At 55.2% G+C, this 57671-nt stretch carries 52 protein-coding genes (2 of these 52 only partly in view); 24 read left to right on the forward strand and 28 right to left on the reverse strand.

All coding sequences use genetic code 11. The features are described from left to right. The 3 genes in view from HA50_RS08860 to HA50_RS08870 are tightly spaced (at most 8 nt apart) and all read right to left on the reverse strand, a layout consistent with a single transcriptional unit that may run on beyond the window. On the reverse strand, positions 1-123 hold the beginning of the coding sequence (locus HA50_RS08860; protein ID WP_084874081.1) for an FUSC family protein. 1902 nt of this gene lie to the left of the window's left edge; only the first 123 of its 2025 coding nucleotides appear in the window; it begins with the start codon at positions 121-123; the stop codon falls past the left edge of the window. A gap of 8 nt (positions 124-131) precedes the next feature. Continuing rightward, positions 132-989: an efflux RND transporter periplasmic adaptor subunit gene (locus HA50_RS08865; RefSeq protein WP_084874082.1), complete on the reverse strand. Its 858-nt coding sequence runs from the start codon at positions 987-989 to the stop codon at positions 132-134. A 6-nt stretch (positions 990-995) separates the two neighbouring features. Beyond that, a complete protein-coding gene (locus tag HA50_RS08870; RefSeq protein WP_084874336.1) occupies positions 996-1232 on the reverse strand; it encodes a DUF1656 domain-containing protein in 237 nt (78 codons plus the stop codon). 154 nt (positions 1233-1386) lie between these two features. Between HA50_RS08870 and slyA the strand changes: the two genes are divergently transcribed. Next, positions 1387-1824 (forward strand): transcriptional regulator SlyA, encoded by a 438-nt coding sequence (slyA, locus tag HA50_RS08875; protein ID WP_084874338.1) that lies wholly within the window; start codon positions 1387-1389, stop codon positions 1822-1824. Positions 1825-1865: 41 nt separating this feature from the next. Here slyA and slyB read toward each other — a convergent pair whose 3' ends face one another. Then, positions 1866-2333, reverse strand: a complete 468-nt coding sequence (slyB, locus tag HA50_RS08880) for an outer membrane lipoprotein SlyB (RefSeq protein ID WP_084874340.1) — start codon at positions 2331-2333, stop codon at positions 1866-1868. Between the two features lie 285 nt (positions 2334-2618). Here slyB and anmK point away from each other — a divergent pair, with 285 nt between their 5' ends. The 5 genes from anmK to pdxY all read left to right on the forward strand — a co-directional run bounded on the left by anmK (position 2619) and on the right by pdxY (position 7087). Beyond that, positions 2619-3740 (forward strand): anhydro-N-acetylmuramic acid kinase, encoded by a 1122-nt coding sequence (gene anmK, locus HA50_RS08885; RefSeq protein ID WP_084874344.1) that lies wholly within the window; start codon positions 2619-2621, stop codon positions 3738-3740. Positions 3741-3749: 9 nt separating this feature from the next. Beyond that, the gene (locus HA50_RS08890; RefSeq protein ID WP_084874346.1) at positions 3750-4076 is read left to right on the forward strand and encodes an MliC family protein; all 327 of its coding nucleotides are present in this window, start codon (positions 3750-3752) and stop codon (positions 4074-4076) included. Positions 4077-4099: 23 nt separating this feature from the next. Next, a complete protein-coding gene (pdxH, locus tag HA50_RS08895; protein ID WP_084874349.1) occupies positions 4100-4756 on the forward strand; it encodes a pyridoxamine 5'-phosphate oxidase in 657 nt (218 codons plus the stop codon). A 140-nt stretch (positions 4757-4896) separates the two neighbouring features. Next, positions 4897-6171: a tyrosine--tRNA ligase gene (gene tyrS / locus HA50_RS08900; RefSeq protein WP_084874352.1), complete on the forward strand. Its 1275-nt coding sequence runs from the start codon at positions 4897-4899 to the stop codon at positions 6169-6171. A 55-nt stretch (positions 6172-6226) separates the two neighbouring features. After that, the gene (pdxY, locus tag HA50_RS08905; protein ID WP_084874355.1) at positions 6227-7087 is read left to right on the forward strand and encodes a pyridoxal kinase PdxY; all 861 of its coding nucleotides are present in this window, start codon (positions 6227-6229) and stop codon (positions 7085-7087) included. A gap of 128 nt (positions 7088-7215) precedes the next feature. On the opposite strand, the gene gstA is transcribed toward pdxY, so the two are convergent. Together gstA and HA50_RS08915 are read right to left on the reverse strand one after the other, a co-directional pair. Next, positions 7216-7821 carry a glutathione transferase GstA gene (gene gstA / locus HA50_RS08910; protein WP_208617314.1) on the reverse strand — a complete coding sequence of 202 codons (606 nt, stop codon included), beginning with the start codon at positions 7819-7821 and terminating at the stop codon, positions 7216-7218. Between the two features lie 71 nt (positions 7822-7892). Next, entirely contained in the window at positions 7893-8801 is a 909-nt protein-coding gene (locus HA50_RS08915; protein ID WP_084874360.1) for a LysR family transcriptional regulator, read from the reverse strand. A gap of 91 nt (positions 8802-8892) precedes the next feature. On the opposite strand from HA50_RS08915, the gene HA50_RS08920 reads away from it, so the two are divergent. Together HA50_RS08920 and HA50_RS08925 are read left to right on the forward strand one after the other, a co-directional pair. Continuing rightward, positions 8893-9519: a glutathione S-transferase family protein gene (locus HA50_RS08920; RefSeq protein WP_084874363.1), complete on the forward strand. Its 627-nt coding sequence runs from the start codon at positions 8893-8895 to the stop codon at positions 9517-9519. Further along, complete coding sequence (locus HA50_RS08925; RefSeq protein WP_158087400.1) at positions 9503-10342, forward strand: pyridoxamine 5'-phosphate oxidase family protein; 840 nt, start codon at positions 9503-9505, stop codon at positions 10340-10342. Before HA50_RS08920 ends, HA50_RS08925 begins: the two co-directional genes overlap by 17 nt. 57 nt (positions 10343-10399) lie before the next feature. On the opposite strand, the gene dtpA is transcribed toward HA50_RS08925, so the two are convergent. Beyond that, a complete protein-coding gene (dtpA, locus tag HA50_RS08930) occupies positions 10400-11905 on the reverse strand; it encodes a dipeptide/tripeptide permease DtpA (protein ID WP_084874369.1) in 1506 nt (501 codons plus the stop codon). Positions 11906-12587: 682 nt separating this feature from the next. On the opposite strand from dtpA, the gene betI reads away from it, so the two are divergent. The 4 genes from betI to HA50_RS08950 all read left to right on the forward strand — a co-directional run bounded on the left by betI (position 12588) and on the right by HA50_RS08950 (position 17184). Further along, complete coding sequence (betI, locus tag HA50_RS08935; RefSeq protein WP_084874372.1) at positions 12588-13193, forward strand: transcriptional regulator BetI; 606 nt, start codon at positions 12588-12590, stop codon at positions 13191-13193. A 9-nt stretch (positions 13194-13202) separates the two neighbouring features. Then, the gene (gene betB / locus HA50_RS08940) at positions 13203-14669 is read left to right on the forward strand and encodes a betaine-aldehyde dehydrogenase (protein ID WP_084874375.1); all 1467 of its coding nucleotides are present in this window, start codon (positions 13203-13205) and stop codon (positions 14667-14669) included. 42 nt (positions 14670-14711) lie between these two features. Continuing rightward, positions 14712-16355 (forward strand): choline dehydrogenase, encoded by a 1644-nt coding sequence (gene betA, locus HA50_RS08945; RefSeq protein WP_084874378.1) that lies wholly within the window; start codon positions 14712-14714, stop codon positions 16353-16355. A 139-nt stretch (positions 16356-16494) separates the two neighbouring features. Next, entirely contained in the window at positions 16495-17184 is a 690-nt protein-coding gene (locus HA50_RS08950) for a CTP synthase C-terminal region-related (seleno)protein (RefSeq protein WP_084874380.1), read from the forward strand. Positions 17185-17238: 54 nt separating this feature from the next. Here HA50_RS08950 and HA50_RS08955 read toward each other — a convergent pair whose 3' ends face one another. The 10 genes from HA50_RS08955 to ydgT form a co-directional block, all read right to left on the reverse strand. Continuing rightward, the gene (locus tag HA50_RS08955) at positions 17239-18195 is read right to left on the reverse strand and encodes a zinc-dependent alcohol dehydrogenase family protein (protein WP_084874383.1); all 957 of its coding nucleotides are present in this window, start codon (positions 18193-18195) and stop codon (positions 17239-17241) included. 8 nt (positions 18196-18203) lie between these two features. Continuing rightward, positions 18204-18836 (reverse strand): endonuclease III, encoded by a 633-nt coding sequence (gene nth, locus HA50_RS08960; RefSeq protein ID WP_084874386.1) that lies wholly within the window; start codon positions 18834-18836, stop codon positions 18204-18206. Beyond that, complete coding sequence (locus HA50_RS08965; RefSeq protein WP_084874389.1) at positions 18833-19534, reverse strand: electron transport complex subunit E; 702 nt, start codon at positions 19532-19534, stop codon at positions 18833-18835. Before HA50_RS08965 ends, nth begins: the two co-directional genes overlap by 4 nt. Continuing rightward, positions 19527-20159, reverse strand: coding sequence for an electron transport complex subunit RsxG (gene rsxG, locus HA50_RS08970; protein ID WP_084874392.1), 633 nt, complete (start codon positions 20157-20159; stop codon positions 19527-19529). The genes HA50_RS08965 and rsxG overlap by 8 nt, the downstream gene beginning before the upstream one ends. Positions 20160-20162: 3 nt before the next feature. Continuing rightward, entirely contained in the window at positions 20163-21221 is a 1059-nt protein-coding gene (gene rsxD, locus HA50_RS08975) for an electron transport complex subunit RsxD (RefSeq protein WP_084874395.1), read from the reverse strand. Beyond that, positions 21222-23318, reverse strand: coding sequence for an electron transport complex subunit RsxC (gene rsxC / locus HA50_RS08980; protein WP_084874398.1), 2097 nt, complete (start codon positions 23316-23318; stop codon positions 21222-21224). Further along, positions 23311-23889, reverse strand: coding sequence for an electron transport complex subunit RsxB (gene rsxB / locus HA50_RS08985; protein ID WP_084874400.1), 579 nt, complete (start codon positions 23887-23889; stop codon positions 23311-23313). The genes rsxC and rsxB overlap by 8 nt, the downstream gene beginning before the upstream one ends. Beyond that, positions 23889-24470, reverse strand: a complete 582-nt coding sequence (gene rsxA / locus HA50_RS08990) for an electron transport complex subunit RsxA (protein ID WP_021185190.1) — start codon at positions 24468-24470, stop codon at positions 23889-23891. Before rsxA ends, rsxB begins: the two co-directional genes overlap by 1 nt. 123 nt (positions 24471-24593) lie before the next feature. Continuing rightward, positions 24594-25037 carry a DUF2569 domain-containing protein gene (locus tag HA50_RS08995; protein ID WP_084874402.1) on the reverse strand — a complete coding sequence of 148 codons (444 nt, stop codon included), beginning with the start codon at positions 25035-25037 and terminating at the stop codon, positions 24594-24596. Between the two features lie 108 nt (positions 25038-25145). Beyond that, entirely contained in the window at positions 25146-25361 is a 216-nt protein-coding gene (gene ydgT, locus HA50_RS09000) for a transcription modulator YdgT (protein WP_041525780.1), read from the reverse strand. Positions 25362-26033: 672 nt separating this feature from the next. Between ydgT and ytfQ the strand changes: the two genes are divergently transcribed. Genes ytfQ through yjfF form a run of 4 tightly spaced genes read left to right on the forward strand, consistent with a single transcriptional unit; the run spans position 26034 to position 30563 of the window. Then, entirely contained in the window at positions 26034-26990 is a 957-nt protein-coding gene (ytfQ, locus tag HA50_RS09005) for a galactofuranose ABC transporter, galactofuranose-binding protein YtfQ (RefSeq protein WP_084874405.1), read from the forward strand. A gap of 57 nt (positions 26991-27047) precedes the next feature. Continuing rightward, a complete protein-coding gene (locus HA50_RS09010; RefSeq protein ID WP_084874408.1) occupies positions 27048-28568 on the forward strand; it encodes a sugar ABC transporter ATP-binding protein in 1521 nt (506 codons plus the stop codon). Continuing rightward, positions 28561-29577: a galactofuranose ABC transporter, ATP-binding protein YtfT gene (gene ytfT, locus HA50_RS09015; protein WP_084874411.1), complete on the forward strand. Its 1017-nt coding sequence runs from the start codon at positions 28561-28563 to the stop codon at positions 29575-29577. Before HA50_RS09010 ends, ytfT begins: the two co-directional genes overlap by 8 nt. After that, positions 29574-30563 (forward strand): galactofuranose ABC transporter, permease protein YjfF, encoded by a 990-nt coding sequence (gene yjfF / locus HA50_RS09020; RefSeq protein WP_084874413.1) that lies wholly within the window; start codon positions 29574-29576, stop codon positions 30561-30563. The genes ytfT and yjfF overlap by 4 nt, the downstream gene beginning before the upstream one ends. Before the next feature lie 110 nt (positions 30564-30673). Here yjfF and HA50_RS09025 read toward each other — a convergent pair whose 3' ends face one another. The 4 genes from HA50_RS09025 to HA50_RS09040 form a co-directional block, all read right to left on the reverse strand. Beyond that, complete coding sequence (locus HA50_RS09025; RefSeq protein WP_084874416.1) at positions 30674-32236, reverse strand: hypothetical protein; 1563 nt, start codon at positions 32234-32236, stop codon at positions 30674-30676. Positions 32237-32498: 262 nt separating this feature from the next. Next, positions 32499-34268, reverse strand: a complete 1770-nt coding sequence (locus tag HA50_RS09030; protein ID WP_084874418.1) for a hypothetical protein — start codon at positions 34266-34268, stop codon at positions 32499-32501. Positions 34269-34459: 191 nt separating this feature from the next. Beyond that, positions 34460-35962 carry an L-arabinose isomerase gene (gene araA, locus HA50_RS09035; RefSeq protein ID WP_084874421.1) on the reverse strand — a complete coding sequence of 501 codons (1503 nt, stop codon included), beginning with the start codon at positions 35960-35962 and terminating at the stop codon, positions 34460-34462. 12 nt (positions 35963-35974) lie between these two features. Then, positions 35975-37660 carry a ribulokinase gene (locus HA50_RS09040; protein ID WP_084874424.1) on the reverse strand — a complete coding sequence of 562 codons (1686 nt, stop codon included), beginning with the start codon at positions 37658-37660 and terminating at the stop codon, positions 35975-35977. A 367-nt stretch (positions 37661-38027) separates the two neighbouring features. Here HA50_RS09040 and HA50_RS09045 point away from each other — a divergent pair, with 367 nt between their 5' ends. From HA50_RS09045 to HA50_RS09065, 5 genes are all read left to right on the forward strand, one after another. Further along, on the forward strand, positions 38028-39011 hold the full coding sequence (locus HA50_RS09045) for an arabinose ABC transporter substrate-binding protein (RefSeq protein ID WP_084874426.1): 984 nt from the start codon (positions 38028-38030) through the stop codon (positions 39009-39011). A gap of 65 nt (positions 39012-39076) precedes the next feature. Beyond that, positions 39077-40597 (forward strand): L-arabinose ABC transporter ATP-binding protein AraG, encoded by a 1521-nt coding sequence (gene araG, locus HA50_RS09050; protein ID WP_084874429.1) that lies wholly within the window; start codon positions 39077-39079, stop codon positions 40595-40597. 17 nt (positions 40598-40614) lie between these two features. Then, positions 40615-41601, forward strand: coding sequence for an L-arabinose ABC transporter permease AraH (gene araH / locus HA50_RS09055; protein ID WP_084874432.1), 987 nt, complete (start codon positions 40615-40617; stop codon positions 41599-41601). 71 nt (positions 41602-41672) lie between these two features. Beyond that, complete coding sequence (gene araC, locus HA50_RS09060; RefSeq protein WP_084874435.1) at positions 41673-42590, forward strand: arabinose operon transcriptional regulator AraC; 918 nt, start codon at positions 41673-41675, stop codon at positions 42588-42590. A gap of 77 nt (positions 42591-42667) precedes the next feature. Next, on the forward strand, positions 42668-43708 hold the full coding sequence (locus HA50_RS09065) for an oxidoreductase (protein WP_084874438.1): 1041 nt from the start codon (positions 42668-42670) through the stop codon (positions 43706-43708). A gap of 47 nt (positions 43709-43755) precedes the next feature. On the opposite strand, the gene HA50_RS09070 is transcribed toward HA50_RS09065, so the two are convergent. The 4 genes from HA50_RS09070 to manA all read right to left on the reverse strand — a co-directional run bounded on the left by HA50_RS09070 (position 43756) and on the right by manA (position 49668). Then, a complete protein-coding gene (locus tag HA50_RS09070) occupies positions 43756-45354 on the reverse strand; it encodes a glycoside hydrolase family 19 protein (protein ID WP_084874440.1) in 1599 nt (532 codons plus the stop codon). A 292-nt stretch (positions 45355-45646) separates the two neighbouring features. Beyond that, on the reverse strand, positions 45647-46645 hold the full coding sequence (gene add / locus HA50_RS09075) for an adenosine deaminase (protein ID WP_084874443.1): 999 nt from the start codon (positions 46643-46645) through the stop codon (positions 45647-45649). Positions 46646-46859: 214 nt separating this feature from the next. Beyond that, on the reverse strand, positions 46860-48359 hold the full coding sequence (locus tag HA50_RS09080; protein WP_084874446.1) for a YdgA family protein: 1500 nt from the start codon (positions 48357-48359) through the stop codon (positions 46860-46862). 133 nt (positions 48360-48492) lie between these two features. Continuing rightward, positions 48493-49668, reverse strand: coding sequence for a mannose-6-phosphate isomerase (gene manA / locus HA50_RS09085; protein ID WP_084874448.1), 1176 nt, complete (start codon positions 49666-49668; stop codon positions 48493-48495). Between the two features lie 200 nt (positions 49669-49868). On the opposite strand from manA, the gene fumC reads away from it, so the two are divergent. Continuing rightward, the gene (gene fumC, locus HA50_RS09090; RefSeq protein WP_084874451.1) at positions 49869-51266 is read left to right on the forward strand and encodes a class II fumarate hydratase; all 1398 of its coding nucleotides are present in this window, start codon (positions 49869-49871) and stop codon (positions 51264-51266) included. Positions 51267-51304: 38 nt separating this feature from the next. Here fumC and tus read toward each other — a convergent pair whose 3' ends face one another. Next, the gene (gene tus / locus HA50_RS09095) at positions 51305-52234 is read right to left on the reverse strand and encodes a DNA replication terminus site-binding protein (RefSeq protein ID WP_084874454.1); all 930 of its coding nucleotides are present in this window, start codon (positions 52232-52234) and stop codon (positions 51305-51307) included. A 212-nt stretch (positions 52235-52446) separates the two neighbouring features. Between tus and HA50_RS09100 the strand changes: the two genes are divergently transcribed. Together HA50_RS09100 and HA50_RS09105 are read left to right on the forward strand one after the other, a co-directional pair. Beyond that, positions 52447-53646, forward strand: a complete 1200-nt coding sequence (locus tag HA50_RS09100; RefSeq protein WP_084874456.1) for an MFS transporter — start codon at positions 52447-52449, stop codon at positions 53644-53646. Positions 53647-53806: 160 nt separating this feature from the next. Then, entirely contained in the window at positions 53807-54292 is a 486-nt protein-coding gene (locus HA50_RS09105; protein WP_084874458.1) for an RrF2 family transcriptional regulator, read from the forward strand. A 103-nt stretch (positions 54293-54395) separates the two neighbouring features. On the opposite strand, the gene oqxB is transcribed toward HA50_RS09105, so the two are convergent. Together oqxB and HA50_RS09115 are read right to left on the reverse strand one after the other, a co-directional pair. Beyond that, a complete protein-coding gene (gene oqxB / locus HA50_RS09110) occupies positions 54396-57548 on the reverse strand; it encodes a multidrug efflux RND transporter permease subunit OqxB (RefSeq protein ID WP_084874460.1) in 3153 nt (1050 codons plus the stop codon). Positions 57549-57566: 18 nt separating this feature from the next. Continuing rightward, positions 57567-57671, reverse strand: the end of a protein-coding gene (locus tag HA50_RS09115) for an efflux RND transporter periplasmic adaptor subunit (protein ID WP_084874463.1). Its footprint extends 1050 nt past the window's final position; only the last 105 of its 1155 coding nucleotides appear in the window; its start codon lies off the right edge, out of view — the gene reads right to left on this strand; the stop codon is at positions 57567-57569.

Raw genomic sequence — 57671 nt, forward strand, 5'->3', positions numbered from 1 at the left:
CAGTGCATAGGCGACGGAGAGCGCCAGACACATCGCAATGGCGTTGCGCAAGGCATAACGCCATTGGCCGCCTGAGGCTTTAATCCACGGCAGATTTTGCCACGCCAGCCACTGAAAATTCATCCGCAGCCTCAGCGCACAATCGAAATGGTGCAGGTGGTGCCCGCCACCAGCGGGACATCATCCGGGATGGCATCCAGTTGAATACGCACCGGAACACGCTGCGCCAGCCGTACCCAGGGGACGTTCGGTTTGATATCCGGCACCAGACCGCTGTCGCTATCGACACTCTGGTCATAAATGGCACGGCCAATGCTTTCAACTTTGCCCTGCAAACGCTGACCGTTGCTGTACAGCACGATATTCGCGGTGGCACCTGGCTGGATATGGCGCAGCTTGGTCTCTTCGAAATACCCCATCACGTAAAAAGAGTGGCTATCGACCAGCGCAAACAGCGGCGTACCGGCGGTGGCATAGTTGCCGGGGCGCAGCGTGAGATTGCTGACCCAGCCATCAGTCGGCGCGCTGATTTCGGTTTGCTGCAAATTCCAGCGCGCCTGATCCAGCGTGGCCTGGGCAGCTTTGGTGGTGGCGGCGGCAGCGTTGGCCGTCAGACGGGCGGCGTCGAGATCCTCTGCGGAAATCACGTTACGCGGCAGGTTGCTGCGCCGGGCTAGCTCATGTTGGGCCTTTTCCTGGTCCGACTGCGCTTTCGCCAGCTGGGCTTCGGCATTCTCCAGTGCGATTTGCCATGGCACTGGATCGATCGTCAGCAGGGTTTGTCCTTTATGCACAAACTGATTGTCGCGTACCGCAAGCGTAATGATGCGGCCAGAGACCTGCGGGGTGATATCCACCAGTTCAGCACGTACTTTGCCATCCCGCGTCCAGGGTGATTGCATGTAGTAGTTCCACATCCACCAGCCCGCCAGTAGTGCCAGGGTAAACACCACCAAAGTAGAAAAGTATTTAAAGGGATTGAATTTCATGGCGATTTATCCGAGGCTCAATAACCAAAGTGCGGCGGTGACGCACAGAACAAACAGGGAAAGATCCATTAAAGTGGGATGCCAGATATCACCGGAGTACATCCAGCCACGTAGCAACGGATGGATGAGTAGCCAGAAAAAGAAACCCAGCAGCACCGCTTTGAATAGCGGTGGGAAGAACAAAGAGGCACCAAATACCAGGTCGGTAAGCGGGGCGTTAGCGGTAATGAGGAAAACAGACACGTATCATCTTCCTTAGTTAACCCAGAATCATTCTCAATGAAGCGTAGATGAGTGCGTGTGTCAGCTGGCCTGGGATTTGTATTTTGTCCTGTAAACTCGCAGAATAGTGTAAAATCTGGCTTGATAGCTAGCAAGCTAATTATAAGGAGATGAAATGGATACGACACTCGGAACGGATTTATCTCGCCTGGTGCGCATCTGGCGTGCCTTGATTGACCAGCGTCTCAAGCCGCTTGAGTTAACGCAAACGCATTGGGTGACGTTACACAATATTCATCAACTCCCGCCAGAGCAGTCGCAGATTCAGTTGGCGAAAGCCATTGGTATTGAGCAACCTTCGCTGGTGCGCACGCTCGATCAGCTGGAAGAGAAGGGGTTGATTACCCGTGCTACCTGCGCAAACGATCGCCGTGCCAAGCGCATCAAACTGACGCGGCAGGCCGAGCCGATTATCGAGCAGGTCGAAAGTGTGATCGATGCCACCCGCGACGATATTCTCAACGGTATCAGCCTGGAGGAGGTGAATCAGATGGTGACGCTGATTGCCCGGCTGGAGAGAAATATTCTCGAATTACAAAATCGCGAGAAATAAAAAAACCGACGCGCAGGCGTCGGTTTTTTGTTTCTGGTCGCTTAGCGCGGCGATACGGTAACCTGGCTGCCGTTCGACGCCATGACAACACGCTGGCCGACAGAGAAGCGGGTTGCTGCCTGCTTCTGCACCACCATGATGGTGTTACCGTCATCCTTACGGATTTCCAGCTCTACACCGTCACTTTTGTTCAGAGTACTCTGTACGCCCTGACCCGCAACGCCACCCAGCACGGCACCGCCTGCGGTTGCCAGTGAACGGCCGCTGCCGCCACCGATGGTATTACCCAGGAACCCACCTAATACAGCGCCACCAATGGCGCCAATCACGTTGTTCTCATCACCGCCCTGAATCTTAACCGGACGGACCGACACCAGGGTGCCGTAGGAAACGCTTTGTACCTGTTTGGCTTCATTGGCACTGTAAACATCGCCGGAGAGGGTGTCATTGCTGACACAACCTGCCAGCGTTAAGCCAGTCAGTGAGACGACCAGGAAACGCTTAATCATCAGAAAGCTCCTTATTGCAAAAATGCGCCATGATCTCATTCTGTCCTGCACAGAGTATAAGACACAAACCAGGCAATTGACTTTAGTCCGAATTATACGCGGTTGGAGGCGAAGCATAGACCATTGCATCTCAACAAAAATTCAATTGGACAACGAAAATATTTTACCCTGGATTACGCATCGCTTTGTGCTTAAAAAGCGGAATTTAATCATAGAATTAGCCACCGTAATTTGCCAGGCTACTCTGAGATGAATCATTTGCCCGCGGGCGAGTAAGGAAAGTATATGAAATCAGGGCGCTATATTGGTGTGATGTCCGGCACCAGTCTTGACGGTGTCGATGTGGTACTGGCGGCGATTGATGAGCATATGGTGGCGCAGCAGGCGAGCTACTGCCATCCGATCCCCCAGGATTTGCGTCAGCAGGTGCTGGCGATTTGTCAGGGGCAATCGCTGACGCTCTCGCAACTGGGGCAGCTGGATACCCGTCTTGGTAAGCTGTTTGCCGAGGCGGTATTAACGCTGATGCGCCAGCAGTCAATGGAGGCCAGCGATATTATGGCGATTGGCTGTCATGGGCAAACGGTGTGGCATGAACCCTTAAGCGATGCGCCTAACACCTTACAGATTGGTGATAATAACCAGATTGTCGCCGCGACCGGTGTCACGGTGGTGGGCGACTTCCGCCGCCGTGATATGGCGCTCGGGGGGCAGGGCGCGCCGCTGGTGCCTGCCTTCCATCAGGCATTATTGATGGACAGCGTAGAACGGCGCATGGTGCTGAATATTGGTGGCATCGCCAACCTCTCGCTGCTGCTCCCTGGCCAGCCGGTACGCGGTTTTGACACCGGACCGGGCAATATGCTGATTGATGCGTGGATCTGGCGTAACAAAGGTCAGGGTTACGATAAAGATGCCGCCTGGGCGCGCAGCGGGCAAGTAGTGCCTGCATTGCTGGATCAAATGCTGGCCGATCCCTGGTTTGCCTTACCGCCACCGAAAAGCACCGGGCGTGAATATTTCAACCTGAGCTGGATTGAACAACAATTGCAGCGTTTCCCGGCGCTGGCAGCGCAGGATGTGCAGGCCACCCTGACGGAACTGACGGCACAGACCATTGCGCAACAGGTACAACTGAATGATGGCTGTGACCGCCTGCTGGTATGTGGCGGCGGCAGTCGCAATCCGCTGCTGATGGCACGTCTGGCCGCGCTGTTGCCGGGTACCGAAGTGAATACCACCGACCAGGCCGGTATCAGCGGCGATGATATGGAAGCGCTGGCCTTTGCCTGGCTGGCCTTCCGCACCCTGTCGGGATTACCGGGCAATTTACCGGCTGTGACCGGTGCGCGCGCGATGAGCGTGCTGGGTGCTATCTACCCGGCCAATCCCCGGCAGACACGTTAAGGAGTGAGGATGAAAAAAGCGATTATCATCGGTGGCGTCCTGCTGCTGAGTGGTTGTGGTTTAATGCCCAAACAGGCCGAGCAACCGCAAACCCTGCATTACCAGTGCGGAACCTTGCCATTGACCGTCACGCTGGATAACCCGCGCCAGCAGGTCAGCTTTATTCTGGATGGCAAACCCCTGACGCTGACGCAGACAGTTTCTGCCTCCGGCGCGCGCTACAGTGACGGCACTTATGTCTTCTGGTCGAAAGGTAATGGTGCTTTTGTCGAGCGTAACGATAAGATTGTGATTAATGACTGCGAATTGCAGAATGCGGGCAGTTCCGCCCAGTGATCGATTGAGAAAGAGTACATAGCATGAGCGACAGTGACAGTTTGCAAACTATTGCCCACCTGCGTCGTGAATACACACGCGGTGGCTTACGGCGTAAAGATTTGCCAGATAACCCTCTGGCGCTGTTTGAACAATGGCTGCAACAGGCCTGCACCGCGCAGTTGCCCGATCCGACAGCCATGACGGTGGCGACGGTGGACAGCAGCGGTCAGCCTTACCAGCGCATCGTGCTGCTCAAGCACTACGATGAGAAAGGCATGGTGTTTTACACCAACCTCGGCAGCCGCAAAGCGTTACAGCTGGCGGAGAATCCGCGTATCTCGTTGCATTTTCCGTGGCATTACCTGGAACGTCAGGTGATGGTGCTGGGGGAAGTGGAAAAACTCTCGGCGCTGGAAGTGCTGAAATATTTCCATAGCCGCCCGCGTGACAGCCAGATTGGTGCCTGGGTATCGAAGCAGTCGAGCCGGATTTCGGCGCGTGGCGTGCTGGAAGGCAAATTCCTTGAACTGAAGCAGAAATTCCAGCAGGGTGAGGTGCCGTTGCCGAGTTTCTGGGGCGGATTCCGGGTGAAATTTCACACCATGGAATTCTGGCAGGGCGGCGAACATCGTCTGCACGATCGCTTCCTGTATCAGCGTCAGGACAATGGCTGGTCAATCGACCGTCTTGCCCCGTAAAACTGCGTTTTAGCCCCTTTCAACGCTGGCGCACTTGGCGTCAGCGCTTTATGCTATAGCCCTCATTTTTTTTCACTTCCGCAAATCAGCGGAAAGCTGTGTACCAGCCAAGGTGCAGTCTGATCAATTTGGAGTCAGTGATGACCAGCAGTAACCTGATACAACAATTGCAAGAGAGGGGCTTAATTGCCCAGGTAACGGACGAGGAAGCGTTAGCAGAGCGACTGGCGCAGGGGCCAATTGCACTCTATTGCGGCTTTGATCCCACCGCTGATAGCTTGCACTTGGGCCATCTGGTGCCGCTGCTCTGCCTGAAACGTTTTCAGGACGCCGGACACAAGCCGGTCGCGCTGGTGGGTGGTGCCACCGGTCTGATTGGCGATCCCAGCTTTAAAGCAGCAGAACGTAAACTGAACACCAGCGAAACCGTGGGCGAGTGGGTGGAGAAAATCCGCAAACAGGTAGCGCCTTTCCTGAGTTTCGATTGTGGTGATAACAGCGCCATCGCCGCCAACAACTATGACTGGTTTGGTGGCATGAACGTGCTGACCTTCCTGCGTGATATCGGTAAACATTTCTCCGTTAACCAGATGATCAACAAAGAAGCGGTCAAACAGCGTCTGAACCGTGAAGATCAGGGTATCTCCTACACCGAGTTCTCTTACAACCTGTTGCAGGGTTATGATTTTGCCGAGCTGAACAAACGCTACGGCGTGGTGTTGCAGATTGGCGGTTCCGATCAGTGGGGCAACATCACCTCCGGTATCGACCTGACCCGCCGCCTGCATCAGCAGCAGACCTGGGGTCTGACCGTGCCGTTGATCACCAAATCTGACGGCACCAAATTCGGTAAAACCGAAGGCGGCGCGGTATGGCTCGACGAGAAAAAAACCAGCCCGTATAAGTTCTACCAGTTCTGGATCAACACCGCCGATGCGGATGTCTATCGCTTCCTGAAATTCTTCACCTTTATGAGCATTGAAGAGATCAATGCGCTGGAAGAAGAAGATAAAAACAGCGGCACCGCGCCACGAGCCCAATATGTGCTGGCCGAGCAGGTGACCCGTCTGGTGCACGGTGAGACTGGTCTGGCGGCGGCAAAACGTATTACCGAAAGCCTGTTTTCTGGCAGCCTGAGCGAGATGACGGAAGCCGATTTCGAACAGCTGGCGCAGGATGGCATGCCGACCATCAGCCTGAACGCGGAAGACGATCTGCAACAGGCGCTGGTGAAAGCCGAACTGGTGCCGTCACGCGGTCAGGCTCGTACCATGATCGGTTCAAACGCGGTATCACTGAACGGTGAAAAACAATCTGACGCTGAGTATCGTTTCAGCGTCAGTGACAAACTGTTCGGGCGCTTTACGCTGTTGCGTCGCGGCAAAAAACACTACTGCCTGATTAACTGGCAGTAAGCACTTCAGGGCCGGTCTCCGGCCCTTTTTTATGGCAAGGCAGTACAGGGCAACAATGAAAAATATTCTCGCAATCCAGTCACATGTTGTTTATGGCCACGCCGGAAACAGTGCGGCCGAGTTTCCCATGCGTCGGATGGGGGCCAATGTCTGGCCGCTGAATACCGTGCAATTCTCCAACCACACTCAGTATGGACACTGGACCGGCACCGTGATGCCCGCCACCCATCTGACTGATATTGTGCAGGGCATTGCGGCGATTGACCGTTTGAAGACCTGTGATGCGGTGCTGAGTGGTTATCTCGGTTCCGCCGAACAGGGCGAGCAGATCCTGGAGATTGTGCGTCAGGTAAAAGCCGCTAACCCGAACGCCTGGTACTTTTGCGACCCGGTGATGGGCCATCCGGAGAAAGGCTGTATTGTTGCGCCAGGTGTGGCGGAGTTTCATTGCAAAATGGCGCTGCCGGCCAGTGATATTGTCGCGCCCAATCTGCTGGAGCTGGAAATGCTCAGCGGTCAGAGCATTGCCAATGTCGAACAGGCGGTGGTTGCTGCCCGTGCCTTGATTGCCCAGGGACCGAAAGTGGTGCTGGTTAAACATCTGGCGCGCGCCGGACGCCGCAGCGATCGCTTCGAAATGCTGCTGGTGACCGCCGATGAGTGCTGGCATATCGACCGTCCGCTGGTGGATTTTGGTGTGCGTCAGCCGGTCGGCGTCGGCGATTTGACCAGCGGCCTGCTGCTGGTGGACCTGCTGCATGGCAAGTCACTGCGTGATGCGCTGGAACACGTTACCGCAGCGGTGTATGAAGTGATGCTGAAAACCCATGAAATGGGCGAGTATGAGCTGCAACTGGTTGCCGCGCAGGATGCGATTGCACAACCGACGCAGCACTTTGACGCTATTAAAATCTAAAAGACACGGATCTGCCGTAGCGGCGCGATTTATCGCGCGGGTTTTACCCCGGCGCAGCAGCCCAAATGCTCGATAAATCGCGCCGCTACCAATCAGTGCCACAGGCCGGTGTCACCGGCCTGTCATCATCATTCCAGGCCTTCCGCTTTCAATGCGGCCTGCACTGCCGGACGCTCCGCAACCCGCGCAAACCAGCTGTTCAGCGCGGGCAGGTCGCTCAAATCCAGTTGCACCGCCTGCGCCCAACGCGTCACCACAAACAGATAGGCATCGGCGACGGTAAAACGCAGCCCCATCAGCCATTGTTTATCCTGCAAGGCGCGATCGGCGATTTCGAATTTTTTCTTCAGTTGCTCACGCACCAGCGTTTTGTATTCGGCGGGGGTATCTTTCCTGAACAGCGGGCTGAAGCCTTTATGCAGTTCGGTGCCGATAAAGCTTAACCACTCCAGGGTGTGATAACGCGTCAGGCTGCCTGTCGGAGCCAACAGGTGGCGATCGGGTTTTTGATCGGCCAGGTACTGCACAATCGCCGTGCCCTCCGTTAGCAGGCTGCCATCATCAAACTGCAGAGCGGGAACTTGTCCTTTCGGGTTTATCTGCCAGTAATCCTCCCCCTGCTCGGTACGTTTCTGTTGCAGGTCGACATTGACCTGCGTGAAGTCCAGCCCGCATTCGCGCATCACAATGTGTGGCGAAAGCGAACAGGCACCGGGCTTGCAATAGAGTTTCATCATGGCTTCTCCAGGTTTTGTTGTGATCGTAACAGCATAAATCGGCATAAAAGTTTTGCCAGTGATACCGATCAGGATTCAACGTTGCTGCGATAATTTTCCGCCTTAAAACAGGCGAGTGTCGGGAGTTCTGCCAGGGCAAAATCCCAGAACTGGCGCACTTTAGGCGTCATATTTTTCACTCGTTGCGTCACCAGTTGTACCGGCAAGGCAGCGGGTTCCCACTCGGGTAATAAACGGACCAGTGTGCCATGACGCAGATCGTCCAGCACCTGGTAGGAGAGCAAACGGCCAACGCCCTGGCCGCTACGCAGCGCCAGCAGCTGGCTTTCGACCTCATTCACCCGCAGGCGCGGTGTAATGCGCACACGCACATCGCGGGCAAAGCGCCATTCCCGCGTCTGCCGTAGCCCGGCGACCAGGGCGTGCTCGTTCAGCGCAGAAGGGTGCAGCGGTGAGCCAGCGCGTTGCAGGTATTGCGGGCTGGCAATCAGCATGCTCTGCACCTCACCGACACGGCGCGCCACCATGGATGAATCCTGCAACTCACCGATACGCAGGGCGATATCCAGCGAGTTATCAATCAAATCCTGATAGCTGTCGCTTAACACCAGCTCCAGCTGAATTTCCGGATGCTGATCGAGAAAAGCGTTCACCAGCGGCATCACATGACGGCGGCCAAACTGAACCGGTGCGGTGACGCGCAGCAATCCCTGCAAGCCACTGTGGTGCGCACTGTCCATTGCTGCCTGATAGTTTTCCAGCAACTGACGTGCCTGCTCAAACAACTGCCAGCCCGCTTCAGTCGGGGCCAGCTGGCGCGTGGTGCGTTCAATCAGCGTGGTACCAAAGCGTTGCTCCAGCGCCGCCAGCGTGCGGGTAATCACTGGCGGGGAGCGTTGCAAACGCCGCGCGGCGGCGGCCAGGCTGCCTTGCTGGATGACGGTTACGAACACTTCAAGCTCGTCAAATCTGTCCATCATTCTTCCTGTTTCGGTAACAGTCTCTTGTTATAACACGATCTTCCTTACTTAAATCACAAGAGTAAGCTAAGCAAAACAGGAGACCACCATGAAACTTTATAGCACCCCGTTATCTGGCCATGCCCATCGCGTCCGTCTGTTGCTCAATATGCTGCGGCTGGATTATCAATGCATTGAAGCGGCAGCCGCACAGCGTCAGCAGGACGAATTTCGCCTGCTCAATCCGTGGCAGCAAATCCCGGTACTGGTCGATGGCGATGAGGTTGTCTACGACAGCAACGCCATTCTGGTGTACCTGGTGCGGCGTTATGCACCGAACAGCCACTGGCTGCCGGAGGAGCCGGTGGCGGCGGCACGGGTGCAGCTGTGGTTAGGCAAAGCCGCAGGCGAGATTCGTTACGGCGTGGGTTCGGCGCGATTAATTAAACAGTTTCAGACCCCGGAAGATTACGCCTCGGCCCGCAGCGTCGCCGCGCGTTTTCTGCCACAGATGGAGCAGCATCTGAGTAGCGGACGTTGGCTGGCCGACGAGCAACCGACGATTGCCGATCTGGCCTGCTATGCTTACGTTGCTTGCGCGCCCGAGGGAGGCATTTCCCTGCAACCCTGGCCCGCGATTCGTCAGTGGCTGGCTCAGGTCGAGGCTCTACCCGGCTTTGAGGCGTTGCCGCCATTGCCTCTCCCTGAGGACGATGATCATGTTTCATCCCGGTGAACAACAGGCACAGCAGCTGGCGGGTTTTCGCCAGGTGCGTGCCGCCATCTATGATCAGATGCCGCAGCAGCATCAGTTGTTTTATGCCCAGTTGCCTTATCTGTTACTGGCGCAGCGCGACCCGCACGGCTGGCCGCTGGCCCATTTGCTGATGGCGGCACCGGGTTTTGTGCAGCCGCTGGATGAAAATCACCTGGCAATCCAGCGTAGCGCGTTGCAACGCGCACCACTGCTGTCATTGCCGGAGGAGGGCGATGCGCTGGCAATCCTTGGCATCGATTTCGCCACTCGTCGCCGTAATCGCGCGAATGGCGAGGTGGCGGCACTCGGCCCGGATGTTCTGGTGATGCGGGTGCGCGAGAGTTTTGGTAACTGCCCGCAATATATCCATCAATATCCCTGGCAGGTGCCTGCGGCGGGGAAAATTGCGGTGACGCCGATAACCCAGTTGAGTGGGGAAGATCAGAATCTGCTCGGTCGCAGCCAGACCTTTTTTATCGCCAGCGGCGAGCCGGGCGGCAGTATGGACATTTCCCATCGTGGTGGTCCGGCAGGTTTTTTGCGCTGGCACGCAAACGGGCGCTTGTCATTTGATGATTTTCCCGGCAATCGCTATATGAACACGCTGGGGAATCTGTTGCTGGATGCGCGCTGTGCGCTGCTAATCCCCGACTGGCAGCAAGGCACCGCGTTGCATTTGCAGGGTGACATGACCATCGACTGGGAAGCCATAAATGGAGAGGGCAGAGCCATCCGCCGCTTATGGTTTACCCCGCATCGTATAATGCGTCTCGGGGCCGGAGCCTGCTGGATCAGGCAATAAAAAAGCCGTCACCCGAGGGATGACGGCTTAATCGTTTTTCCGGATGGTACCGACGGATTATGAGTTCGCGTTAGCGCGCTGCAATTCCGTCTGGGCATCATCCTGAGTCATGCGATTCAGCAGCGGGGCGGTGATCAGCATCAGGATCGCAATCACACCCGTCGCGATACCGATCTGCTGGAACACGTGGCTGTACACTGCCAGTGAGGTGTGCGGATCGGTCACGTCATTCGGTACGGCCATCAGGTTAGCCACTTTACCGGCGATCATCGCTGCGCCTGCGGTGGTCAGGAACCAGGAACCCATGATGAAGCCCATCAGACGCTGCGGCACCAGCTGTGCCACCATCGCCAGACCCAGACCAGAAATCATCAACTCACCGACACTCTGCAGCGCATAGCTGATGATCAGCCAGTTCACTGACACGATACCGGCATCATTAGCGAATTTGGCACCAAACGGCAGCACCAGGAAGGCGGCTGAACACAGCACCATACCAATGGCAAACTTGTGTGGCATCGGCAGTTTATCGCCCATTTTGTTGTACACCGCAGCCAGAATCGGGCTGGCAAGCATGATCCAGAATGGATTCAGTGCCTGGAACTGTTCCGGTTCGAAGGTAATGCCGAGAATGGCATGCTCAACGTTACGAATCGCGAAGAAGTTCAGCGAGGTCGGCATCTGCATATACAACACGAAGAACACAATGGCTTCGACCATCAGCAGGAAGGCGACGATCATTTTGCGACGTGCCGCACCCTGCAAGGCAAAGGCTTCTTTGGCAAATACCAGCACGATACCAATGGCGATCGCGCCCAGCGCCATACGCGCAATGCTCTGATGATGCAGCAGCAAGGTTGCCAGTGCCACCAGTGCCACGACGCCAACCAGCGTCATCAGCAGTTTGTTGATTTGCAGCGGCGCGAAGTCCGGTTTTGAGCCGTAGCTTTTGACCAGACGCTGACAGAACAGGAAGTTAAGCAGGGTGATCACCAGACCCACCACAGACAGGGAGAAAGCCGCACCCCAGCCGTACTTCGCTGCCAGCCATGGCGTCAGCATCATCGAGAACAGCGAACCGATGTTGATCGACATGTAAAACATGGTGAATGCACCATCGATGCGCGGATCGTCTTTCTCGTAGCAGGTTGACAGCAGCGAAGACGGGTTAGCTTTAAACAGGCCGCTACCTACCGCAATGGTCGCCATACCGACGTACACCATGGTGGTGTCATGACCCGAAAACGCGACAAACGCGTAACCCAGCGCCAGCACCATCACGCCCAATACGATCACGCGTTTGGTACCCAGTACTTTATCGCCCAGCCAGCCGCCAATCGCGACCAGGCCGTAAACCAGGGCGCTGAACGAGGTGAACAGGGTGATGGAGTCTGCTTCAGACATCCCCAGCTGTTTCACCAGGTAAACCGCCATAATGGCCTGCAGGCCGTAGTAACCAAAACGTTCCCACAGTTCGATCGAGAAGATCAGATAGAACGCTTTCGGTTGCTTGAACGCGTTGAGGCTGACTGCCTCATCAGTGTGTTTGTTTGCAGTTGACACGAGTACCTCAGTTTATACATAGCCTGTTTTTTGACAGGAATTAAGTCTGCGTCAGGCTGGGTAAATCCTGCGCAACAATGTTATTAGAAAGGAAAAACGGCGCCTAATTTGGCTGAATCAGGCCAGCAGGGCAAGTACTTTTTACACGCTGAAATACCTGCTAAGGGTAGGGTTAAAGCAATAATAAAAAGTTGTTAATTAGTGTTAAATACCAATTGAAACCATTATATCAGGATAATCGGTTGGTTTGCAGATCTCGGGGATCATTTTCCTGATATAAACTGCGATTATTCTTATTTTTAGCAGATATGACTGTTGTATAAAACATAAACAAAAAATTAGTCTGTGTATGTCTGATTATTGAGCACAATGGGTTGATTATTGAGCGCAAAAAGCTACCTAAAGATGTCAGAACGCTAATTTGTTGATCCTGCGCACAAAAATACCAATTAATTAAATATGTAAAAAAAGAAAACGTTTGCGGAGGCGAATTAAATCGCATAAAAAGTCGCCATTAAGGCAATTTGACGGCATAACGACAGTTTTAAGCGACTTTCTATCCTCCCTTCCAGTGACGTGAATTTGTTGCGCAATTGTTGCGTCAATGACTCTTTATTGATTGATCGTTCAATATAAAAAGATTACACTTCTTAATATTCCATAGACAAAACCGATGAACACCATGCCAAAAGTGGGAATGAAAGCCATTCGCCAGGCGCAATTGATTCAGGCGACCTTAACGGTCATTGACCGGGTGGGGCTGGCAGATGCCAGCATCGCGGTGATTGCTAAAGAAGCGGGCGTATCGACCGGCATCGTCAGCCATTACTTTGGCGACAAAAACGGTCTTCTTGACGCCTGTATGCGCCAAATCCTCGCCGATCTTTATCTGGCGGTAGAACGGCAGCGACGGCTGGCGGCAGACACACCGGAAGCGCAGATCCGCGCCATCATTGATGGCAACTTCGATTTGTCGCAGGTGGAAGGGCCGGTGCTCACCACCTGGCTGGTGTTCTGGACCAACAGCCTGCATCACGACAATTTGCAACGTTTGCAGCGTATTAACGACAAACGACTGTGGTCGAATATTACCGCGCAGTTTGCCCGGGTGATGCCGCGTGAGCAGGCGAGGGCCGCAGGCAGCAGTCTGGCGGCATTAATTGATGGACTGTGGCTACGCATGACGTTGGCACCGCAGCCGATGGAACAGGGGCTGACGCATGCGCGCCAGCTCTGCTATCAGAATCTCGCCCTGTGGCTGGCCGCCGCAGGGTCAACCCTATCCTGAGGAGGACGCATGGCTGATATTCCGCGCCGCGGCTTATATATCAATGGTCAGGAATGCCTGGGTAACGGGCCGCTGTTTACCAGCATCAACCCGGCGAACGGCAGAGTGCTGGCGGAAATCACTGCGGCAAGTGGCGAGGATGTGGATCGTGCCGTCGCCACGGCGCGCGAGGGGCAGCGTATCTGGCGCGGTTACACCCCGGTGGAGCGCAGCCGCGTACTGCTGAAAGCGGTGGCGTTACTGCGTGAGCGCAATCAGGCGCTGGCCGAGCTGGAAACCGCCGATACCGGTAAACCGATCAGCGAGACAGCGGCGGTGGACATCGTCACCGGTGCCGACGTGCTGGAATATTATGCGGGCCTCGCCCCGGCGTTACAGGGCGAGCAGATCCCCTTGCGCGAAACCGCGCTGGTCTACACCCGACGAGAACCGCTCGGCGTGTGTGCGGGCATTGGCGCATGGAACTACCCGATTCAGATCGCGCTGTGGAAAAGCGCCCCGGCGCTGGCGGCGGGTAACGCGATGGTGTTTAAACCGAGCGAGGTCACGCCACTCAGCGCGCTGGAGCTGGCGAAAATCTACAGCGAAGCCGGGCTGCCGGATGGGGTGTTTAACGTGGTGCAGGGCGCGGGCGAAGTGGGCCAGGCGCTGAGTCAGCATCCGCGCATCGACAAAGTTTCCTTCACCGGGGAAGTGAATACCGGGAAGCGTGTGATGGCGGATGCGGCGTTGGCGAATCTGAAGGAAGTCACCATGGAACTGGGTGGCAAATCACCGTTAATCGTATTTGACGATGCTGACCTTGAGCGTGCCGTGGACGGCGCGCTGATGGCGAATTTCTACAGCAGCGGCCAGGTATGCACCAACGGCACCCGCGTATTTGTGCAGCGCAGTATGCAGGCCGCGTTTGAGCAGCGTCTGCTGGAGAAAATGCAGGGTATTCACATGGGCGATCCTACGGACGCCACGGTGAATTTTGGTCCGCTGGTGAGCGAGCAGCACTGTCGCAAGGTGGAAAGCTATCTGCGCTTGGGTAAAGAGCAGGGCGCGCGTTTGCTGACGGGGGGCCATCGCGTGGTTGACGGCCCGCTGGCGCGTGGCTGTTACATCGAACCGACGGTGTTCAGCGATTGTCGCGATGACATGCGCATCGTGCGTGAAGAGATCTTCGGCCCGGTGATGAGCATTCTCACCTTTGATGACGAAGAGGAAGTGATTACCCGCGCCAACCACACCGAGCTGGGGCTGGCCGCCGGGATTTTTACCCGCGACCTGAACCGCGCCCATCGCGTGATTCATCAGCTGGAAGCGGGTATTTGCTGGATTAACAGCTGGGGTGAATCCCCTGCGCCGATGCCGGTTGGCGGGTATAAGCAATCGGGACTCGGCCGTGAAAACGGCATCACCACGTTGCAACACTACACACGCACCAAATCGGTGTTGATTGAACTGGGTGACTACCCAAGCGCATTTTGAGTTGTGACCGGCGGTGCGCCGCCGGTGTGATCTGGAGGTTGAATGCAGAAATTTGATTACATCATCATTGGCGCAGGTTCCGCTGGCAACGTGCTGGCAACCCGTTTGACTGAGGATGCTGACGTATCGGTACTGTTACTGGAAGCAGGCGGACGCGATCACCGCTGGGACTTCCGTACCCAAATGCCAGCCGCTTTGGCCTATCCGTTACAGGGTAAGCGTTATAACTGGGCTTTTGAAACTGACCCGGAACCCCATATGAACCACCGCCGCATGGAGTGTGGACGCGGCAAGGGATTGGGCGGCTCGTCGCTGATCAACGGCATGTGTTATATCCGTGGCAACGCGCTCGATTACGACAATTGGGCGAAGAAGTCGGGGCTGGAGAACTGGTCCTACGCCGATTGTTTACCTTACTTCCGTAAGGCGGAAAAGCGTGATATCGGGGCGAATGATTATCATGGGGGCGAGGGTTATCTCAGCGTCACCACCGCCAAAGCGGGTAACAATCGCCTGTACCGTGCCTTTGTCGATGCAGCAAAGCAGGCCGGACACCATGAAACCGACGATCTCAATGGCTATCGTCAGGACGGTTTTGGCCCGATGGATCGCACCGTCACGCCGCAAGGCCGCCGTTCCAGCACCGCGCGTGGTTATCTCGATGTAGCGAAGCAGCGCCCGAATTTAACCATCATCACCCATGCACAAACCGATCATATTGTGTTCGATGGCAAAACCGCGACCGGGGTGCGCTGGCAGGTGAAAGGCCAGCCGCATGAAGCCCAGGCGCAGCGCGAAGTGTTGTTATGTGCGGGTGCTATCGCTTCACCGCAGATTTTACAGCGTTCCGGCGTGGGTCCGGCAGAGTGGCTGAGCGAGCTGGACATTGATGTGGTACACGCGCTGCCGGATGTCGGACGCAATTTGCAGGATCACCTTGAAATTTACATGCAATTTCGCTGCAAACAGCCCATCAGCCTTTACCCGGCATTGCAATGGTGGAACCAGCCAGCGATCGGCGCTGAATGGCTGTTGAAAGGCACCGGGGTGGGAGCCAGCAATCAATTTGAAGCAGGGGGTTTTATTCGCAGCGACGATCAGCCGGACTGGCCGAATCTGCAATATCATTTCCTGCCGGTGGCGATTAACTACAACGGCAGCAGCCCGGTGAAGGAGCACGGCTTCCAGGCGCACGTCGGGCCGATGCGTTCCATGAGTCGCGGCCGGGTGAAACTGACCTCGAAACACCCTTATGCTGCGCCGTCGATCTTCTTTAACTACATGTCAGAGGATCGTGACTGGCAGGAATTTCGTGCGGCGGTGCGGTTAACGCGCGAGATCATGCGCCAGCCCGCGCTGGCAGAGTATTGCGGTGCCGAAATTCAGCCCGGTCTGGCAGTACAAAGTGATGAGCAGATTGATGCCTTTATCCGTTCGCATGCCGAAACCGCCTACCATCCGTGCGGCAGCTGTGCCATGGGTTATGGTGAAATGGATGTGGTGGATGATGTGGGCCGTGTGCATGGCATGCAGCAGCTGCGCGTGGTTGACGCGTCGATTATGCCGCAAATCACCACCGGCAACCTGAATGCCCCGACAGTCATGATCGCGGAGAAAATCGCCGACGCGATCCGCGGCCGCACGCCGCTGGCGCGTTCAACTGCGGATTATTACGTGCAGTCATAACCGCAGGGAGCCGTAGCGGCGCGATTTATCGCGCTATTTTGTGCATGGTGCCGGTTAACCCCGCACAATAAATTGCGCCGCGACATGACATCCAAACCGCATTGCTGTAACCTCCTTTTTTCCCCGAAAGGACGTTACCATGACGCAGTCAGTTCGTGTCGCCCTTGTTGGCGATTACCGTGCCAGTGCCGTCGCGCACCAGGCCATTCCTCCCGCTGTTCAGCTTGCCGCACAACACCTTAACCTCAACGTCACCGCCGACTGGATCGCCACTCCTGAGATCAATGTCCCTGCCTTCGCCGACTACGATGCGATCTGGGTAGTGCCAGGCAGCCCGTATCAAAACGACGCCGGTGTATTCGCCACCATCCAGTGGGCGCGTGAAAACGGCAAACCTTTCCTCGGTTCCTGCGGCGGTTTCCAGTATGCGGTGATTGAGTATGCCCGTAATGTGCTGGGCTGGGACGATGCCGCCCATGCGGAAACGGATAAAGAAGGACGCTGGGTGATTGCTCCCCTTAGCTGTTCACTGGTGGAGCAACGCGGTGAAGTGACCTTTAAGCCCGGTTCGCGTATCGCCCAGGCGTATGATGCATTGCAAAGTGATGAGGGTTATCACTGCAATTTCGGCGTGAATCCGGCATTCAGCCAGGCGCTGGAAACGCAACATCTGCAAATTACCTCCTGGGACCTGGCAGGTGACGTGCGCGGTATTGAACTGAACGATCATCCGTTCTTTATTGCCACGTTGTTCCAGTCAGAACGCGCAGCGCTGCAAAACCGTTTGTCACCGCTGGTAGTGGCGTGGTTGCAGGCGGCAGTGGGTTAATTGCTGGCGGCGCGATATCCGAAATATCGCGCCCAGGCACGGCCTGAACAGATGTCAGCGCTGTATTTGCAGTAGCGGCTTTTTCTCACGACCGGACTGATAATAACAGGCGATCGCATTCTGCCATTGCTCCAGCGGAAAAACTGTGACCTCCCCGCATGCACTCTCACGCAACAGTGACCAGATTTCGACAAATAATTGCTGCCAGGCCTGCGGTGACAGGGCGTCGAGATAATGCCGCACATGAAACCAGTGTAAAGCGGGCAGGGAGGCATTGACGCGTACCGGTTGCCCGGTCAGCACGCCATAGGCAACGAAATGCGCCTCAGCAGGCAATGTCTGCCAGATCAACTGACCTAAGGTCCCACCGACTGCATCAAATACCAAATCGGCTCCTGCTGCCAGCTGGCGGATCTCATCCTGATTATCCTGCTGGATCGCGTGGATGCCCAACCGTTGCAGGCTGTGCGCATGTTGAGGTGCGCGATAAATGGCGGTGACGCGACGCGCCCCACGTTTATGCGCCCACTGCGCCAGCAGCTGCGCACAGGTTGATCCTCCGGCTGTCAGTAAAATTTTTTTTCCGGCAGGGGACCAGTGCTGCAACATCAGTAACGCCGCCAGCGGATTGATATAGGCGCGGGCGGCAAGCTGGCTGTCGATATCATCAGGCACTGGCACCGCAAGTGCCGGATCGATATCAACAAAGCGTTGCCAGGTACCTGCGCCACGCAGCGGCAACACCCGTTTACCCAGCAAATGTTGCCAGGCGTCAGGGGCAGCGACCACCGTTCCGACACCTTCATAACCGGCCACCCGTGGCGGCATCACGCGATGACGATAGGCACCGGTAATGGGGATGAGATCGGAGGCGTTAACCGGCGCAAACTGCATCTGAACGCGCAGTAACGTGCTGGCCGGTGGCGCGAGGGGATGATTTTCGCAGGCGAGGACATCCAGGGGATTGCCAAACTGCCGAAACATTAACGCGACATTCTCAGCCGTGGTCATGGCAGCCCTTACTCAGTTTTGGCGTCGAACTCGCACAGATCTTCAATCAGGCAGGAGCCGCAGCGCGGTTTACGTGCCACGCAGGTGTAGCGACCGTGCAGGATCAGCCAGTGGTGGCAATCGACTTTAAATGCCTTCGGCACCACTTTCAGCAGCTTTTCTTCCACTTCTTCGACGTTTTTGCCGGGGGCAAACCGCGTGCGGTTGCTGACGCGGAAAATATGGGTATCGACGGCGATAGTTGGCCAGCCAAAGGCGGTATTCAGTACCACATTGGCGGTTTTACGTCCGACGCCAGGTAATGCTTCCAGCGCGGCCCGATCTTCCGGCACGGCACCGCCGTGCTGTTCCAGCAGGATTCGGCAGGTCTTGATGACGTTTTCCGCTTTGCTGTTAAACAGGCCGATGGTTTTGATGTACTCTTTCACGCCATCCACACCCAGCGCCAGGATGGCAGCGGGGGTGTTTGCCACCGGATAAAGTTTGGCGGTGGCTTTATTGACGCTGACATCGGTAGCCTGCGCCGACAACAGCACCGCAATCAACAACTCGAACGGTGAAGTGAAGTTCAGTTCGGTGGTGGGATGGGGATTTTCATCGCGCAGGCGTGTCAGAATTTGTACGCGTTTGTCCTGATTCACACCGCTTTCTCCGCCTGACCCTGAGGTTCAGCCACTGGCGCAGTAGCGCGATTGGCCGCACGCTGCTTCATTTTCTGATCGATGAGATATTTAGCCGCCAGCAGCATGCCGAGGCCGATAAATGCGCCCGGTGGCAGCATGGCCAACAGCATCGGTGAGTCAAAATGCACCACTTCAATACGCAGCACTTTGGCCCAGGGGCCGAGCAGTTGATCGGCACCGTTGAACAGCGTACCGCTGCCGATGATTTCGCGAATTGAGCCGAGCGTCACCATGGCGCAGGTCGCCCCCATGCCGATGGCAAAGCCATCCAGTGCCGAAAGGGGAATGCTGCTTTTTGAAGCGACGGCTTCGGCACGGCCCACCACGATGCAGTTGGTCACAATCAGCGGGATAAAGATGCCGAGGGATTGGTACAGGCCGTGGGCGTAGGCGTTGATCAGCATCTGGACGCAGCTCACCACCGAGGCGATGATCATCACGTAAATCGGAATACGGATATCGGCAGGCACCCAGCGACGTGAGGCGGAAATGGCGCTGTTGGTAATGGTCAGCACCAGTGTGGTCGCCAGACCCAGACCGAGGGCGTTGGTGGCGGTGGACGTCACCGCCAGCAGCGGGCAGAGTCCAAGCAGCTGCACCAGCGCAGAGTTATTTTTCCACAGGCCGCCGATCAGTAAGTTTTTCGCTTCACTCATTTGCCTCTCCACACTCGGGCAGCGAAGACAGTTTCGCTGGCAGGGTTTCAATCAGTAACGCGGTACGCTTGGTGGCATTGACCACTGCGCGCGGGGTGATGGTGGCACCGGTGAACTGGTCAAACTCGCCGCCATCTTTTTTCACCGCAAAATTCTTGTCGTCGGCACCGTGTACCACTTTGCCGTTAAAACTGTTGATCCAGTCCGAGACGCGCAGCTCGATTTTATCGCCAAGTCCCGGCGTCTCATGGTGTTCAATTACGCGCACACCCAGCACCTTACCGTGAAAATCGGCACCGACCAGCATCTCAATCGCACCAGAATAGCCATCCGGCGCGGTGGTCTCAAGTGCGGCAGCCACCGGGGTGTTGCCTTTACGCGCCAGGTACAGATGATGCGGCTTGCCGTTACCGAGGGCTGGATCGGTGACAAGATAGCATTCCTGCTGGATATGGTTGTCGTACATATCGGTCGGCACCACCTGATCCAGCAAGTTTTTCTGTTGCAGCGCGGTCTGATGATCCACCGTCGGCTTGGTCACAAAGTTGACCACTGCGGTGACACCGGTGGTGATCACCGCGAAAATTGCCAGCGTCAGCGCATTTTTACGAATAGTTTCGAACATCGGTTAATCCTTACGATGGCCGTAAACGCGCGGCTGGGTGTAGTAATCGATCAACGGCACACAGATGTTGGCCAGCAAAACCGCAAACGCAACGCCATCGGGATAACCGCCAAAGCTGCGAATCAGCCACACCAGCAAACCAATCAGCGCACCGTAGATCAGGCGACCGCGGTTGGTGGTGGAAGCCGTCACCGGATCGGTGGCGATAAAAAAGGCACCGAGCATGGTTGCGCCAGAGAACAGATGAATCAGCGGCGAGTTCAGCGACTCCGGGGAAAACAGCCAGCCGAGGGTGGCGCAGAACGCCAGTGACAGCAGGAAACTCACCGGAATGTGCCAGCGGATAGCGTTTTTTGCCAGTAACAACAGACCACCGAGCAGATAACCCAGATTGACCCACTGCCAGCCTAATCCCGCCAGCACGCCATGATAAATCGGTGCGGCCAGCAGCTGTTCGGCGCTGTGCCCGGCGCGCAGACCGGTTTTAAAGGTGTCGAGCGGCGTGGCCTGGCTGATGCCATCTGCACCGAGTTGCAGCTGCTGCATGGTTTCACCGGCCAGCGTGTGATGGGTGAAAACCATGCTGAGGGAATCAAGCAGACCCGGTTTGATGGTTTGCAGCGCATCCGGCGGCATCCAGCTGGTCATCTGCACCGGGAAGGAGATCAGCAGCACCACATAACCGACCATCGCCGGGTTAAACGGATTCTGTCCAAGGCCGCCATACAATTGTTTGGCGATCACGATGGCAAACACCGTACCAATCACCACCAGCCACCAGGGGGCCAGCGGCGGCAAGCTGATACCCAGCAGCAGGGCGGTCAGCAACGCCGAGTTATCGGCCAGCGTCGGCACCACCGGGGTTTTGCGCAAACGCAGAATCGCGCCTTCGGTTGCCCATGCGGTGATAATCGCCAGCGCCACCTGAATCAGAAAGCCAACACCAAAAAAATACCATTGTGCTGCCATGCCCGGCAGCGCAGCCAGCACCACCAGCAGCATGATATTGCCAGTGCTGCGGCGGTTATGGGTATAAGGGGAACTTGCGAGTCGAAAAGCCATTTAATCCTCAAACGTCGAAGGCTGCTGCTGCGCGAGTTTGCGCGCTTTGGCACGGGCGACCGCTGCGGCAATTGCCGCTTTGCGTGGGTCGGCGGAGTCAGGAGACGCAGCGGCCTCCGTTTCCGGGGAATCAACAGCGGCAGAAGAATCAGCCTGTTGCGCGGCAGCAGCAGCGGCTTTCTTTGCCTTTGCGCGGGCTATGGCGGCTTCGACTGCGGCTTTGCGCGGATCAACCGGCTCTGCGGCAGGGGGTTCAGCAGGGGCAACCGCTGGCTGCGCCGCAGCCGCTTTCTTCGCCTTAGCACGGGCAATGGCGGCCTCTACGGCGGCTTTACGTGGATCAACCGGTTCAGCGGGCGTTTCGCTCACGGGCTCCGGCGGGGCAGCAGCGGCTTCGCTGACTGGCTCGCTGGTGGCCGCTTTTTTCGCTTTGGCGCGGGCGATGGCGGCTTCGACCGCCGCTTTGCGCGGATCGCTAGCCTGACGACTCAGTGCCTGAGTTTCAGCCTGGGTTTCCGCCTGACGTGCCAGCGCCTGGGCATGACGTGCTTCGCTTTCTGCGGCAGCCTGTTCAGGCGTGACGGTCTGACGTGCTTTGACGCGCGCCACAGCAGCATCCAGTTCACCCTGATCGCTACGCGCAACACGTTGCTTCGCCTGTTCATGACGTGCTTCACGCGCCAGTTTTTCCCGTTCCAGACGTGACTGACGTGCTTCAAAGCGCGCTTTGGCTTCGGCAGTACGTTTTGCTTCCAGGTCAATGGCGCGCAGTTCGGCCTTCTCCTGGCGATAATATTGCACCAGCGGAATGTTGCTTGGGCAGACATAAGCACAGGCACCGCATTCGATGCAGTCATCAATATGATGCGCGCGTGCTTTATCATGATCGCCACCCTGGCTATACCAGTACAGCTGCTGTGGCAGCAGTTTTGCCGGGCAGGCATCGGCGCAGGCGCTGCAACGGATACAGGATTGTTCTTCCTGATCGTTGCCCATCTCGTCAGCCGAAGGAGCCAGAATGCAGTTGGTAATCTTCACCACCGGCACATCCAGCGACGGCAGGGTAAAGCCCATCAGTGGGCCGCCCATAATCACCATCTGGCGTGCGCCTGGAGTAAACCCGGTATGATGCAGCAGGTGGCTGACCGGGGTACCAAGACGACCCCAGACGTTACGCGGCTGAGCAATGGCTGCGCCAGTCACCGTCACCACGCGTTCGGTAATCGGTTCGCCGTCAATAATGGCGCGTTTCACCGCCCAGGCGGTGCCGACGTTTTGCATCAGCACGCCGATATCGGTGGAGCGGCCGCCATGCGGCACTTCCAGCCCGGTAAGAATTTTGGTCAGCTGTTTGGCACCACCGGACGGATATTTGGTAGGGATCACCCGCAGTTCCATATCGCGTTCACCACCCAGCGCCTGTTTCAGCGCCGCGATGGCTTCCGGCTTGTTATCTTCCACGCCAATCAACACCCGCTCGGCCTGTAACAGCCAGGCGAGGATACGACAGCCTTCCAGCACTTCCGCCGCGCAATCCTGCATCAGACGGTCATCGGCGGTGATATAGGGTTCGCACTCGGCAGCATTAATAATCAGCGTCTTCACGCCGCGCAGACCGCCACGCAATTTGGTCGCCGTCGGGAAACCCGCGCCGCCCAGGCCAGCAATCCCGGCCTCAAAGATGCGTTTCACTACCTCTTCGCGCGACAGGGCACGGTAATCAGGTTGTGGGTCGAGAGTGGTCCAGCGATCCTCGCCGTCGGCGGTGAGGAAAATACACAGCTCAGACAGGCCAGACGGGTGCGCAGTCATATGCGGCGCAATGGCGTCAATGGTGCCGGAAGTCGGCGCATGGACCGGCAACATACGCCCGCTGCCAAAGGTCAGCGGCTGGCCACGCAGTACGCGATCGCCAGGTGCGACACAAATCTCGCCTTCATGGCCGATATGCTGCTTGAGGGGGATGATAAAACGGTCAGGCAGCGGCAACTGACTGAGCGGCGTACCGTTTGACTGTGTTTTCATTTCCGGCGGATGAATGCCGCCCTGAAAATCCCACAGCTTCTCTTTGCGTAACAGGTTGAGCAAATTAAGCATGACTTTCTACCGGGATCACCCGTACAGGAATGGTTTCGAGATCCCACTTCCAGTTGGCCGTGGTGGTGGCAACCGGACGCATCTCAATGCAATCAGTCGGACAAGGGGCAACGCAGAGATCGCAACCGGTGCAGACATCGCTCAGCACGGTGTGCATCGCGCGGGTGGCACCGACAATCGCGTCGACCGGGCAAGCCTGAATGCATTTGGTGCAGCCGATACAGTTGGCTTCATCAATCCAGGCAACGGTACGCACCGGGGCCAGTACCTCTTCACCGCCGTCCAGCGGTTGTGGCTCGACGTTAAGCAGCGCAGCCAGTTTCAGCATGGTCTGCTCGCCACCAGGCGCGCATTTGTTAATCGCTTCACCGTTGTTACCGACGGCATCCGCATACGGGCGGCAGCCTGGGTAGCCGCACTGACCACACTGACTTTGCGGCAGAATGGCATCAATTTGTTCAACAATCGGGTCTTCTTCGACCTCGAAACGACGCGCGGCGTAACCGAGCAGGGCACCAAATACCAGGCCCAGGGCACTTAATACGGCAATTGCTATCCAAATCGCGGTCATCAGAATTTCACCAGACCGCTAAAGCCCATAAACGCCAGCGCCATCAGGCCAGCGGTAATCAGGGCAATGGAGTTCCCTTTAAACGGGGTCGGCACATTGGCCAGCACCAGGCGTTCGCGAATCCCGGCAAACAGCACCATCACCAGCGAGAAGCCGAGCGAGGCGCTGAAGCCATACAACGCAGCCTGCAAAAAGGTGTGGTTCAGGTTGACGCTCAGCAATGGCACGCCCAGCACCGCACAGTTGGTGGTGATCAGCGGCAGAAAGATGCCAAGCAGACGATAGAGGGACGGGCTGGTTTTACGCACCACCATTTCGGTGAACTGCACCACCACGGCGATCACCAGGATATAGGCCATGGTACGCAGATAAACCAGATCGAGCGGAACCAGGATCAGATGGTTCACCAGCCAGGCGCAAATCGACGCCAGCGTGATCACGAAGGTGGTGGCAAGTCCCATGCCGATGGCCGTTTCCAGTTTTTTTGACACACCCATGAACGGGCAAAGTCCAAGGAACTTTACCAATACAAAGTTGTTCACCAGCACGGTGCCAATAAAGAGCAGTAAATAATCGGTCATGACGAAACCTGGGAAGCCGAAAGGCGTCTATTATCCGGAATTGAGAGCTGCATCTCAACCCAGGCTGCGTTTACAGTGGGGTTGAGAGCACTCAGAATTAAATTCCTGACGAATCTTGCGCCATTACGGCTGGATAAACGTCTGTTTCACGCGTCGTGAACGCTTGAAATAGGGAACAAATACCGCCGCGGCCAGCAGCGACAGCAGTAATGTCTGGATTGCTTTGCTATCGGATACCGGAGTGAACGCGAAGGTTTTTACTGCCAGCAACACCGTCATCAGCAGCCAGAGAATGTAGTGACGCGGCAGACGTTGCGAGCGTTTACAGAAAATCCAGCAAACCCAGATGCTATAGGCCCAGACCAGCCCGGCAGTCAGCAGTGAAACTGACCATTGCGTCAGTAAAATACCGCCGTGCGAGAACAGCGTGGTGCGCAGTTCGGGGTTGAACAACGGGCTAAGATACATCGCCACCACCAGTGCGCTGGTCAACATGGTCATAATCAGCCACGCCAGCGGTAATAACAGCCAGCCAGCAATACGAGGTGGATTCACCTGTTCAGTCATCGAAAAAGTCCAGTTACCGGGATTAGGGCCGTAAGCGTATCATGTCCAAACGGGTCACGCCCGACCTGGACAAGGCAATAGTAACGGAAAGCAGGAAGTGGAACCGTATTAAACTACGTAGCGCCAGACAGATTTAGGCACGCGGCCCAGATCAAACAGACGGCCACCGGAAGCCAGTTCGGCACGACGGTGATCGGCAGCACGATACATATTGATGATTTCATTATCATCAGTCAGTGAATAGTTAAGATGGTCGTAGAGTTTTTCCAGACTCTCAAGATTATTCACTTTACGGAATTTCAGCAGGTAATCGAGCGCAGTCATGATTGCCATTAAAAAAATAAAGAACAGGGAAGCGCCAAGTATAGGGAGCGCGGTGCCAGAGTCCATACGCCAGCCATAAAAAAATGCAAAAATCAGACTAAGTAAGCCCTGTCGCGCACCAAAAGACACTTTTTTACCGTTTAGACAATTAAATGCGCCTCGTTATGGTGCAATTAAACCCATTTTACGTCGGTTATTCAGGCAATGGTGAAACGTCTCCTTCAGGTTGGCAGAAAATAGGCAGCGTTATTTTTTGCGCTTTATAACGCTAATTTATACCAGGCGCTTTACTGAATTTCCGGATTATTACCGACTGGTCGATAAATTGATGTACACGGATTGAAACCATACATCTCGATCTGTGCGGGCAGTCACAAAACGATCAATTTCTTTACCCCAGGCAGCATAACCATTATTTACGCGGTGTCTGTAATCGTTTCCAGCATAATGCAGCATAAGCGATTCTCTTTATTACATTTATTTAACGGTATCGACGAAAAACACCAGGCGTTTTGTCCATAACCCTTACCAGGATTTTGCCTGTTATCTCCACGTAACCCCTTTAATTCACTCTGTTTTGTGAAGCAGGTCGCTCTTAGCGGCGCACATTTACGCCAAGCTTAAACCGCGTTTGTACCCCCTACAGCACACTCCCTTCAGAGGAATGAAATTATGTGGAAACGTTTACTCTTGTCTGCCATGGTGAGCGCCGCTATCAGCGCGCCGGTTTTGGCTGCTGATATGACAGTAGGATTCTCACAGGTTGGTTCGGAATCCGGCTGGCGTTCAGCGGAGACTAACGTGGCAAAAAGTGAAGCGCAAAAGCGTGGTATCACGTTGAAAATCGCTGATGGCCAGCAGAAACAGGAGAACCAAATCAAAGCGGTGCGTTCGTTCATCGCCCAGGGTGTGGATGCCATCTTTATCGCGCCGGTGGTGCAAACTGGCTGGGAACCCGTCCTCGAAGAAGCTAAAGATGCCAAAATCCCGGTGTTCCTGCTCGACCGCGCCATCGTAGTGAATGATAAGTCACTGTATGAGTCCGTGGTGACGGCGGATAACGTGCTGGAAGGCAAATTGATTGGTGACTGGCTGGTGAAAACCGTCGGCAGCAAACAATGTAACGTGGTGGAATTGCAGGGTACGGTCGGTGCCAGCGTGGCGATTGACCGTAAGAAAGGCTTTGCTGAAGCCATCGCCGGACACCCCAACATCAAGATCATCCGTTCTCAGTCCGGTGACTTTACCCGTAGTAAAGGTAAAGAGGTGATGGAAAGCTTTATCAAGGCTGAGAACAACGGCAAAAACATCTGCATGGTGTTCGCACACAACGACGATATGGTGATTGGTGCCATTCAGGCCATCAAAGAAGCGGGTCTGAAACCGGGCAAAGATATCCTGACTGGCTCGATTGACGGTGTGCCGGATATCTACAAAGCGATGCTGGCCGGTGAAGCCAACGCCAACGTTGAGCTGACACCGAACATGGCAGGCCCGGCCTTTGATGCGCTGGAAAAACTGAAAAAAGACGGCACCCAGCCGCCGAAAATCATTCGCACCGAATCAAAACTCTTCCTGCCTGCTGATGCTCAGGCACAACTCGATAAGAAAAAAGGCATGGGTTACTGATCCCCGCACCGCCCCTTACGGGGCGGTTTTTCATGACGTAAGGCGAGGCAGATCCGTATGAGTACATCACAAGAAGAAGCACTGCTGACCATCAGCGGCGTCAGCAAAGGTTTTCCGGGCGTCAAGGCGCTGGATAACGTCTCTTTCAGCATTCGCAAAGGCGAAATTATGGCGCTGCTGGGAGAGAACGGTGCCGGTAAATCGACACTGATTAAAGTGCTGACCGGTGTTTACACCCGCGATGCCGGGGTGATTACCCTTAATGGCCAGACCATCGCGCCGCATAACACCGGCGATGCGCAGGCGATGGGGATTGGCACCGTTTACCAGGAAGTGAACCTGCTGCCGAACATGTCGGTGGCGGATAATTTATACATCGGTCGTGAGCCGCGCCGCTTTGGCATGATCGATCGCAAACGCATGGTGCGTGACGCCGATGCGCTGATGCGAAAATACGGTTTCGCGCTGGATGTCACGCGGCAGCTGGGGCATTACTCGGTGGCGATGCAGCAGATTATCGCGATTTGCCGGGCGGTGGATCTGTCGGCGCAGGTATTGATCCTCGACGAACCGACGGCCAGCCTCGATGCCAGCGAAGTCGAAATGTTATTTACCCTGATGGCGCAGCTGAAAGCCAAAGGGATGAGCCTGATTTTTGTCACCCATTTTCTGGATCAGGTCTACCGCATCACCGACCGCATCACGGTGCTGCGCAATGGGCAGTTTATCGCCACCCGTGATACCGCCTCACTGCCGCGTATTGAGCTGATTAAACTGATGCTGGGACGTGAATTGCTGGAGACGGCGTTGCAACGTCAGGGCAGCACGTTACGCAGCAATCAGCCGGTGGTGGCGTTTGAAGATTACGGTAAGAAGGGCACCATCGAGCCGTTCAGTTTGCAGGTGCGGCCAGGAGAAGTGGTCGGGCTGGCCGGGCTGCTAGGCTCGGGACGTACCGAAACCGCCGAAGTGCTGTTTGGTATCCGCCGTGCCGATCGCGGTACCGCTACCATTAAAGGCAAAGTGCAGCAGATCCGCACCCCGGCAAAAGCCTCGAAACTGGGCATGGGGTTCTGCCCGGAAGACCGCAAGACCGACGGCATTATTGGTAAGGCGTCGGTGCGGGAAAATATCATCCTCGCGTTGCAGGCGCAGCGCGGCTGGTTACGGCCAATTAAAAAGCGTGAACAACAGGCGATAGCCGAACGCTTTATTAAAAGTCTCGGCATACGCACACCAAATGCCGATCAACCGGTTGAGTTATTGTCCGGCGGTAATCAGCAGAAAGTGTTGCTGTCTCGCTGGCTGGTGACTAAACCGCAGTTTCTGATCCTCGACGAGCCAACGCGCGGTATCGATGTTGGTGCCCATGCTGAGATTATTCGTCTGATTGAATCCCTGTGCGCCGATGGACTGGCGCTGCTGGTTATCTCCTCTGAACTCGAAGAACTGGTGGGCTACGCCGATCGCGTGTTGATTATGCGTGATTTGAAGCAGGTGGCGGAAATCCCCCTTGAGCAGCTGTCGGTGGCGTCGATTGTCAACGCCATCGCCCACGGAGGAGCACAACATGCTTGAATCCGATATGACGTCTGAAAAAACCCATCGTCGCAAACCGAAGCTGCCACCCGGCATGCCGCAAATCGCCGCCCTGATTCTGGTGCTGCTGGTGGATAGTCTGGTCGCCAATAACTTTTTTGCCGTGCATTTGCAGGATGGTCGCCTGTTTGGCAGCCCGATCGATATTCTCAACCGTGCAGCGCCGGTGGCGTTGCTGGCGGTGGGGATGACATTGGTGATTGCCACCGGCGGCATTGATTTGTCGGTGGGCGCGGTGATGGCGATTGCCGGAGCCACGGCGGCCACCCTGACTGTGGCGGGACACAGTTTGTCCTTTGTGATTCTCGCCACGCTCGGCACCGGTCTGGCATGCGGTTTGTGGAACGGCGTGCTGGTGGCGTTGTTACGTATCCAGCCGTTTGTCGCCACGCTGATTTTGATGGTGGCGGGGCGGGGTGTCGCGCAGCTGATCACCCAGGGGCAAATCGTCACCTTCGATAATGACAATCTCGCGTGGTTCGGCAGTGGTTCCCTGTGGCTATTGCCGGTGCCGGTGTGGATCACGCTGGTGGTGGCGCTGGCCGTGTGGCTGCTGACGCGCAAAACCGCGCTCGGGCTGTTTATCGAAGCGGTCGGGATCAACCTGCGTGCGGCGCGCAATGCCGGTGTCACCGGCTGGCTGGTGGTGATGTCGACTTACGTTATCAGCGGTGTCTGTGCGGCGGTGGCGGGTCTGATTGTCGCCGCAGATATTCGCGGTGCGGACGCCAACAACGCCGGGCTGTGGCTGGAACTGGATGCGATTCTGGCGGTGGTGATTGGCGGGGCATCGCTGATGGGCGGGCGTTTTAATCTGGTGCTGTCGCTGATTGGTGCGTTGATTATTCAGTCGATGAATACCGGGATTTTGCTGTCAGGATTCCCGCCGGAACTGAACCAGGTGGTGAAAGCGATTGTGGTGATGTGCGTGTTGTTGATTCAGTCACCGCGCTTTATCGCCATGCTGAAACGGAGACGTCCATCATGATTAAACGCCATCTTCCTCTGATGATTACCCTGCTGGTGTTTGTCGCCGGGTATCTGTTCTGTCTCAGCCAGTTTCCCGGCTTCGCTTCAACGCGGGTGATTTGTAATATCCTCACCGATAACGCCTTTCTCGGCATCATTGCCGTTGGGATGACGTTTGTCATTCTGTCTGGCGGCATTGATTTGTCGGTGGGCGCAGTCATTGCCTTTACCGGCGTGTTTCTCGCCCGCTTGATCGGCGATTATCATGTTGATCCGCTGCTGGCATTTGCGTTGATTCTGGCGCTGGGAGCCGCATTTGGCGGCATGATGGGCTGGTTGATTGATGCGCTGAAGATCCCGGCGTTTATCATCACCCTGGCCGGGATGTTTTTCCTGCGCGGTTGCAGCTATCTGGTGTCGGAAAACTCCATTCCCATCGACCATCCGCTGTATACCATGCTGTCGAGCCTGGCGTGGAAAATCCCGGGCGGCGGTCGCCTGAGCCTGCTGGCGGTAATTATGCTGGTGGTGGTGATTGGCGGCATTCTGCTGGCGCACCGGACGCGGTTTGGTAATCAGGTGTATGCCATCGGCGGCAACCTGACCTCAGCCCAGCTGATGGGGATCCCGACCCGTGCCACCACCATCAAAATCTATATGTTATCGACCACGCTGGCGACGGTGGCAGGCATTGTGTTTTCTATCTATACCTCGGCGGGTTATGCGCTGGCAGGATTAGGGGTGGAACTCGATGCCATTGCCTCGGTGGTGATCGGTGGCACGCTGCTGTCGGGTGGCGTAGGTACGGTGCTCGGCACGCTGTTTGGCGTGTTGATTCAGGGGTTGATCCAGACCTGGATTAACTTCGACGGCACCCTGAGTTCCTGGTGGACCAAAATCGCCATCGGCATTTTGTTATTTGCTTTTATCGCGCTGCAACGCCTGCTGACAGTAATGTGGGATCGCCAGCAGAACGCGCCTGTAAAACGGTTATCATCCTCGTAGCCTTGCACCACCATTAGGGAAGTTTGTGACGATGTTTCTGGAATACCGTTGCCAGTACGGTCTTTGTGAAACACCGTTGAGGAGGCCCCAGCGGGCCTCCTGTTTTTTTATCAGGTAATCTGGTGGCTCTTTGCCATCAGTGCTGCCAGATTGGCGCGTATCGGGTTACCATGCTCTTTGCTGCAATTTTCGATGTCCTCGAAGGTACAAAACATCAATTGATTGATGTTCTCAATACCCAGCGTTTTCCCCACCAGCCGGAACCAGTCCATCACAATTCTTTTGTCGATATCGTCCTTCAACGCCAGCAACCAGATATTGATGCGTTCAAACGCAAACTCATTTTTCAGCCCGGCATACATATTACGTTGATTGATGCCCTCACCAATCACCACCACCGGTATGGAACTCAGAAGATTATTGGTTTCCTGCGCGGCTTGTAGCGCAAATTTGAGGGCGTCATGGCTGCGACTCTGCAACTCATTGAGTTTGGTGGCCCGCACCGCCAGGCTGAATAGCCAGGCGAGTTCCGGATTGGCTTTGCTGGTACAGGCATGCTGTTTACCCAGTAGCATCTGCTGCAGGATACCGGGTACCAGTTGCAGGTCGCAACTGGCAACGGCATGGGTCACAACATCCAGATTGGTACCATGAATGACATTATTATTCGCATTGGGAACAAAGGCATCAGGGCGATAATTGACAGTGCCAGGCTGTGGCGTGCGAATACAGGCAAGATACTGACCTACCGTTTTATAAGGGAAATCGCTGCCGCCAACTTGCCTCATTAATCCCTGGCGGATGGTGTCCAGTTCATATCTGACATTGGCATCCTGAATGCGGAAGAGATCGGCATGATTATTGAAATCAAAACTCGCAAAGGAGATCGGGGTGTTTTTATCAATTGTATATTCTGCTAACAGGCTGTCCGGGTTATTTTTAATATGCGTCAGATTAAGAGCTGGCTGTGCCAGGGTGTCTATTGTGTCACTGCAAGCCAGTACATAGGTGAGGTCGGGTCTTCTCAGACTATCGTTAATGAGTACGGTATGGTCGAGGATCTCGAAAGTACAAACCCGTATTTCTTTGATTCTTTCATCTTTTGTCGTCTCATAGATCTCTTTGAGACATTGCAATAGGATATTTTTTTCCTGTATGTTTCTGCATGCTAAACCACGAATGTTGAGCCTTTTACTCGTTATCCCATAATCGACATTTTGATATAAGGGACCAGTATTAACGCCATCGCCGAATGCAACCACGGGTATCGATGAAAAAAAATTATCGTTATGTTGTACTGCTGCGTCGGCCAATTCCTGCACATCACCAAAACTACTGATACTGGATAATGTGCTGACGCGGACATGCTTACACAGCTGATAATAATTACCTTCACTGAGTTCTTTAATGTATGGATGTGCCATGCCCAGCAACTTTAACTGTTTGTTGATCGGAACGATTTGCAGGTCGCAGTTGATCACCGAATATAAAATCACCGCAGCATTGGTACCATGCGCCAGCCTGTTGTTACTGTTGAGGTCCCACTTTGCGGGTCGATGATCAATGCTATCTACCGCTGGGTAACCGGTTCCCTTGAGATAATCCCCCACTTTTTCGTAGCGATAGGCTTTACCCTGATACTTATCTTTTAATGCCTGTTGTAGCGCTGCCATATCATTTCGCCATCCACCCGCCCACATGTCCTGGTATGACATATCATTGAAATCCAATTAATCGAATGTAATTGGCGTGTTCATGGGGATATAAAATGAGGACAAGTCAAAGCCTGATTTATTCGCAATGTGGCTGATATTGGCAGCAGGCTGAGAGGTTCCGGCTGTTTGATCAACCGGAGTGTGATTCACTGAGGTGGTGGCATTTCTATTCACATCCATGACTCAAATTCTCCTGTTTTGTTGCGTTGTGACGAATTAATTATGCAAGGGTATGGCATTTTTCCATCAAGGCTTCCAGATCTGGCCGCACTCTACGGCCTGTTTTTCTCCGGCAATCCGTAACATCCTGCAGGGTACAAAACATTAATGAATTGATCTCTTTGATATCCAGCAAATCACGGACTTTCTCAAACCACCCCATCACGATGCGTCTCTCAGCATCATCCCTGAGTACCAAAATCCAGATATTCACCCTGGCATAAGCACATTCATTACTCAGGCCAGCATACATATCACGTTCATTGACGCCATCGCCGATAATCATCACCGGAATGGAACTGAGTATATTGGTGCTCTCTTTCGCCCCAGCAAGGGAAAAAAACTCGGCATCATTAAAACCGCTGCTTAAATTTCTGAGTGTCGTCGCCCGCACTGCCACACTCAGCAGATACATTAATTCCGGGTTGGCTTTATAGTTAATTTCATGCTGTTTGCCCAACCGCAGCAACTGCTCGATACCCGGCACCAGTTGCAGGCCGCAATTGATAATGGCATGGGTCACCACATCCAGATTAGTACCGTGAACCACAGGGCTATCCCCATAGGGGTCAAAGGCGTCCGGGCGAAAATTAATATTGTCGGGATCGGGTTCTGGGGTATAGGCCAGATACTCACGTATCGTTTTATACGGGAATCGGTCATTAGCATAATTTCTGACTAACTCCTGGCGTATTTCCTCCAGGTCTTCTCTCATAAACGTTTCTGACAACGTTCTGTGACCGGTATCGTTGAAATCAAACTGATCAAAAGGTATCGGCGTGCTTTTATCAATATAAAATAATGACAATAAACCTTGTAAATTATTTTTAATATGACTGAGATTCAATGCCGGTCTGGCATGGGTTTCAATGGTATCGCCGCTTGCCTGTATATAACCGATATCAGGCGTATCACGATCATTTTTGCGCTCCAGTGCATCCCAGGTGCAAACCCTGATGTTTTTTATCCGGTCATTTTTTGTGATATCGAATATTTTCTGCAGGCAGTCAAGGGTGATGTTTTTAGTATTTTCATCCGAGCAAGCCAGAATCCGGATATTAAGTCTTTTGCAGGTCCCCTGGGCCTCCACATTAGCGAACAATTCGCCGGGTTCGCTGCCGTCGCCAATCACCACAATCGGGATGGTGTTGAATAAATCATCACCATGCAGAGCCGCCAGTCTGGCGAGTTCTTTGACATCATGAAAGGTACAATTTTTCAGACTCAGCCTGGAGACGCGTACCTGAGAACACAGCTGATAAAAATTCTCCGCATTGGTGAGCTTAATATCACTATGAATCTTGCCGAGTAATTTTAGCTGTTTGATGGCGGGCACAATTTGCAGGTTACAGTTGGCGAGGGAATATAAAACTACCGCCAGCTTTGTGCCATGCGTCATGATATTGTCACCGTTAATATCAAATTTCAACGGATAGTAATCTTTACCACGAGCGAGAGGGTATTTATGGGAAGAAATATATTTTCCCACACAATCATCCGGGTAAGGTTTGCCTTCATACTTTTCTTTAAAATGTAAACGCATCGCTTCTGATGCGGCTTTCCAGGCCTCATCTGACATTTTCTGATGCGACATATCATTAAAGTCAAAATGCGCAAAGTCGATGGGCGTGTTTTTGTCGATAAAGAACGAGGATATGTCATAATCCTGACGATTCGCTACCTGATGGATATTAATAATGGGGGGTGGGGCGGCAGCATGCGCTCCCTCAGCCGAAAGAGGATTAACAGCAATAGTTCCAATAGGGTCCATATTGAATATCTCCTGAAGGATAGTTTTCTTTGTGCCGGGCTGACAAAGCATTAAACATTATTTCCTCCTGATAACGCTGAGATTTTTTTCTGAGAAATCCTGATGCATAAATGCGGGAAAGTGAGAATGCTTTTTTCGAAAATAAAAAAAAGCCGCGATAAATCGCGGCCTGAGAGGACATGACAAAACGCTTAACGCATCAGGCGGTAATAAGCCTCATTCCAGCGCAGCGCATCTTTGAACGCGGGTAAACGCGTCTCTTCATCAATTACCAGCACCTCGATACCGTTCAGCTCGCCGTAAAGATAGAGGTCATCAAGATCCAGCGCCTGGCTGAACACCGTATGGTGGGCACCACCGGCCAGAATCCAGGCTTCCGATGCCGTTGCCAGTGACGGTTGTGCACGCCACAAGGCACGCGCCACCGGCAGCTTCGGTAACGGTTTCGGTTGCTCAATCGCGTCCACTACATTCACCAGCAGACGGAAGCGGTCACCGAGATCGATCACGCTGGCGTTCACTGCGCGCCCGGCTGGAGTAGAGAAAATCAGGCGCGCCGGGTCGGCTTTGCCACCAATGCCGAGGAATTGCACATCAATCAGCGGTTTCTCTTCTTTGGCGATGGACGGGCACACTTCCAGCATATGGGAACCCAGCACCAGATCGTTGCCTGCGGAGAAGTGGTAGGTGTAATCCTCCATAAACGAGGTGCCGCCAGCGCGATTGCCTGCCTGGACTTTGAGAATGTGCAGCAGCGCGGCGGTTTTCCAGTCACCTTCACCGGCAAAACCGTAGCCCTGGCCCATCAGGCGTTGCACCGCCAGACCCGGCAACTGCGTCATGCCATGCAACGTCTGGAAGTTAGTGGTAAAGGCTTTGCAGCCTTCCGCTTCAAGGAAGCGTTTCAGTCCCAGTTCAATGCGTGCTGCATCCAGCACGTTCTGGCGTTTCTCACCGTTAACCGCCGCCACCTCGGTAAAGCGATAGTGGCTTTCGTATTCATCAATCAGGGCATTGACGTCGCCATCGCTGACGCTGTTCACCACCTCGACCAAATCACCGACGCCCCAGCCGTTCACCGCATAACCAAACTGAATTTGCGCCGCCACTTTATCGCCTTCGGTGACTGCCACTTCGCGCATGTTATCGCCGAAACGGGCAACTTTCAGGTGCTGACTGGCCTGACGCGCCTGGGCCGCACGGATCCAGCGACCAATCCGCAGCTGGCTCTCTTTATCCTGCCAGTGGCCGGTGACGACGCTGTGTTGCAGGCCCATACGCGCACCGATAAAGCCGAACTCGCGGCCACCGTGGGCAGTCTGGTTGAGGTTCATAAAGTCCATATCCATGCTGTCCCATGGGATCTCAGCATTGAACTGGGTATGGAATTGCAGCAGCGGTTTATTCAGGATGCTTAACCCGCCGATCCACATTTTGGCGGGTGAGAAGGTGTGCAGCCAGGTAATGATGCCGACGCATTCATTGGCATGATTCGCTTCGCGGCACAGTGCCAGCGCTTCGTCCGGCGATTTCACCAGCGGCTTCAGCACCAGTTGTAACGGCAGACTACCTGCCTGATTCAGGCCATCCATCACCTGGCGCGCATGCTGTTCCACCTGGCGTAACGTTTCCGCCCCGTAGAGGTGTTGCGTACCAATAACAAACCACACCTGTTGTGTGTTGTGCTGTTCCATAAAACCACTCCTTTACTTAGCGGAAACGGTGCGTGCGGCATACTGCGGTTCAGCGGCCTGGCACCAATGTTGATAGCGTTGATAAAGCTGTTGATAGCGCGCCACGCGCTGACTATCCGGTTGTAAGGTCACGTCGATTGGGCTGGCCATCACCTGCTGCGCTGCCGGGACATCGGGGTAAACCTGCGCGGCGACTGCGGCAAAAATGGCCGCACCGAGTGCGCAACATTCGTCAGAAGCGACGATATCCAGCGGTCGGTTCATCACGTCGCAGCAGGCCTGCATAATGGCCGGGGATTTGCGTGCAATGCCGCCGAGGGTCAGCACGCTTGCCACCGGGATCTGCTGTTGTTCGAAACATTCCATAATGGCGCGCGCGCCAAAGGCGGTGGCAGCGATCAGGCCGCCAAACAGCGCCGGAGCATCGGTACCGAGATTGAGGTCGGTAATCACCCCTTTCAGGCGTTGATTGGCATCAGGAGTACGACGACCGTTGAACCAGTCCAGCACCACCGGCAGATGATCGAGTTGCGGATTAGCGGCCCAGGCATCGGTCAGCTGACGGATCAGATCTTTTTGCAGCTGCTCCAGCTGGGGTTGCAGCTCAGGGTGTTGCTGCGCGGCCTGTTGCAGCGGCCAGCCAAGCAGGCGGCTGAACCAGGCATAAATATCGCCGAAGGCGGATTGTCCGGCTTCGCAGCCAATCGCACCCGGCACCACGCTGCCATCGACCTGGCCGCAAATACCTTTGATGGCGCGGTCGCCCACTTTTTCGCTGTCGGCAATCAGGATGTCGCAGGTTGAGGTGCCAATCACTTTCACCAGCGTATAGGGTTGTGCTCCGGCACCGACGGCACCCATATGGCAGTCAAACGCACCGCCAGACAGCACTACCTCGGGTGACAGGCCGAGACGCTGCGCCCATTCGGCGCTCAGGGTGCCGACCGGCACATCCGCCGTCCAGGTGTCGCTGAACAGCGGAGAGTCGAGTTGTTCGGTCAGCAGCGGGTCGAGCGCATTAAGGAATTCAGCGGGAGGCAGACCCTGCCAGTCCGGGTGCCAGAGGGACTTATGCCCGGCGGCACAGCGGCCACGGCGCAGCTGTTGTGGCGCGGTGGTGCCGCTCAACAGGGCAGGCACCCAGTCGCACAGTTCTACCCAGGAGACGGCGGCATCACGAACGGCGGCATCGGCACGGGAAACGTGCAGAATTTTCGCCCAGAACCATTCCGACGAATAAATGCCGCCGATATAGCGGGTGTAGTCGGTGAAGCGGCCGCTGTGGCACAGCTGATTGATCTCCTCCGCTTCTTCTATCGCGGTGTGATCTTTCCACAACACAAACATTGCATTGGGGTTATCGGCGAACTCAGGACGCAGCGCCAGCACGTTGCCATCGCGGTCGATAGGTGCCGGTGTTGAGCCAGTGCTGTCAACGCCAATCCCCACCACGGCGGCACGTTGTTCCGGGCTGAGTTTTTGCACCACCGTCACCAGCGCCTGTTCCAGCGCGTCGATATAGTCCTGCGGATGATGACGAAAGCGGTTGGCATGCGCATCGCAAAACAACCCTTTAGCCCAGCGCGGATAGTTGACCACGGCTTTTTCCAGTTCTTTGCCACTGTGGCAGTCCACGGCCAGTGCCCGGACGGAATCGCTGCCAAAATCCAGACCGATGGTAATAGCGCCAGCGCCCATTGAAATTCTCCTGTGTCAGTTATCTGCGCTTATCCTGGAATGGGTGGGCGGGAGCGGTTAGTCATCCCCGGCTGAGAATATGCACTTTTCTGCCATCCACAGGCATTTCGTGATCCACTGCAAAAGTTAATGACCGGTTAATTTTGCTGAATATATGGAGAATTTTGTCGTCGTTCCGGGATGTGATACCGCTCTACATTTTTCTCACCTTTTCCCGCTACAACTAGCCCAGCGTTTGCACAGCCTTTGTACAAACCTTGTTCTAACGCGCTGATTTTTCGCTGTACCCGTAAGAGAAGTCAGTGTGGTAGCGCTTACACCGATTCGTTTAAAGCTCGCTAAAAACAACATTGTGCCGGAGAGCATCATGCATAAATTCACTAAAACGCTGGCGGCAATTGGTCTCGCCGCGCTTATGTCACATTCCGCTATCGCCGAGACGATGAAGCTCGGTTTTCTCGTCAAACAACCGGAGGAACCCTGGTTCCAGACTGAGTGGCGCTTTGCCGATAAAGCCGGCAAAGATCTCGGCTTTGAAGTGATCAAAATCGCTGTACCCGACGGCGAAAAAACCCTGAATGCCATCGACAGCCTGGCGGCCAGCGGGGCGAAAGGGTTTGTGATCTGTACCCCGGACCCGAAACTGGGATCGGCGATTATGGCGAAAGCCCGCAGTTATGACCTGAAAGTGATTGCGGTCGATGATCAGTTTGTTAACGCCAAAGGCAAACCGATGGACAGCGTGCCTCTGGTTATGATGGCGGCGACCAAAATCGGCGAGCGTCAGGGTCAGGAACTGTATAAAGAAATGCAGAAACGCGGCTGGGATGTGAAAGAAACCGGCGTGATGGCGATCACCGCCAACGAGCTGGATACCGCTCGTCGTCGCACCACCGGTTCGATGGATGCGTTGAAAGCGGCAGGTTTCCCGGCGGCTCAGATCTATCAGGTTCCCACCAAATCCAACGATATCCCTGGCGCGTTTGACGCCGGTAACTCGCTGCTGGTGCAACATCCGAAAGTGAAACACTGGCTGATCCTCGGCATGAATGACAACACCGTGCTGGGCGGCGTGCGCGCCACAGAAGGCCAGGGCTTCAAGGCACCGGATGTGATCGGCATTGGCATTAACGGCGTGGATGCGGTGAGCGAGCTTTCCAAAGGGGAACCGACCGGTTTCTACGGCTCGCTGCTGCCCAGCCCGGACGTACACGGCTATAAAAGCAGCCAGATGCTGTATGAATGGGTAACCAAAGGACAGGAACCGGCGAAGTTTACTGAAGTCACCGACGTGGTGCTGATCACCCGCGATAACTTCAAAACCGAACTGGCGAAGAAAGGGCTGATGTAATCCTGTTGCGTGCGCTCTGTACCCGCGGGGACAGAGCGCCTTATTCACCACGATATGGAGTTCCCATGAACACTGATTCTGACTTTCTGTCGTTTCATGGTATCAGCAAGACATTCCCCGGTGTGAAAGCGCTCCAGGATATCTCGTTCAACTGCCGTGCCGGTGAAGTGCATGCGTTGATGGGTGAGAACGGTGCGGGCAAATCCACGTTGCTGAAAATTCTCAGCGGCAGTTATCAGCCCACCGCGGGCGAGATCCACATCAAAGGTAAGCCGGTACGGTTTAATCACACCACCGAGGCGCTGGATGCCGGGGTGGCGATCATTTATCAGGAACTGCATCTGGTGCCGGAAATGAGCGTGGCGGAGAACATCTACCTCGGTCAGATTCCGCATCGTCATGGCTTGGTCAACCGCAAATTACTGCGCTATGAGGCGGGTTTACAGCTGAAAAACCTGGGGATGGATATCGACCCGGATATGCCGCTGAAATACCTGTCGCTCGGCCAGTGGCAGATGGTGGAAATTGCCAAAGCGCTGGCGCGTAACGCGCGCATTATCGCGTTTGATGAGCCGACCAGCTCACTGTCGGCGCGTGAAATCGAACACCTGTTCCGTGTGATCCGTCAGCTGCGCGAGCAGGGTCGGGTCGTGCTGTATGTTTCACATCGCATGGAAGAAATTTTTGCGCTGAGTGATGCCATCACCGTATTTAAAGATGGCCGCTACGTGCGCACCTTCACGGATATGAAAAACACCCACCATGAAGACCTGGTACAGGCGATGGTGGGACGCAATCTGGGGGATATCTATGGTTACGCGCCGCGTGATTTGGGCCCCGTGCGTTTGCAGCTGGACCAGGTGGAGGCGAAGGGTGTGCGTATGCCCATTTCGCTAGAAGTACGGGCTGGCGAAATTGTCGGGCTATTCGGCCTTGTCGGGGCCGGTCGCAGTGAATTGATGAAGGGGCTATTCGGTGCCACCCGCCTGCGCGGCGGCAGTGTGTCGCTGGATGGTAAAAAACTCAATATTCGCCAGCCGATCGATGCGATCCGTGCGGGCATTATGTTGTGTCCGGAAGATCGTAAGGCGGAGGGCATCATCCCGGTGCATTCGGTGCGCGACAACATCAACATCAGTGCGCGTCGCCACAATCTCACCGCCGGTTGCCTGATTAAGCCCGGCTGGGAGGCAAAAAATGCCGACAGCCATATCCGTTCGCTCAATATCAAAACCCCGCATGCACAGCAGCTGATCATGAACCTGTCAGGCGGTAACCAGCAGAAAGCCATTCTTGGCCGCTGGTTGTCGGAGGAGATGAACGTGATCCTGCTGGATGAACCCACGCGTGGCATTGATGTTGGCGCAAAACACGAGATTTATAACCTGATTTATCAACTGGCAAACAAAGGTATTGCCGTGTTGTTTGCCTCCAGCGATCTGCCCGAAGTGATGGGCCTGGCCGACCGCATCGTGGTGATGCGTGAAGGCGAAATTGCCGGTGAACTGCCACACGACCGTGCCACGGAGCAGCTGACGCTGGGCCTGGCGATGCCGAAAACGACTCAAGCGGCCGCCGTGGCCTGATGTAAAGGAGAGCAATTATGGCTTCATCTACCACTTCTAATACGCCACCGGCGCAGCGCAGCGGCCTGCAACTGGGACGTATCTGGGATAACTTCGGCATGCTGGTGGTGTTCGCACTGCTGTTTATTGCCTGTACCATTTTTGTCCCCAACTTTGGCTCCTTTATCAATATGAAAGGGCTGGGGCTGGCGATGTCGATGTCGGGTATGGTGGCGTGCGGCATGCTGTTCTGTCTCGCCTCCGGGGATTTTGACCTGTCGGTTGCCTCGGTGATCGCCTGCGCAGGCGTGGTCACTGCGGTAGTGATCAATATGACCGAAAGCCTGTGGATTGGTGTAGCAGCGGGTCTGCTGCTGGGTATGGCGACCGGTTTTGTTAACGGATTCGTGATTGCCCGGCTGAAGATCAATGCGCTGATCACCACGCTGGCCACGATGCAGATTGTACGTGGTTTGGCGTATATCTTCTCCGACGGTAAGGCGGTGGGTATCGAAGATGAACGTTTCTTCGCCCTGGGTTATGCCAACTGGTTTGGCTTGCCAGCCCCGATCTGGCTGACTATCGCCACCATGATCGTGTTTGGTTTCCTGTTGAATAAAACCACCTTTGGCCGTAACACGCTGGCGATTGGTGGCAACGAGGAAGCGGCGCGTCTGGCCGGTGTGCCGGTGGTGCGTACCCGTATCATCATTTTTATCCTTTCCGGGTTAGTCTCGGCGGCGGCAGGCATCATTCTGGCATCGCGTATGACCAGCGGCCAGCCGATGACCTCGCTGGGCTACGAGTTGATCGTGATTTCTGCCTGCGTCCTGGGCGGGGTGTCTCTGAAAGGCGGTATCGGTAAAATTTCTTACGTGGTGGCCGGGGTATTAATCCTGGGTACGGTTGAGAATGCGATGAATCTCCTGAATATATCGCCTTTCTCACAGTATGTGGTGCGCGGTTTGATACTGTTAGCGGCGGTGATTTTTGACCGTTACAAACAGAAAAATAAAGCCGCCTGAGTCGGTGACAACAACGGAACGGTAACAGCCGTTCCGTTACGGTTATCAATCACGCGAAAAGTGAGGGCATTATGTACCACCGCGAACCCCCTGTGGCACAACAAAACCCGTTATTACCGGGTTACCCCTTTAATGCCTGGCTGGTGGCCGGGCTGACGCCGATTACCGCCGATGGCCCGCTCGATTTCTTTATCGACCGTCCGCTCGGCATGAAAGGTTATATCCTCAATCTGACCATTAAAGGCGAAGGTCGGGTGTTTGATGGCGAACAATCATTCGACTGCCTGCCTGGCGATATGCTGCTGTTTCAGCCGAAAACCCCGCACTACTATGGTCGCGCAGCGGATAGCCCGTGCTGGTTCCATCGCTGGGTCTATTTCCGCCCGCGTGCCTACTGGACGGACTGGCTGCAATGGCAGGACGAATCCCAGGGGGTGGGGCGTCTGCGTCTGCCGGAAGCGCAGCGTGCGGAATTTGATCGTTTGTTTGCCAGTATTGAACAGACGCACAATTCCGGACGGCGTTTTGCCGAAGAACTGGCAATGAACCTGCTGGAGCGACTGTTGCTGCGCGCGGTGGAAGAAGATCCGCGTAGCCATCAGCAAATCCGCGATCCGCGCGTGATTGAGGCCTGTCAGTACGTCACCAATCATCTGGCGAGTGAGGTGAAAATTGAGGAAGTGGCGCGCCATGTCTGTCTGTCACCCTCACGCCTGGCGCATTTGTTCCGCGAGCAGATGGGCATCAACCTGTTGCGCTGGCGTGAAGACCAGCGGGTGATCCGCGCCAAACTGCTGTTGCAGACCACCCAGGAGCCGATCGCCTCGGTAGGCCGCGAAGTCGGCTATGATGACCAACTGTATTTTTCACGCGTGTTCCGTAAACGCGTGGGTGTCAGCCCCAGTGATTTCCGCCGTCGCAGCCAGGATGCACAGGATGCGCTGGTGGCCCAGGAAAGCTGGCAACCTGCAAGGAGTGCGATCTCCTGAGCTTTCAGGTGATTCCTTCTTGTCCTCACTGACTGATTCGTCTTAAATCAGTCAGGTAACGAACAAGAGGAATGATAATGAGCGATAAACTTCGTGTCGGCCTGATAGGCTACGGATTTGCCAGCAAAACTTTCCATGCACCGTTGATCGCCGGTACGCCAGACGTTGAACTGGCGGCGGTTTCCAGCAGCGACGCCACAAAAGTGCACGCTGACTGGCCTTCGGTGCAGGTGGTTGCCGATCCTCAGACGCTGCTGGACGATCCGACTCTGCACCTGATTGTAATTCCTACCCCGAATGATACCCATTTCCCGTTAGCCAAAGCGGCGCTGAACGCAGGCAAGCATGTGGTGGTGGATAAACCTTTTACCGTCACCCTGTCGCAGGCGCGTGAACTGGATGCGCTGGCAAAAGCGAAAGGTCTGCTGCTGTCGGTATTCCATAACCGCCGCTGGGATAGCGATTTCCTGACGCTGAAGTCGCTACTGGCTGATGGCTCTCTCGGTGAAGTCCGTTATCTGGAGTCACACTTTGACCGCTTCCGCCCGGAAGTTCGTCAGCGCTGGCGTGAGATGAAAGGGCCGGGCAGCGGTATCTGGTTCGATCTGGGACCGCATGTGCTCGACCAGGCATTGCAGCTGTTCGGTGCGCCTGTTGCCATCAACGTCGATATGGCTGAACTGCGTACCGGTGCGCAAACCACCGATTATTTCCATGCCACGCTGACTTATCCGCAACGCCGTGTGGTGCTGCACGCCAGCATGCTGGCGGCGGCGGAGTCGGCGCGTTTTATCGTGCACGGCACGCGCGGCAGCTACGTGAAATTTGGTCTCGATCCCCAGGAAGACCGTCTGAAGGCGGGCGAACGTCCACCGAAAGAGGAGTGGGGTTACGACATGCGTGATGGTGTGCTGACGCTGGCCGATGGTGATGTGATGGTGGAAAAAGCCTTGCTGACGCTGCCAGGCAACTATCCGGCTTATTATGCGGCAGTGCGTGATGCTATTGCTGGCACTGGCGCGAATCCGGTCACAGCGGAAGAAGCGATTCAGGTGATGGAGCTGATTGAGCTGGGCCTGCAATCGGCAGAGCAACGCCAGACGATGTCGTTGAAATAATCGTGACTCTCTCCCGCCAGCGGGAGAGAGTTTTCGTGCAGGAACAATTAATCCTTAATCACCACATCCGGGAAACTCGCTTTAACGCAACGAGTATAATCACCCTTAGTCAACGCGCTGAAATCGTTTTCCTGCCAGTTAACCAGTTTGCATGCATAGGACTTCCCGCCTGGGTGTTCGGCAACATAGCTGTCATCTTTCACCCAGAACAAAGGCATCGCCGCTGAACTCTCTTCACTGAATTGTTTCATACCCTTGCAACCCAACACTTCACTGTCCGGTACGGATACACCCAGCTGTTTGGCAAAGGCTTTGTAATACTCGATACGGTTGAGCGACTGCTGGATTTCTACGCTGCCACCACATTCGACACCCCCGTTAATGATTTGGGTGGTCACACCAAAGCCGGGAACCAGTCCATTGGCCTTGTCTGCCGCATTTGGCTGCCAGCTACCATCCATCACGGCCTGCATACTGGGCTTAGGTGGTTGCGGTTGCACATAGAAAAATATCGCACTGGCGAGGTTGAGCCAGGTGTCAGCGACCAGATGAGGTTGTTTCAACAACACGTTCACATCACCATACATGGCTTGTGAGAAAACGCCGTAGTTGAAGTTATAACTTAACTGTTTAGCGCCGCGTCCAAAATAACTGAGCGCATTGCCCTGGCTGTCTTTAGCACACGGCCAGGCTTTGCCCTGCCAGGTGTCAGGATTACAGGTTGCGCCGGTATATTTATCATAACTGGTTTCGTCAAGGCCCATTTCCCTGACCCAATGCAATCCTTGTTGCCACTGCGCCACGTCACTCTCGCTGGCATGCTCACCGGTTTCCTGCACAAAGTGCGCAAACATGGTGGCGAGCGTCTTTTTACAAATTCCTTCCGCATCCTGCCCATTGTCGCTATCCGCACAAAGCACCGGGAATTTACCGACTGCCTTCAGGAAATTTTCATAGGTGTAAGCGGGAGCGCGGTGCGGGAAGAAGGTATCCCATTTAGCGGCTGTCACCAGCGCTTCTACGCGCTTCACGTTGGCCGGATTGTTTGACGCGCCTGGCTTAATCTGCTCAACCTGATTGTTACTCAGTGTGCGAATGGCTTTTTTTACTGCAATCAGTTGTTCCGTGTTCGTCAGGGCGGCTTCATGTTCATCCAGCGCTTTTTGGCTCAGCTCCAGACCCGGTTCAGATGCGCCACCGTGCAGACTCCATGCTGAATCCCATGCCCAGCCCTCACCTGGTGCATAGACTGAAGATTCTCCACTGCACCAGTTAGCGACCTGACATTGATAATCGTTACCCTGGTTACTGACAATCTCGCCCATTTTGTATGGTTTGCCAGGCTGATATTGCGGATAGTCAGACGGCCCGGTTTCAGGGGGAACAGGCGGCGTTGGTTCAGGATCCGGTGTCGGTTCGGGATCGATATCGGGTGCCGTGCCGATTTTTTTCCAGACGTTTTCCCAGCTGTGGGTGACCGTCGGGTTCGGTGTTTCACCTGGGTTGGCATACCATTGCGCCTCGAAATCCCCACCCTGCCAGGTGACTTTCTCTCCGCCGGTATAGGCTTTGTTGGTATCGTATTTGTCATAGGCATGGAGTTGAAATGATACCAACATGCTGACGGTAAGCAGGGACAATGCCATCCCATGGAGTCTGTGCTTATTTTTCACTTAATAATCTCATTCATTAACGTAATAAGGTGGTTTGGTTAGCGCTGTAACCAGGTTACGAATGAGACCATCCTGAATATCTGCAAATGTTGTTTAATATCAAATTGAATTTTTAACGTATGGATTCTCGGATTAAAAAAGAAATGTCCTGCGGGGGGAATATTCGGTACTGATTGATTTGAGAAAATGATGCGATGTCTGACAACATGGAGAAATCAGCGGTGCTGATAAAGCCAGCACCGCTGAGATAAGATGCAGGAAATGTTTATCCCGCCACGCGCGCGCGTAACGCCGCTTTCTCCGCTTCAGTCAAAAACGCAATGGTCACGCCATTTTCCTGCGCCTGGCGCATTTCCGCCACGCTCAGTCCGGCCTGTGGTGCCGCCACCTGATATTCATGCGCCAGTTCAATCCCCTGAACGGCCGGATCATCGGTGTTGATGGTGGCGAGAATGCCGTGATTGAGGAAGGCTTTCAGCGGATGGCTGGCGAAGGACGCCACGGTGCTGGTCTGAATGTTGGACGTCAGGCAGGATTCGATACCGATCTTCTGCTCAGCAAGAAAATCCATCAGCGCACGGTCTTCAATCGCCTTCACGCCATGACCGATACGCTCAGCCCCTAGTTCACGAATCGCCTGCCAGATGCTTTCCGGACCTGCCGCTTCTCCGGCGTGCACGGTAATACGGAAACCGGCATCGCGGGCGCGGTTAAAGTGGCTGAGGAATTCACTGCCTGGGAAGCCCAGCTCGTCACCCGCCAGATCCACCGCGGTGATGCCATCACGATGCGCCAGCAAACCTTCCAGCTCACGCAGACAGGCTTCTTCGCCAAAAGTACGGCTCATGATGCCGATCAGGCGCACATCCACACCGTATTGCTGAACACCCGCGCGCACGCCATCAATTACCGCTTCCACCACACCAGCAATCGGCAGCTGATGCGTCATCGCCATATAGCCGGGTGAAAAGCGCAGTTCGGCGTAATGGATCCCGGCACGGGCAGCGTCTTCGACGTTTTCCAGCGCAATACGACGGCAGGCATCAAGATCGCCCAGCACCTTCACCCCCCAATCCAGTTTTTGCAGAAAGCTCACCAGATCCGGCTCGTTTTCCGTGACCTGCACATGCGGACGCAGCGCATCAAGGCTGGTGGCAGGTAGGCTGAGATTAAACTGGCGACCTAAATCGAGGATGGTTTGCGCACGGATGTTGCCATCAAGGTGGCGGTGAATGTCGGTAAGAGGAATTTTGGAATCAAACATGGCGCACTCGCTGAGTTATTGTGAAGTGCAGAGCATTATAAAAACTTCTTGCGCAACAGCGCCAGCAATTTGCGCAAATGCGCGGCTGGATGCTGGATAAAGCAGCATTCAGCCGGATCGTCATCAGGTCATCTTCGAGCGGATAAACATAAAAAAGGGTTCATGATAAACATGAACCCTGATGTTTTTCTGAGGCTAATTAACCGGAAGTGAATTATTCAGGCATGCCTTCGCTGGTCTGGCTGCCCAGCATATAGCGCGACAGGAACTGCTCCAGCGTCAGTTTGTCACCGTTCATGGTGACCTGGCCATTGGCGTATTGCAGGCTGGTAGTGATGTTGTCATCCTGCTGCTGCGTCAGACGGAACATCTGGCCCATCGCCGCCAGCCCTTTCACCTGTTGATCGGCCAGTTTCTGCGCATCATCGCCCTGATAACCTTCCGCCAGGCCAACATGGCGCATCACTTCCGTCGCCATCGGCATATTGATCACCAGCTTGCCATCCAGGGTTTTCAGCACGCGATCGACTGCGGCGCTCAATGTCTGCACGTCGCCGGTTACGCTGGCCGGATCGTTAAAACCGACATTCAGGTTAAAGGTGCTTTCGCCTTTGTCGTTCTTCCAGCTGAGCGGTGCGATGCTGAGGGTCGGTGAACCTTTCAGCAGCGTCGGCAGGTTGTTCATCAGGATGGTATGTACGCCTTCCTGATAACGGATCGGATCATCAATCAGCCCCGGCTGACTCAGCAAATCCTGAATTTGCGCGTTATAGGTATCGGAGAAGGCTTTCACTGCCTGGGCATCAAACTGCGCCAGTTTCATGGTGATCTTTGCTTCGCCAAACGGCTGTTTTTGCAGGCTGATATTGCCGACCTGATAGTCAATCTGGCCGCCAATCTTGCCATCTTTATTGTCGAACGATGAAGTCCCGTTCATTTTCTCCAGCGTCAGACCTTCCTGACCATTCACACTGGCTGTCAGCTTATCCAGCGCAATGCTTTGATCGCCGACGCGTACCCCTTCCGGGCTAAGATGGGTGTCGCCATTCACCTTCAGGCCGTTAAGGGTAAACAGCACCGGCTGATTGACTTCGTTCTTGCTGGCGAAAGCGATACTGGAAAAATCGCCCTGCAAACCAATATTGTCGCCTTTTTCATCGGCGCTGATATTCAGCGTGCCGCCGTTAGTCGCCAGACGTACGCCATTCTGCGCGTCCTGATAATCGGCTGGCAGCAGCGCCAGGGCGGTGTCAGTGGCACCGCTGTAACCAACGCGGGTGTCGGCACTCACCAGCGATTTACCGTTGGTCAGCTCAAACAGTTTCTTCACCGCATCGGTGTTTTCCAGTTCGCTATGTACCGATGCCATACTCGGGAGGAAAACGCCGCGCTTTAACTGTGAAAAAGGGAAGGGACCGTGATCGATAACGGTGTTCAGCACAATGCTTTGACCCGGCTTCAGCAGCGGGTTGTCTTCAGTTTGCGAGCTGGCCTGCAACACCAGTCGGGCTTTACTGCTGAACAGGCCGCGCTGGTAATCCTGATAGCTAAGCGTCAGGCGGCTGTTCGGCGCGTAAGCGTTGAGCTGCGCATTGGCGTTTTGCACCATTTGATCGATATGGCTTTCCAGTTGCTTGCCGGTGAACCAGGCGGCACCGGTCCAGATTACCCCGAGAGCCACAATCACACCTACGGCAACCTTGGTCTTTTTCATCGCTGAGTCGTCCTTATCCTTGCGTCCGCATACGCTGCTGGCCTGTGCGCGACGGGTGAAGAAAAACGCCCGCAGGCGTTTTTAATTAATAGTTTGAAAATGATAGCAGTTAACGATGCAGGCGTCAGCCGCTTCAGTGGAGGGCGTTGAACACGCGTGCCAGGCGGCCGGTGCCTGCTGCGGTGACCGGTGACTCAGAGGCCGCGATAAAGCAGGACTCACCCGGCTGTAAGACCAGCTGCTCGCCTGATTTCTCAATGATTGCCTGGCCTTCGATGCAAAACAGCAATGCGGCGCTTTGCTGCGCCAGCTCTTGTGGTTGAGCGTGCAGGGTATGAATGGCGAAAGCAAAATCCTCGACCGGGATTGGGAAATTCAGGGCGTCTCCCTGTTGCTGCGGCTGAGTCAGCAGCGTAGCGGCGGGTTTGGCGTGGAATTTCAGGTTTGCCAGCAGCTCAGGGATGTCGATAAATTTCGGCGTCAGGCCAGCGCGCAGCACGTTATCCGAGTTCGCCATCACTTCCAGTGCCACGCCCTTCAGATAAGCATGCGGAGTTTCGGCAAACAGGAACATCGCTTCACCCGGTTGCAGGGTAATCACGTTCAGCAGCAGCGGGGAGAACAGGCCGCTGTCGTCAGGATAATCGGCAGAGATGGCTTTGATGGTCTGCCAGGGTTCGCCTTCACGGGCGTTCAGCGCCGATTTCAGCACCCCAATCGCCAGCGACTTCGCATCACCGGTCAGTGACAGCAGGGTGGCGAACAGTTTGGCCAGATTGTCTTCATCAGCATTTTCCAGAAAATGGGCAATCTGCGGATGCGCTCCGGCAACCGGCTCCAGCAGCGAAACGATTTCATGCAATTCGCGGAAGCCATTCATGGCCTGAAAGGGGGTCAGGGCGTAGACCAGCTCGGGTTTGTGGTTGGCATCTTTGTAATTGCGCTCGGCGGCGCTCAGCGGAATCCCGGCAGCGTTTTCACGCGCGAAGCCCACTTCAGCTGCGCTTTTGCTGGGATGGACCTGAATGGATAACGGCTGGTCGGCGCACAGCACTTTAAACAGAAACGGCAGTTCGCCGAAGCGATCCGCCACAGCGGCACCGAGCATGGCGGTTTTGTCGGCATCAATCACGTCACGCAGTGAACGGCTTTCACCATTGATCTCCACGGTGGACGGGCTTTTCGGGTGTGCGCCCATCCACAGTTCCGCCATCGGCAACCCCTGCGGGTTAGCGATGCCGTAGAGTTCAGTCAGTGCGGTTTTGCTGCCCCATGCGTAGTTTTGCAACGAATTGTTCAATTTTTGCATCATTTGTCCCCAGTAACGATAGGCTTATAAGCATTTTAAGGCATAAAGTGCCATTGAAAATACATCAACCAGTGCAATAAATGCGAATGACTCTCATAATGTAAAATTCTGAAAAGTGACAATCTTGCCCGCTCAGTTGGCCTTGCAGCAAGAGGATGCTGGGCGTAAACCTCAAAAATATGAGTTAAGGAGACGCAGTCATGGCAGCCCATCGCATTGAAAAAGACTCAATGGGTCCGATCGAAGTTCCGGCAGATAAGTTATGGGGAGCGCAGACACAGCGCTCGCTGGAGCATTTCCGTATTTCGACCGAGAAAATGCCGGTCGCTCTGGTGCATGCGCTGGCGCTGACCAAGCGTGCCGCCGCTCAGGTTAACCGCGATCTGGGCCTGTTACCGGCAGAACGTGCCGATGCGATTATGAAGGCTGCTGACGAAGTGCTGGCCGATAAGCACAGCGACGAATTCCCGCTGGCGATCTGGCAGACGGGCTCCGGCACGCAAACCAACATGAATATGAACGAAGTCCTTGCCAACCGTGCCAGCGAAATTCTCGGCGGCGAGCGCGGCATGTCACGTCTGGTGCATCCGAACGACGATGTCAATAAAAGCCAGAGTTCCAATGATGTGTTCCCTACCGCCATGCATGTGGCCGCGGTTATCGCGGTGCAGGAACAGCTGATTCCGCAATTGCAGGTACTGAAAAAAACGCTAAACGATAAAGCCATTGCCTTTAAAGACATCGTCAAAATTGGCCGTACTCACCTGCAGGATGCCACGCCGCTGACGCTGGGGCAGGAGATTTCTGGCTGGGTGGCGATGCTGGAACATAGCCTCAAACATATCGAACACAGTATCCCGCATCTGGCGGAACTGGCGCTGGGCGGCACGGCGGTGGGCACTGGCCTCAACACCCATCCGGAATATGCGGTGCGTGTGGCTAAGGTGCTGGCGGAACTCACCAAACAACCGTTTGTGACGGCTCCGAATAAATTTGAAGCGCTGGCGACCTGCGATGCGCTGGTACACGCGCACGGTGCGCTGAAAGGTCTGGCGTCCTCGCTGATGAAGATTGCCAACGATGTGCGCTGGCTCTCTTCTGGCCCGCGTTGTGGTATTGGCGAGCTTTCTATCCCGGAAAATGAACCGGGCAGTTCCATTATGCCAGGTAAGGTCAACCCGACGCAGTGCGAAGCGGTGACCATGCTGAGCTGCCAGATTTTTGGCAATGATGTCGCCGTTAACGTAGGCGGCGCATCAGGTAACTTTGAACTGAACGTGTACCGTCCGATGATCATCCACAACTTCCTGCAATCCATTCGTCTGCTGGCTGACGGCATGGACAGCTTTAATCATCACTGTGCGACGGGCATTGAACCGAACCGCGATCGTATCGAGCAACTGCTGAACGAATCACTGATGCTGGTCACCGCGCTCAATACGCATATCGGTTATGACAAAGCGGCAGAAATCGCCAAAAAGGCCCATAAAGAAGGGCTGACGCTGAAGGGTTCGGCGCTGAAACTCGGCTATTTGACCGAAGAACAGTTCGATGCCTGGGTGCGACCGGAAGATATGGTCGGCAGCCTGAAGCAATAAGCTGCACGAGAAGGGAAGGCCAGCGATGCTGGCCTTTTTTATGCCAGCCGATCACACCACAAATGCAGACGGGGAATGATCAAATGCAAAGGTTCCGCCTGTGGCTTATAGCGATGCGCCACGTTATCCGCATCATAATCCAGTAATTCCCCCAGCACCGGCACCTGGCTGCGATCGCGACACAGCACCAGCAGCGGGGAAGGACAGGCGAGCTGAGTTTGCTTCTTCTCCTCGGCACGCCAGACACGCGCGACGGGCTGGACTTTCACCGGTCGTTTGATTTTCAGCCTGGCGTTAAGCGGGAGGTCGCGCACGGTTTCCAGTTCCTGCTGCACTTTCTCTGCCCATTGCTCTCGCGTCCACGGGGCCTGCGCCCGGTTGGCTTTCAGGCTGCGCTCCAGTTGCTCGATAATCTCTTCACGTTTGACGTTCTTGATGATGTTCTTATTGGCCCAGCCGAAGCGCAGGCTGTCAGGTGCGTCCAGCAAAGTCACGTTGCGGTAAGCATTCAGGGTAATCAATCCACGTAAATGCTGGTGAACAAACTCGAAACGCGCTTCGGCAGGCAAACCAGATTCCACGGTGATCAGCTGCTCCAGCCGCAGTTTGAGTGCGTTAATTTCCGCAACTAAACGGGTGATGGTGTCGCTGCTGGCTTCATCGGCTTCAATGCAGATAGCACCAGGCAGCCGCACCGCGGCTTTGGTACTGAGTTTCTCCGACTGATGCTGCATAAACAGCCGGCAGTAGTGGGCTAGCGCCATCTCGCGGGCCACGTCACCCAGATGCTGGGTCACCTTGATACGCGAAATCTCGTCATGTTCGTGGCCTTTTTCAATATCAGGCAGACTGAACACCCGGGCAATCAACAGCGGTTGTTGCTCAACCTGTTGGCGTAACGCCGCTAAATTCTGCTCCAGCGCGTTAACGCAGGCATGCAGGTCGGAAATCAAATCGTAACGAGCCATGCGAGGTCTCCCTAGTTACAACATACCAAATGTGGCAGCGAAACGAATCACTGGCAAGTGCGGTTTGTAATTACAACATACCAAAAATCAGTGATGATCCGCGCAGGCCTGCCACGACGGCGTAAGGATTCTGTTAAGCAGAGGGCTTTAGCGTTTTTCACAATAGATTAACGTGTTATAACAACTGCTTTGCCTGCTAACGGAATATTCTTGTGGAGCAACACGCGAAGCCCGGCGTTCCCGCCATCATCACCTTAGGGCTGGTTCAAATCCTCTCCTGGGGAGGTTCGTTTTATCTGATGGCGGTGATGGCCAATCCGATAGTCGCAGAAACCGGCTGGTCACAGCAGTGGGTTTACGGTGCGTTGTCGCTGGGTATTCTGGTTTCCGGCTTGCTGGCGCCGTTGAGTGGCCGTCTGATTGCCCGCGCCCGGGGCCGTTCGTTGTTGGCCGCGAGTGGGGCCGTGATGGCCATCGGCCTGGTGATGATGGGCGCAAGTCACAGCCTGCTGTTGTTCCTTTTTGCCTGGGTGATCATCGGCGTTGGTATGGCAATGGGCTTATATGATGCGTTGTTTGCCACCCTGGGGACTTTATATGGAGGGCAGGCGCGCGGAGCGATTACCGGCATCACGCTGATTTCCGGCTTCTGTACCACGCTGGTGTGGCCGGGTACCGCGTTGCTGATCCACTGGCTGGAGTGGCGCGGTGCCTGTTTTGCCATCGCGTTGCTGCTGTGTGTGGGCGTGTTGCCCGCTTATCTCTATGCGCTTCCCGCTACGGCAGGTAACAAGAGCAGCGGGAAATATCCGAAAGTTGCCGTAAAAAGCGATTTGTCCCCCGGTTTGTTTTGGCTGTTATGCAGCATTTTCACTCTGGCTTCGGTGATTATGACCGCTATCTCAGTGCAGCTGATTACCCTGCTCCAGGCAAGCGGTCATTCCCTGACCGCCGCGCTGGCGATCAGCGCCATTCTGGGGCCTTGCCAGGTCGGATCGCGGATTGTTGACATCGCTTTTAAGCGCGGTCATCCCATCTGGACCACCTTTTTCTCGGTGGGTTTGGTGGCGATAGGCTTATTGCTGCTGGCCTGTTTTCCGCAGTTTGCGCTACTGAGCATGGTGCTGTACGGTGCCGGAAATGGTTTACGTGCCATTGTGCGTGGAACTTTGCCGCTGGTGATGGTCAAACCAGAAGCCTACGCCGTCGTAGTGGGGCGCATGGCGCGTCCGGCATTGATTGGTCAGGCACTGACACCGCTGGTTGGCGGCTACGTTTTTCAGCATCTTGGTGCCAGTGCCACGCTGTGGTTACTTTGCCTGCTGGCGCTCATTAACGTGCTGCTGGTGGTGGTGCTGAAGCAAAAATTACCGGCTATTCCCCCGCAACCGGAAAGGGGAGTGGTAAATTAAGCAGCCTGTGCGCTTATGCCTGAGGAAATGATGAATACGTGCCTTGATCACAGACCCTCGCTTCTAAAAAGCAACAGTGTTTGTTATATTTATTGCTCAATGATTACTCACTACCGCGGCATGAAAACAACAAGATAGACCGCAACTCAGGATTAAAGAAATGCTTGATTACCGCTTCCCGACAGCTTTGCAGATGGTTTTGAGCGTAGCGATGGCGGAGCAATTGGGTAAACGCTCGACCAGTGCCATTCTGGCTTATGGCCTGGAAGCGAACCCCAGTTTCATCAGGAAACTCATGGTTCCGCTCACACGCGATGGCATTATCGTCTCGACGTTAGGCCGTACCGGTTCCATTCATCTGGGCCGTCCGGCTGGCGAGATCACCCTGCGCGATATTTATACCTCGGTGATTGAAGACAAAAAACTGTGGGCCTCACGCCCGGATGTTGCGCCGCGTTGCCTGGTGAGTGCCAACCTGTGCTGGTATTTCAAATCGATAGCCGATGAGGCTGAACAGGCGTCCCTTAATGTGCTGGAAAAACGCACCGTGGCGGATGCTCTGGCTGAACTGAAACAACGCGATACCAGCAACTGCGAACCCCTGCCAGACTTCGAAATCGAAGACCTCTGTAAGAAATCCCGCTGATTTTCCCGGAGCGCATCAATGCGCTCCCTGCACATTTCTTCACACGCAAAAAAAATCCAGGCATATAGCCTGGATTTTGCATTGTTCTGGAAAGTCGGAGCTATCACACCGTCTGCATTTCGCCTTCCGGTTGTTTACGTGTCACCAGCTTACGCAGCGCCACATAAAACACCGGGGTCAGGAACAAACCAAACAGCGTCACGCCCAGCATCCCGGAGAACACCGTAATACCGGTGACACCACGCACTTCGGCACCGGCACCTTCACCGAGAATCAGCGGGATAGTCCCGGCGATAAAGGCGATGGAGGTCATCACGATGGGACGCAGACGCAGACGACAGGCTTCCAGCGCGGCTTCAACAATCCCTTTGCCCTGCATCTCAAGTTCACGGGCAAACTCGACAATAAGAATCGCGTTTTTACACGCCAGCCCCATCAATACCACCAGACCGACCTGCACGAACACGTTGTTATCGCCGCCAGTGAGCCACACGCCGACCAGTGCCGACAGCATGGTCACCGGAACAATCAGGATCACCGCGAGCGGCAGCGTCCAGCTTTCGTACAATGCCGCCAGTACCAGGAATGCCAGCAACACCGACACCGGGAAGACGATAAAGGCTGCGTTACCCTGGGTGGATTGCTGGTAGCTCAGGTCAGTCCATTCGATATTCATGCCATTCGGTAACAGCTGATTCGCGATGCTTTCCACTTTGGCCATCGCCTGTGAAGAAGAAAGCACGCGCGGGTCGGCGTCACCAATCAGGTCTGCCGCCGGATAACCGTTATAACGGATCACCGGATCCGGGCCATAGGTGGTGGTGATATTCACCATGCTGCCAATCGGCACCATCTCACCGCGATCGTTACGGGTGCGCAGATTGGCGATATCCTGCACGCTGTCGCGGAAATCCCCATCAGCCTGCGCCATCACGCGCCAGGTACGACCAAACTTGTTGAAATCATTCACATACGCGGAACCCAGGTAAACCTGCAACGTACTGAACAAATCGGTCAGCGACACACCCTGCGCTTTGGCTTTATCACGATCCACCTGCACATCCAACTGCGGCACGTTAGCCTGATAGGAGGAGATCGGGAACATCATGCCGGGCGTCTGCATCACCGCACCGGACAGGGTATTGATCGCCGTTTGCAGCTGACCATAACCAAGACCGGCACGATCCTGCACATAAAGCGAATAACCGGAACCCTGACCCAGACCGAGGATCGGCGGCGGCATGATGGAGAAGCCAAAGCCGGACTGAATTTTGCTGATTTTAGCGTTCAGTTCCGCGTTAATCTGCGCCGCAGTGCGCTTACGCTGGTCAAACGGCTTCAGGCCAAAGAACACCGTGCCGGTATTGGGCGTATTGGTGAACTGCAAGGCATTGAGGCCGGGGAAGGCCACCGCATAATCGACGCCTTCGGTGTTCATGCCGATCTCGCTCATCTTACGAATCACTTCGTCGGTACGCGCCAGCGACGATCCTTCCGGCATCTTCACACCACCAATCAGGTACAGCTTATCCTGCGTCGGGATAAAGCCGCCGGGTACGCTGTGGAACATCCAACCGGCACCCGCCAGCAGCAGCACGTAAACACCAAATACCGCCCCGCGACGACGCAACGTTTTGCCCACCAGCGATTGATAGCCGTCGGCACTGCGCTGGAAGAAGCGGTTAAACGGACGGAACAGCCAGCCAAATAACCGATCGATCAGCCGCGTCGCCATGTCTTTCGGCGCATGGTGATCCTTCAGCAATTTTGCCGCCAGCGCCGGAGACAGCGTCAGCGAGTTAATGGCCGAAATCACCGTTGAGATAGCGATGGTGACCGCAAACTGCTTGTAAAACTGGCCGGTCACGCCGGAGAGGAAAGCCATGGGGACAAATACCGCACACAGCACCAGCGCGATGGCGATAATCGGGCCGGATACTTCACGCATCGCCTGATGTGCCGCCGCCGTCGGCGATAGCCCCTGTTCGATATTACGCTCGACGTTCTCCACCACCACGATGGCGTCATCGACCACGATCCCGATGGCGAGTACCAGGCCAAACAGGCTGAGGGTATTGAGTGAAAAGCCCAGTAGATACAGCACGCTAAAGGTTCCGACCACCGAGATTGGCACTGCCAGCAGCGGGATGATCGAAGCACGCCAGGTTTGCAGGAACAGAATCACCACCAACACGACCAGCACCACTGCTTCCAGCAGGGTATGCACCACCGCTTTGATCGAGTCGCGTACGAACACGGTCGGATCGTAAGGTGCTGCCCATTGCACATCGTCCGGGAAACGCGTGGCCAGCTCGGTCATTTTGGCGCGCACCGCGTTGGAAAGATCGATGGCGTTGGCACCCGGTGCCTGGAAGATACCGATACCTACCGCGTCTTTGTTATTGAGCTGCGAACGCAGAGCATAGCTGCCGGACCCCATCTCAATACGCGCCACGTCACGCAGACGCACCAGCGAACCGTCGTCGGCGGTTTTCAGTATAATATCGCCAAACTGTTGCTCGCTCTCCAGCCGTCCCTGGGTGTTGATCGACAGCAGAAAATCGCTCTCTTTCTTCAGCGGTTCGGCACCGAGTTGACCGGCAGACACCTGCACGTTTTGCTCCTGCATCGCGCTGACCACATCCGAGGCGGTCAGGCCACGCGCCGCCACTTTATTCGGATCGAGCCAGACGCGCATCGCGTACTCACCCGCACCGAAGATCTGAATCTGGCCGACACCCGGCAGGCGGGCCAGCTCATCTTTCACTTTCAGCGTGGCGTAGTTACGCAAATAGAGCGAGTCATACTTACCGTGGGGTGAGAACAGATGCACCACCAGCGTCAGGGTAGGCGACTGCTTTTGCGTGGTGAGACCGAGCTGGCGTACCGCATCCGGCAAACGCGCTTCAGCCTGTGCCACACGGTTCTGCACCTGTACCTGGGCCTGATCGGGATCGGTACCCGGACGGAAGGTCACGGTGGTGACCAGCACGCCATCAGAACCGGCCACTGATTTCATATACATCATGTTTTCCACCCCGTTGATCGCTTCTTCCAGCGGCGTGGCCACCGAATCAGCAATCACTTTGGGGTTGGCGCCGGGATATTCTGCGCGCACCTGCACGCTGGGCGGCACCACATCGGGGTATTCACTGATCGGCAGCAGCGGAATGGCGATCAGCCCGGTGACAAATATCAAAATCGACAGCACAGCCGCGAAAATTGGCCGGTCGATAAAAAAGCGGGAGAAATCCATAACAGGCAGTCTCGATAGTTATTGGGCGGTGCGCATCGCTACCGGTTGCGCGGTGACCGGCATGCCGGGCATAAAGACTTTCTGTAAACCGTTCACAATCACCTTGTCGCCAGGTTTCAGGCC

Origin of the sequence: Pantoea cypripedii (assembly GCF_002095535.1) — a bacterium.
GTDB classification, from domain to species: domain Bacteria; phylum Pseudomonadota; class Gammaproteobacteria; order Enterobacterales; family Enterobacteriaceae; genus Pantoea; species Pantoea cypripedii.

Coding starts and splice junctions, on each gene's coding strand:
- HA50_RS08865 (WP_084874082.1), bottom strand. CDS start 989: ATGAAATTCAATCCCTTTAAATACTTTTCTACTTTGGTGGTGTTTACC.
- slyA (WP_084874338.1), top strand. CDS start 1,387: ATGGATACGACACTCGGAACGGATTTATCTCGCCTGGTGCGCATCTGG.
- slyB (WP_084874340.1), bottom strand. CDS start 2,333: ATGATTAAGCGTTTCCTGGTCGTCTCACTGACTGGCTTAACGCTGGCA.
- anmK (WP_084874344.1), top strand. CDS start 2,619: ATGAAATCAGGGCGCTATATTGGTGTGATGTCCGGCACCAGTCTTGAC.
- HA50_RS08890 (WP_084874346.1), top strand. CDS start 3,750: ATGAAAAAAGCGATTATCATCGGTGGCGTCCTGCTGCTGAGTGGTTGT.
- pdxH (WP_084874349.1), top strand. CDS start 4,100: ATGAGCGACAGTGACAGTTTGCAAACTATTGCCCACCTGCGTCGTGAA.
- tyrS (WP_084874352.1), top strand. CDS start 4,897: ATGACCAGCAGTAACCTGATACAACAATTGCAAGAGAGGGGCTTAATT.
- pdxY (WP_084874355.1), top strand. CDS start 6,227: ATGAAAAATATTCTCGCAATCCAGTCACATGTTGTTTATGGCCACGCC.
- gstA (WP_208617314.1), bottom strand. CDS start 7,821: ATGAAACTCTATTGCAAGCCCGGTGCCTGTTCGCTTTCGCCACACATT.
- HA50_RS08915 (WP_084874360.1), bottom strand. CDS start 8,801: ATGGACAGATTTGACGAGCTTGAAGTGTTCGTAACCGTCATCCAGCAA.
- HA50_RS08920 (WP_084874363.1), top strand. CDS start 8,893: ATGAAACTTTATAGCACCCCGTTATCTGGCCATGCCCATCGCGTCCGT.
- HA50_RS08925 (WP_158087400.1), top strand. CDS start 9,503: ATGTTTCATCCCGGTGAACAACAGGCACAGCAGCTGGCGGGTTTTCGC.
- betI (WP_084874372.1), top strand. CDS start 12,588: ATGCCAAAAGTGGGAATGAAAGCCATTCGCCAGGCGCAATTGATTCAG.
- betB (WP_084874375.1), top strand. CDS start 13,203: ATGGCTGATATTCCGCGCCGCGGCTTATATATCAATGGTCAGGAATGC.
- betA (WP_084874378.1), top strand. CDS start 14,712: ATGCAGAAATTTGATTACATCATCATTGGCGCAGGTTCCGCTGGCAAC.
- HA50_RS08950 (WP_084874380.1), top strand. CDS start 16,495: ATGACGCAGTCAGTTCGTGTCGCCCTTGTTGGCGATTACCGTGCCAGT.
- HA50_RS08955 (WP_084874383.1), bottom strand. CDS start 18,195: ATGACCACGGCTGAGAATGTCGCGTTAATGTTTCGGCAGTTTGGCAAT.
- HA50_RS08965 (WP_084874389.1), bottom strand. CDS start 19,534: ATGAGTGAAGCGAAAAACTTACTGATCGGCGGCCTGTGGAAAAATAAC.
- rsxG (WP_084874392.1), bottom strand. CDS start 20,159: ATGTTCGAAACTATTCGTAAAAATGCGCTGACGCTGGCAATTTTCGCG.
- rsxD (WP_084874395.1), bottom strand. CDS start 21,221: ATGGCTTTTCGACTCGCAAGTTCCCCTTATACCCATAACCGCCGCAGC.
- rsxC (WP_084874398.1), bottom strand. CDS start 23,318: ATGCTTAATTTGCTCAACCTGTTACGCAAAGAGAAGCTGTGGGATTTT.
- rsxB (WP_084874400.1), bottom strand. CDS start 23,889: ATGACCGCGATTTGGATAGCAATTGCCGTATTAAGTGCCCTGGGCCTG.
- rsxA (WP_021185190.1), bottom strand. CDS start 24,470: ATGACCGATTATTTACTGCTCTTTATTGGCACCGTGCTGGTGAACAAC.
- HA50_RS08995 (WP_084874402.1), bottom strand. CDS start 25,037: ATGACTGAACAGGTGAATCCACCTCGTATTGCTGGCTGGCTGTTATTA.
- ydgT (WP_041525780.1), bottom strand. CDS start 25,361: ATGACTGCGCTCGATTACCTGCTGAAATTCCGTAAAGTGAATAATCTT.
- ytfQ (WP_084874405.1), top strand. CDS start 26,034: ATGTGGAAACGTTTACTCTTGTCTGCCATGGTGAGCGCCGCTATCAGC.
- HA50_RS09010 (WP_084874408.1), top strand. CDS start 27,048: ATGAGTACATCACAAGAAGAAGCACTGCTGACCATCAGCGGCGTCAGC.
- ytfT (WP_084874411.1), top strand. CDS start 28,561: ATGCTTGAATCCGATATGACGTCTGAAAAAACCCATCGTCGCAAACCG.
- yjfF (WP_084874413.1), top strand. CDS start 29,574: ATGATTAAACGCCATCTTCCTCTGATGATTACCCTGCTGGTGTTTGTC.
- HA50_RS09025 (WP_084874416.1), bottom strand. CDS start 32,236: ATGGCAGCGCTACAACAGGCATTAAAAGATAAGTATCAGGGTAAAGCC.
- HA50_RS09030 (WP_084874418.1), bottom strand. CDS start 34,268: ATGGACCCTATTGGAACTATTGCTGTTAATCCTCTTTCGGCTGAGGGA.
- araA (WP_084874421.1), bottom strand. CDS start 35,962: ATGGAACAGCACAACACACAACAGGTGTGGTTTGTTATTGGTACGCAA.
- HA50_RS09040 (WP_084874424.1), bottom strand. CDS start 37,660: ATGGGCGCTGGCGCTATTACCATCGGTCTGGATTTTGGCAGCGATTCC.
- HA50_RS09045 (WP_084874426.1), top strand. CDS start 38,028: ATGCATAAATTCACTAAAACGCTGGCGGCAATTGGTCTCGCCGCGCTT.
- araG (WP_084874429.1), top strand. CDS start 39,077: ATGAACACTGATTCTGACTTTCTGTCGTTTCATGGTATCAGCAAGACA.
- araH (WP_084874432.1), top strand. CDS start 40,615: ATGGCTTCATCTACCACTTCTAATACGCCACCGGCGCAGCGCAGCGGC.
- araC (WP_084874435.1), top strand. CDS start 41,673: ATGTACCACCGCGAACCCCCTGTGGCACAACAAAACCCGTTATTACCG.
- HA50_RS09065 (WP_084874438.1), top strand. CDS start 42,668: ATGAGCGATAAACTTCGTGTCGGCCTGATAGGCTACGGATTTGCCAGC.
- HA50_RS09070 (WP_084874440.1), bottom strand. CDS start 45,354: ATGGCATTGTCCCTGCTTACCGTCAGCATGTTGGTATCATTTCAACTC.
- add (WP_084874443.1), bottom strand. CDS start 46,645: ATGTTTGATTCCAAAATTCCTCTTACCGACATTCACCGCCACCTTGAT.
- HA50_RS09080 (WP_084874446.1), bottom strand. CDS start 48,359: ATGAAAAAGACCAAGGTTGCCGTAGGTGTGATTGTGGCTCTCGGGGTA.
- manA (WP_084874448.1), bottom strand. CDS start 49,668: ATGCAAAAATTGAACAATTCGTTGCAAAACTACGCATGGGGCAGCAAA.
- fumC (WP_084874451.1), top strand. CDS start 49,869: ATGGCAGCCCATCGCATTGAAAAAGACTCAATGGGTCCGATCGAAGTT.
- tus (WP_084874454.1), bottom strand. CDS start 52,234: ATGGCTCGTTACGATTTGATTTCCGACCTGCATGCCTGCGTTAACGCG.
- HA50_RS09105 (WP_084874458.1), top strand. CDS start 53,807: ATGCTTGATTACCGCTTCCCGACAGCTTTGCAGATGGTTTTGAGCGTA.
- oqxB (WP_084874460.1), bottom strand. CDS start 57,548: ATGGATTTCTCCCGCTTTTTTATCGACCGGCCAATTTTCGCGGCTGTG.